The organism is Streptomyces sp. NPDC006798, from assembly GCF_040635975.1.
In the GTDB taxonomy this organism is placed as follows: Bacteria; Actinomycetota; Actinomycetes; order Streptomycetales; family Streptomycetaceae; genus Streptomyces.
Genome location: NZ_JBEYIS010000021.1, coordinates 1 through 56,870, shown reverse-complemented (window position 1 = coordinate 56,870; position 56,870 = coordinate 1). Strand labels below are relative to the sequence as shown.

The 56,870-nt window shown below is 73.0% G+C and carries 50 protein-coding genes (1 of these 50 running past the window's edge); 30 read left to right on the top strand and 20 right to left on the bottom strand.

Features of this window, described 5'->3' with window-relative positions:
• From ABZ714_RS16630 to ABZ714_RS16610, 5 genes are all read left to right on the top strand, one after another.
• Nucleotides 1–1,007: the 3' portion of an aliphatic sulfonate ABC transporter substrate-binding protein gene (locus ABZ714_RS16630; protein WP_358825940.1), read on the top strand. 106 nt of this gene lie to the left of the window's left edge; only the last 1,007 of its 1,113 coding nucleotides appear in the window; its start codon lies off the left edge, out of view; it ends in the stop codon at nt 1,005–1,007.
• Nucleotides 1,008–1,040: 33 nt separating this feature from the next.
• Nucleotides 1,041–1,847, top strand: a complete 807-nt coding sequence (locus tag ABZ714_RS16625) for an ABC transporter ATP-binding protein (protein WP_358825939.1) — start codon at nt 1,041–1,043, stop codon at nt 1,845–1,847.
• On the top strand, nt 1,834–2,748 hold the full coding sequence (locus ABZ714_RS16620; protein WP_358825938.1) for an ABC transporter permease: 915 nt from the start codon (nt 1,834–1,836) through the stop codon (nt 2,746–2,748). The genes ABZ714_RS16625 and ABZ714_RS16620 overlap by 14 nt, the downstream gene beginning before the upstream one ends.
• Before the next feature lie 8 nt (nt 2,749–2,756).
• Nucleotides 2,757–3,557, top strand: a complete 801-nt coding sequence (locus ABZ714_RS16615) for a sirohydrochlorin chelatase (protein WP_358825937.1) — start codon at nt 2,757–2,759, stop codon at nt 3,555–3,557.
• 176 nt (nt 3,558–3,733) lie between these two features.
• The gene (locus ABZ714_RS16610) at nt 3,734–3,928 is read left to right on the top strand and encodes a DUF4236 domain-containing protein (RefSeq protein ID WP_358825936.1); all 195 of its coding nucleotides are present in this window, start codon (nt 3,734–3,736) and stop codon (nt 3,926–3,928) included.
• Between the two features lie 48 nt (nt 3,929–3,976).
• Here ABZ714_RS16610 and ABZ714_RS16605 read toward each other — a convergent pair whose 3' ends face one another.
• On the bottom strand, nt 3,977–4,522 hold the full coding sequence (locus ABZ714_RS16605; RefSeq protein WP_358825935.1) for a DUF1697 domain-containing protein: 546 nt from the start codon (nt 4,520–4,522) through the stop codon (nt 3,977–3,979).
• Nucleotides 4,523–4,758: 236 nt separating this feature from the next.
• On the opposite strand from ABZ714_RS16605, the gene ABZ714_RS16600 reads away from it, so the two are divergent.
• Nucleotides 4,759–7,068: an MMPL family transporter gene (locus ABZ714_RS16600; protein WP_358825934.1), complete on the top strand. Its 2,310-nt coding sequence runs from the start codon at nt 4,759–4,761 to the stop codon at nt 7,066–7,068.
• A 348-nt stretch (nt 7,069–7,416) separates the two neighbouring features.
• Here the strand turns inward: ABZ714_RS16600 and ABZ714_RS16595 are convergent, their stop codons facing one another.
• From ABZ714_RS16595 to ABZ714_RS16585, 3 genes are all read right to left on the bottom strand, one after another.
• On the bottom strand, nt 7,417–8,715 hold the full coding sequence (locus ABZ714_RS16595; RefSeq protein WP_358825933.1) for an extracellular solute-binding protein: 1,299 nt from the start codon (nt 8,713–8,715) through the stop codon (nt 7,417–7,419).
• Nucleotides 8,715–9,491 (bottom strand): carbohydrate ABC transporter permease, encoded by a 777-nt coding sequence (locus ABZ714_RS16590; protein WP_358825999.1) that lies wholly within the window; start codon nt 9,489–9,491, stop codon nt 8,715–8,717. Before ABZ714_RS16590 ends, ABZ714_RS16595 begins: the two co-directional genes overlap by 1 nt.
• A 131-nt stretch (nt 9,492–9,622) precedes the next feature.
• Nucleotides 9,623–10,591, bottom strand: coding sequence for a sugar ABC transporter permease (locus ABZ714_RS16585; protein WP_358825998.1), 969 nt, complete (start codon nt 10,589–10,591; stop codon nt 9,623–9,625).
• 215 nt (nt 10,592–10,806) lie between these two features.
• On the opposite strand from ABZ714_RS16585, the gene ABZ714_RS16580 reads away from it, so the two are divergent.
• On the top strand, nt 10,807–11,658 hold the full coding sequence (locus ABZ714_RS16580) for an aminoglycoside phosphotransferase family protein (RefSeq protein WP_358825932.1): 852 nt from the start codon (nt 10,807–10,809) through the stop codon (nt 11,656–11,658).
• 408 nt (nt 11,659–12,066) lie between these two features.
• Here ABZ714_RS16580 and ABZ714_RS16575 read toward each other — a convergent pair whose 3' ends face one another.
• On the bottom strand, nt 12,067–12,789 hold the full coding sequence (locus ABZ714_RS16575; RefSeq protein ID WP_358825931.1) for an exonuclease domain-containing protein: 723 nt from the start codon (nt 12,787–12,789) through the stop codon (nt 12,067–12,069).
• A gap of 66 nt (nt 12,790–12,855) precedes the next feature.
• The gene (locus tag ABZ714_RS16570) at nt 12,856–14,109 is read right to left on the bottom strand and encodes an SAV2148 family HEPN domain-containing protein (RefSeq protein WP_358825930.1); all 1,254 of its coding nucleotides are present in this window, start codon (nt 14,107–14,109) and stop codon (nt 12,856–12,858) included.
• Nucleotides 14,110–14,701: 592 nt separating this feature from the next.
• On the opposite strand from ABZ714_RS16570, the gene glgX reads away from it, so the two are divergent.
• Nucleotides 14,702–16,846, top strand: a complete 2,145-nt coding sequence (gene glgX, locus ABZ714_RS16565; RefSeq protein WP_358825929.1) for a glycogen debranching protein GlgX — start codon at nt 14,702–14,704, stop codon at nt 16,844–16,846.
• A gap of 183 nt (nt 16,847–17,029) precedes the next feature.
• On the top strand, nt 17,030–19,432 hold the full coding sequence (gene treY / locus ABZ714_RS16560; RefSeq protein ID WP_358825928.1) for a malto-oligosyltrehalose synthase: 2,403 nt from the start codon (nt 17,030–17,032) through the stop codon (nt 19,430–19,432).
• Between the two features lie 66 nt (nt 19,433–19,498).
• Here the strand turns inward: treY and ABZ714_RS16555 are convergent, their stop codons facing one another.
• Nucleotides 19,499–20,068 (bottom strand): DUF1707 and FHA domain-containing protein, encoded by a 570-nt coding sequence (locus ABZ714_RS16555; protein ID WP_358825927.1) that lies wholly within the window; start codon nt 20,066–20,068, stop codon nt 19,499–19,501.
• A gap of 220 nt (nt 20,069–20,288) precedes the next feature.
• The gene (locus ABZ714_RS16550; RefSeq protein WP_358825926.1) at nt 20,289–20,840 is read right to left on the bottom strand and encodes a hypothetical protein; all 552 of its coding nucleotides are present in this window, start codon (nt 20,838–20,840) and stop codon (nt 20,289–20,291) included.
• Between the two features lie 378 nt (nt 20,841–21,218).
• Here ABZ714_RS16550 and ABZ714_RS16545 point away from each other — a divergent pair, with 378 nt between their 5' ends.
• The 6 genes from ABZ714_RS16545 (at nt 21,219) to treZ (ending at nt 27,789) form a co-directional block, all read left to right on the top strand.
• Nucleotides 21,219–22,109: a GNAT family N-acetyltransferase gene (locus ABZ714_RS16545; RefSeq protein WP_358825925.1), complete on the top strand. Its 891-nt coding sequence runs from the start codon at nt 21,219–21,221 to the stop codon at nt 22,107–22,109.
• A gap of 140 nt (nt 22,110–22,249) precedes the next feature.
• Entirely contained in the window at nt 22,250–23,935 is a 1,686-nt protein-coding gene (locus ABZ714_RS16540; RefSeq protein ID WP_358825924.1) for a YwqJ-related putative deaminase, read from the top strand.
• 14 nt (nt 23,936–23,949) lie between these two features.
• Nucleotides 23,950–24,426: an SUKH-3 domain-containing protein gene (locus tag ABZ714_RS16535; protein WP_358825923.1), complete on the top strand. Its 477-nt coding sequence runs from the start codon at nt 23,950–23,952 to the stop codon at nt 24,424–24,426.
• Nucleotides 24,427–24,453: 27 nt separating this feature from the next.
• Nucleotides 24,454–24,939, top strand: a complete 486-nt coding sequence (locus ABZ714_RS16530) for an SUKH-3 domain-containing protein (RefSeq protein ID WP_358825922.1) — start codon at nt 24,454–24,456, stop codon at nt 24,937–24,939.
• Between the two features lie 71 nt (nt 24,940–25,010).
• On the top strand, nt 25,011–25,853 hold the full coding sequence (locus ABZ714_RS16525) for a DUF4253 domain-containing protein (protein ID WP_358825921.1): 843 nt from the start codon (nt 25,011–25,013) through the stop codon (nt 25,851–25,853).
• A 106-nt stretch (nt 25,854–25,959) separates the two neighbouring features.
• Nucleotides 25,960–27,789 carry a malto-oligosyltrehalose trehalohydrolase gene (gene treZ, locus ABZ714_RS16520; protein ID WP_358825997.1) on the top strand — a complete coding sequence of 610 codons (1,830 nt, stop codon included), beginning with the start codon at nt 25,960–25,962 and terminating at the stop codon, nt 27,787–27,789.
• Between the two features lie 41 nt (nt 27,790–27,830).
• Here the strand turns inward: treZ and ABZ714_RS16515 are convergent, their stop codons facing one another.
• From ABZ714_RS16515 to ABZ714_RS16490, 6 genes are all read right to left on the bottom strand, one after another.
• A complete protein-coding gene (locus ABZ714_RS16515; protein WP_358825920.1) occupies nt 27,831–28,784 on the bottom strand; it encodes a hypothetical protein in 954 nt (317 codons plus the stop codon).
• A 124-nt stretch (nt 28,785–28,908) separates the two neighbouring features.
• Nucleotides 28,909–29,556, bottom strand: coding sequence for a nucleoside/nucleotide kinase family protein (locus ABZ714_RS16510; RefSeq protein WP_358825919.1), 648 nt, complete (start codon nt 29,554–29,556; stop codon nt 28,909–28,911).
• 390 nt (nt 29,557–29,946) lie between these two features.
• Complete coding sequence (gene msrB, locus ABZ714_RS16505) at nt 29,947–30,360, bottom strand: peptide-methionine (R)-S-oxide reductase MsrB (protein ID WP_358825918.1); 414 nt, start codon at nt 30,358–30,360, stop codon at nt 29,947–29,949.
• 13 nt (nt 30,361–30,373) lie between these two features.
• Entirely contained in the window at nt 30,374–31,786 is a 1,413-nt protein-coding gene (gene murC / locus ABZ714_RS16500) for a UDP-N-acetylmuramate--L-alanine ligase (protein WP_358825917.1), read from the bottom strand.
• 59 nt (nt 31,787–31,845) lie between these two features.
• On the bottom strand, nt 31,846–32,316 hold the full coding sequence (locus ABZ714_RS16495) for an indole-3-glycerol phosphate synthase (RefSeq protein ID WP_358825996.1): 471 nt from the start codon (nt 32,314–32,316) through the stop codon (nt 31,846–31,848).
• Nucleotides 32,317–32,423: 107 nt separating this feature from the next.
• Entirely contained in the window at nt 32,424–33,305 is an 882-nt protein-coding gene (locus ABZ714_RS16490; RefSeq protein ID WP_358825916.1) for a pyrimidine reductase family protein, read from the bottom strand.
• Between the two features lie 37 nt (nt 33,306–33,342).
• Between ABZ714_RS16490 and zapE the strand changes: the two genes are divergently transcribed.
• The 3 genes from zapE to ABZ714_RS16475 all read left to right on the top strand — a co-directional run bounded on the left by zapE (nt 33,343) and on the right by ABZ714_RS16475 (nt 36,767).
• Nucleotides 33,343–34,416, top strand: coding sequence for a cell division protein ZapE (gene zapE, locus ABZ714_RS16485; protein ID WP_358825915.1), 1,074 nt, complete (start codon nt 33,343–33,345; stop codon nt 34,414–34,416).
• Between the two features lie 214 nt (nt 34,417–34,630).
• Nucleotides 34,631–35,056 (top strand): OsmC family protein, encoded by a 426-nt coding sequence (locus ABZ714_RS16480; RefSeq protein WP_358825914.1) that lies wholly within the window; start codon nt 34,631–34,633, stop codon nt 35,054–35,056.
• Nucleotides 35,057–35,405: 349 nt separating this feature from the next.
• The gene (locus ABZ714_RS16475) at nt 35,406–36,767 is read left to right on the top strand and encodes an alkaline phosphatase PhoX (protein WP_358825913.1); all 1,362 of its coding nucleotides are present in this window, start codon (nt 35,406–35,408) and stop codon (nt 36,765–36,767) included.
• A 92-nt stretch (nt 36,768–36,859) separates the two neighbouring features.
• Here the strand turns inward: ABZ714_RS16475 and ABZ714_RS16470 are convergent, their stop codons facing one another.
• The gene (locus tag ABZ714_RS16470; RefSeq protein WP_358825912.1) at nt 36,860–37,402 is read right to left on the bottom strand and encodes a cupin domain-containing protein; all 543 of its coding nucleotides are present in this window, start codon (nt 37,400–37,402) and stop codon (nt 36,860–36,862) included.
• A 159-nt stretch (nt 37,403–37,561) separates the two neighbouring features.
• On the opposite strand from ABZ714_RS16470, the gene ABZ714_RS16465 reads away from it, so the two are divergent.
• Complete coding sequence (locus tag ABZ714_RS16465; protein ID WP_358825911.1) at nt 37,562–38,422, top strand: polysaccharide deacetylase family protein; 861 nt, start codon at nt 37,562–37,564, stop codon at nt 38,420–38,422.
• A 17-nt stretch (nt 38,423–38,439) separates the two neighbouring features.
• Here the strand turns inward: ABZ714_RS16465 and ABZ714_RS16460 are convergent, their stop codons facing one another.
• Complete coding sequence (locus ABZ714_RS16460) at nt 38,440–38,640, bottom strand: hypothetical protein (RefSeq protein WP_358825910.1); 201 nt, start codon at nt 38,638–38,640, stop codon at nt 38,440–38,442.
• Nucleotides 38,641–38,745: 105 nt separating this feature from the next.
• A complete protein-coding gene (locus ABZ714_RS16455; protein ID WP_358825909.1) occupies nt 38,746–39,420 on the bottom strand; it encodes an AIM24 family protein in 675 nt (224 codons plus the stop codon).
• Nucleotides 39,421–39,577: 157 nt separating this feature from the next.
• Here ABZ714_RS16455 and ABZ714_RS16450 point away from each other — a divergent pair, with 157 nt between their 5' ends.
• The 8 genes from ABZ714_RS16450 to ABZ714_RS16415 all read left to right on the top strand — a co-directional run bounded on the left by ABZ714_RS16450 (nt 39,578) and on the right by ABZ714_RS16415 (nt 49,336).
• Nucleotides 39,578–40,360, top strand: coding sequence for a peptidyl-tRNA hydrolase (locus ABZ714_RS16450; protein ID WP_358825908.1), 783 nt, complete (start codon nt 39,578–39,580; stop codon nt 40,358–40,360).
• 549 nt (nt 40,361–40,909) lie between these two features.
• Complete coding sequence (locus ABZ714_RS16445; RefSeq protein ID WP_358825907.1) at nt 40,910–42,223, top strand: DUF692 domain-containing protein; 1,314 nt, start codon at nt 40,910–40,912, stop codon at nt 42,221–42,223.
• Between the two features lie 4 nt (nt 42,224–42,227).
• Nucleotides 42,228–43,229, top strand: coding sequence for a TIGR04222 domain-containing membrane protein (locus ABZ714_RS16440; RefSeq protein WP_358825906.1), 1,002 nt, complete (start codon nt 42,228–42,230; stop codon nt 43,227–43,229).
• Between the two features lie 401 nt (nt 43,230–43,630).
• Nucleotides 43,631–44,614 carry a TIGR04222 domain-containing membrane protein gene (locus ABZ714_RS16435; RefSeq protein WP_358825905.1) on the top strand — a complete coding sequence of 328 codons (984 nt, stop codon included), beginning with the start codon at nt 43,631–43,633 and terminating at the stop codon, nt 44,612–44,614.
• A 112-nt stretch (nt 44,615–44,726) separates the two neighbouring features.
• Nucleotides 44,727–45,710, top strand: coding sequence for a TIGR04222 domain-containing membrane protein (locus tag ABZ714_RS16430; RefSeq protein WP_358825904.1), 984 nt, complete (start codon nt 44,727–44,729; stop codon nt 45,708–45,710).
• Complete coding sequence (locus ABZ714_RS16425) at nt 45,707–46,741, top strand: TIGR04222 domain-containing membrane protein (protein WP_358825903.1); 1,035 nt, start codon at nt 45,707–45,709, stop codon at nt 46,739–46,741. Before ABZ714_RS16430 ends, ABZ714_RS16425 begins: the two co-directional genes overlap by 4 nt.
• A 59-nt stretch (nt 46,742–46,800) precedes the next feature.
• Complete coding sequence (locus ABZ714_RS16420; RefSeq protein ID WP_358825902.1) at nt 46,801–47,562, top strand: TIGR04222 domain-containing membrane protein; 762 nt, start codon at nt 46,801–46,803, stop codon at nt 47,560–47,562.
• Nucleotides 47,563–47,698: 136 nt separating this feature from the next.
• Nucleotides 47,699–49,336, top strand: coding sequence for an alpha/beta hydrolase (locus tag ABZ714_RS16415; RefSeq protein ID WP_358825901.1), 1,638 nt, complete (start codon nt 47,699–47,701; stop codon nt 49,334–49,336).
• A 146-nt stretch (nt 49,337–49,482) separates the two neighbouring features.
• Here ABZ714_RS16415 and hemQ read toward each other — a convergent pair whose 3' ends face one another.
• Together hemQ and hemG are read right to left on the bottom strand one after the other, a co-directional pair.
• A complete protein-coding gene (gene hemQ / locus ABZ714_RS16410) occupies nt 49,483–50,196 on the bottom strand; it encodes a hydrogen peroxide-dependent heme synthase (protein ID WP_358825900.1) in 714 nt (237 codons plus the stop codon).
• A gap of 4 nt (nt 50,197–50,200) precedes the next feature.
• Entirely contained in the window at nt 50,201–51,703 is a 1,503-nt protein-coding gene (gene hemG / locus ABZ714_RS16405; protein WP_358825899.1) for a protoporphyrinogen oxidase, read from the bottom strand.
• A 162-nt stretch (nt 51,704–51,865) separates the two neighbouring features.
• On the opposite strand from hemG, the gene ABZ714_RS16400 reads away from it, so the two are divergent.
• A complete protein-coding gene (locus tag ABZ714_RS16400) occupies nt 51,866–53,083 on the top strand; it encodes a DUF4349 domain-containing protein (protein ID WP_358825898.1) in 1,218 nt (405 codons plus the stop codon).
• A gap of 69 nt (nt 53,084–53,152) precedes the next feature.
• On the top strand, nt 53,153–54,544 hold the full coding sequence (locus ABZ714_RS16395) for an FAD-dependent oxidoreductase (protein WP_358825897.1): 1,392 nt from the start codon (nt 53,153–53,155) through the stop codon (nt 54,542–54,544).
• Nucleotides 54,545–54,599: 55 nt separating this feature from the next.
• On the opposite strand, the gene hemE is transcribed toward ABZ714_RS16395, so the two are convergent.
• On the bottom strand, nt 54,600–55,664 hold the full coding sequence (hemE, locus tag ABZ714_RS16390) for a uroporphyrinogen decarboxylase (protein WP_358825896.1): 1,065 nt from the start codon (nt 55,662–55,664) through the stop codon (nt 54,600–54,602).
• Between the two features lie 90 nt (nt 55,665–55,754).
• Between hemE and ABZ714_RS16385 the strand changes: the two genes are divergently transcribed.
• On the top strand, nt 55,755–56,441 hold the full coding sequence (locus tag ABZ714_RS16385; protein WP_358825895.1) for a DUF3000 domain-containing protein: 687 nt from the start codon (nt 55,755–55,757) through the stop codon (nt 56,439–56,441).
• Nucleotides 56,442–56,870 lie beyond the last annotated feature (429 nt).

Here is a 56,870-nt window from a genome sequence, read left to right as displayed (position 1 = left end):
CCGACAAGGACGACAAGGCCCCCGTGGCCAAGGGTGAGAAGCTCTCCGCGGACTCCGTCCGGGTGGGCTACTTCCCCAACCTGACCCATGCCACCGCGCTCGTCGGTGAGCAGGAGGGCATCCTCCAGAAGGAGCTGGGCGGCACCCAGATCAAGTCGACCACGTTCAACGCCGGTCCCTCCGAGATCGAGGCGCTGAACGCGGGCTCCATCGACATCGGCTTCATCGGCCCCTCCCCCGCGGTGAACGGGTTCACCAAGTCCAAGGGGAAGAATCTGCGGATCGTGGCGGGCTCGGCCTCCGGCGGCGTGAAGCTGGTGGTCAACCCCGACAAGATCAAGACCCTGGACGACCTCAAGGGCAAGAAGATCGCCACCCCGCAGCTCGGCAACACCCAGGACGTGGCCTTCCTCAACTGGATCTCCACCCGGGGCTGGAAGACCGACCCGCAGAGCGGCAAGGGCGACGTCTCCGTGGTCCGCACCGACAACAAGATCGCCCCGGACGCCTACAAGTCGGGCTCCATAGACGGCGCCTGGGCTCCCGAGCCGACCGCGTCCCGGCTGGTCGCCCAGGGCGCGAAGGTCCTGCTGGACGAGTCGACGCTCTGGCCGGACAAGAAGTTCGTGATCACCCATGTGATCGTCTCCCAGAAGTTCCTGAAGGACCACCCGGACGTGGTGGAGGCGTTCGTCCGCGGCACGGTGAAGACCAATGCCTGGATCAACGCCGACCCGAACCGGGCGAAGGCGTCCGCCAACGCCCGGCTGAAGGCCCTGACCGGCAAGGAGCTGCCGAAGGAGATCATCGACAGCGCCTGGCCGTCGATCACGTTCCTCGACGACCCGCTGGCCGCGACGCTGAAGACGCAGGCCGACTACGCGGTGGAGGCCGGGCTGCTGAAGAAGCCCGACCTGGCGGGGATCTACGACCTGACGAGTCTGAACAAGGTCCTGAAGACCGAGGGCAAGCCCGGGGCCTCGGATGCCGGGCTCGGCGTCAAGTAAGCCGTACGCGTTGAATCCCAGGAGGTGACGACCATGGCCAGCACCACACTGCCGAAGGGCCGGACGGATTCCGGTTCCGAGACCGCCCCGGCGGATCACGCGGCACGCATCGAACACGTGTCGAAGACCTTCGCCACGCCCGGGGGGCGGCAACTCGTCCTCGACGACATCAGCCTCGATGTCGCGCCGGGCGAGTTCGTCACCCTCCTGGGGGCGTCGGGCTGCGGCAAGTCCACCCTGCTCAATCTGGTGGCGGGGCTCGACGCGCCGACCGCGGGGTCGATCGAGACCCCCGGCGGGCGGCCTGCCCTGATGTTCCAGGAGCACGCCCTGTTCCCGTGGCTGACCGCGGGCAAGAACATCGAACTGGCGCTGCGGCTGCGCGGCGTCCCCAAGGCCGAGCGGCGTCCGGAGGCGGAGCGGCTGCTGGAGCTGGTCCGGCTGTCGGGCTCGTACGGCAAGCGGGTACACGAACTCTCCGGTGGTATGCGGCAGCGGGTGGCACTGGCCAGGGCGCTCGCCCAGGACAGTCAGCTGCTGCTGATGGACGAGCCGTTCGCGGCGCTGGACGCCATCACCCGGGACGTGCTCCACGACGAGCTGACCCGGATCTGGCGCGAGACCCGGCTCTCGGTGCTCTTCGTGACCCACAACGTCCGTGAGGCCGTGCGGCTGGCCGAGCGGGTAGTGCTGTTGTCGTCGCGACCGGGCCGGATCGCCCGGGAGTGGCGGGTCGGCATCGAACAGCCGCGCAGGATCGAGGACTCGGCCGTGGCCGAACTGTCCGTCGAGATCACCGAGGAACTGCGGGGGGAGATCCGCCGACATGGCCAGCACTGAGACACCGTCCCCGGCGAAGGGCCGGGCCGGGGACGACGGCGGGAACCACGATCTCGCCGGTCTGGAGGCCGGGCTCGACGCCCTGGACTCCGTCCAGACCCAGCGTGCGTCGTTCAAAGAGGTACTGCTGGAGAAGGTGGTGCCGCCGCTGACGGCGGTGGCACTGGTTCTGGTGATCTGGCAGACCCTGGTCTCGACCGAGGTCACCGAGGAGGGCAGCCTGCCCGCGCCGTCCGCGGTCTGGGACAGCGTGTCCGACCTGTGGATGCAGGGCACCCTGCTGGAGATCGTCTGGACGAGTGTCTCCCGCGGTCTGCTGGGCTTTCTGCTCGCCCTCGCGATCGGCACCCCGCTGGGGCTGCTGGTCGCCCGGGTGAAGTTCGTCCGGGCCGCGATCGGGCCGATCCTCTCCGGTCTCCAGTCGCTGCCTTCGGTGGCGTGGGTGCCCCCGGCGGTGATCTGGCTCGGGCTCAACAACCAGATGATGTACGCGGTCATCCTGCTGGGCGCCGTGCCGTCGATCGCCAACGGACTGGTCTCCGGGGTGAACCAGGTACCGCCGCTCTTCCTCCGGGCGGGCCGCACCATGGGCGCGACCGGGCTCAAGGGCACCTGGTTCATCGTGATGCCCGCCGCGCTGCCCGGCTACGTCGCCGGACTCAAGCAGGGCTGGGCGTTCTCCTGGCGGTCCCTGATGGCGGCCGAGATCATCGCCTCGTCGCCCGATCTGGGCCTCGGTCTCGGCCAGTTGCTGGAGAACGGCCGGAACAACTCGGACATGCCCGGGGTGTTCCTGGCGATCCTGCTGATCCTGGTGGTCGGCATCGCCATCGATCTGCTCATCTTCAGTCCACTGGAGCGCGCGATCCTTCGGGGCCGCGGTCTCCTCGTCAAGAGCTGAGCGCAGTCATGGACCGACCCCGTCTCCTCGTCGTCGCCCACGGCAGCCGTGATCCCCGGCACGCCGCGACCGTCCACGCCCTGGTGCGCCGGGTCCGGTCGCTGCGGCCGGGGCTGCGGGTGGAGACGGGGTTCCTCGACTTCGACGCGCCCACGGTGCCCCGGGTCCTCGAACGGCTCGCCGCCGAGGACCCGGGCGCCGAGGTCGTGGCGCTTCCCCTGCTGCTGACCAGGGCCTTCCACGCCAAGTCGGATATCCCGGCGGTACTGGCGGACGCGTCCGCCCGGCTGCCCGGACTACGGATCCGGCAGGCCGGGGTGCTGGGCCCGTCACCGCTGCTGACGGCGGCGGTACGGCGGCGGCTGTACGAGGCGGGGGCCGGACGCACCCCCGCCGAACGACGCTCGACGGGGCTGGTACTGGCCTCGGCGGGCTCCACGGACCCGGAGGCGATCGCAGTGATCGCAGACATGGCGCGGGAGCTGAGGCGCACCGGTTGGTGCTCCGTGCGGCCTGCGTTCGCCTCCGCATCCCTTCCGCGTACGGAGGACGCCGTACGCCTGCTCCGGGCCGACGGCTGCGCCCGGGTGGCCGTCGCCCCGTATGTGATCGCGCCGGGCCGGCTGCCGGACCGGATCGCCGAGGGCGCCCGGGACGCGGACGTCCTCGCGGACGTACTGGGCCCCTGCCCCGAACTGGCCCGGCTGGTCGTCCGGCGGTTCGACGAGGCCGTGGCGGCGGCGACCCCGGCGAAGACGGCCTCGGAACCGGTCCCCGGCGCGCTCGGCCGCCTCGGGGTCAGCGCCTGATCCACAGCTGCCCGACCCCGAGGACGTCTCGGGGTCGAAGCCGGGGATACGGGCCGGGCCACCGGTGACACGATCGTCGCGGGGCGGTGACGGGACCGGGCCGGTCACGGCGCATCATGGATACCGTGCCTTGAGAAGGTGCCTTGGGAAGGTACCCGAGGGGAAGGAGGCCCGGTATGCCGTTCCACTACCACAAGCGGATCACCGTGATCCCGAAGCTGCTCCATGTCACCATCAGCCGCCACGGCTGGTCCTGGTCGCTCGGCGGACGCCGGGCGCATATCACCGGAGACCGGCGCGGGGCGCGCGGCGGCGCCGTACGGCTGCCCGGTGGTTTCTCGCTCCGCCGGGACCGGCGGCACCGCCACTGAGCCGCCGCTCCGCTTCACGGCCCGGTGGCGGCACCCGGCCCGGCGCCGTCAGCCCGTCAGCTCGACGAGCTTTCTGACGGTGTTCCAGTTACGGGTGGTGGCTACCAGGCCCCTGGTGAGGGTGGGGCGGGCCAGGGCGTCGGCCAGCTTGGAGCGGCCGAGGCCGTCGGGGGCGTAGAGATAGAGCGCCCGGTCGCCCAGCCGGAAGTCCTCGGGCGAATGCGCCCGGCGGTCGACGGCGGCGAACCGTTCGGCGGTCACCTGCTGCGAGAAGAAGGTGACATGGAGCCGGCGGCCCTCCAGCTCGGCGGCCGGGAAGGGACAGCCGTCGGCGACGGCCCGAAGATAGGCCGCATCGCGGACCAGGGTGTCGACGGCGAACCCGAAACGCTCCTCGATGGCGCGTTCCAGCTCCCGGGCGAGGGCGTCCTCGTCCCCGCGGGGGCTGGTGAAGACCGCGTTGCCGCTCTGCAGATAGGTGGCGACGCCGCCGTGGCCCAGTCCTTCGAGGACTTCCCGCAGTTCGGCCATGGGCACTCTGCGGTGCCCTCCGACGTTGATCCCCCGTAGCAGTGCCGCGTATCCCGTGGTCATGGGCTCAGCCTAGGCCGTGCTCCCCGGGAGCCGCAGCCGTCCCGTCAGGGCGATAGGTGTAAGGGGTCGCGGTCTTCCGCGTCGGGGACGCGACCGGTACCGGCGGATGAGAGCGGCGGCTCCCGGCTCACCGGTGAGACGGATCCCCCGGCCGACGGCCGCCCCTAGCGTCGTTGTCCGTGACCTGAAGTCGCCGGTACGGAGCCGGCGCGGGGCCGGGAGGGGCGCGGACGCTCATGGCGCGGACAGTGGGGCAGACGGAGACGGCCGGAGGGCCGGGCGGCAGACCCGGGCGGCGAAACGGCGGGCGGGGCGCGGGGCCGCGTGGGTTCGCCGCGCGGGCCGGGGGGTGGAGCGCCCGGCACCGCTGGGCCGCGGTGGGGATCTGGGTGCTGTTCGTCCTGGTGACGATGGTCGCCGGCACGGCGGTCGGGCAGAAGGACCTCAAGGACAGCGACCAGCTGAAGGGCGAGACGTCCCAGGCGGCCCGGATCATCGAGGACGCGGGGATCGAGGACCCGGCGACCGAGCGGGTCCTGCTGACCGCGCGGGACGCGAAGGGGCCCGGGGCGAAGGACCCGGAGTTCCGGGCCGCCGTGGCCGCGGTGATCAAGGAGGTGAAGGCGACCGGTGAGGCCACCGAGCCGTCCTCCCCTTACGACACCGGGGCCATATCCGAGGACGGCCGCAGCGCCCTCGTCCAGTTCGACGTACGCGGCGATCCACAGACCGCGCCCGAACGGGTCGACCCGCTGCTGAAGGCGGTGGCGAAGGCCCAGGACCAGCACCCCGGGCTGCGGATCGAACAGATCGGCGGCGCCAGTATGGAGAAGGTCTTCGACAAGGCGTTCGGCGACGACTTCAAGCAGGCCGAGTACTCCGCCGTCCCCGTCGCCCTCGGCATTCTGCTGATCGCCTTCGGCGCGCTGGTGGCCGCGTTGGTCCCGGTGCTCCTGGCGATCACCGCCATCATGGCCACGATCGGGCTGATGGGCCTGGTCAGCCAGGTCATGCCGATGACGGATACCGCGAACTCGGTGATGCTGCTCGTCGGTCTCGCCGTCGGCGTCGACTACTGCCTCTTCTATCTGCGGCGCGAACGCGAGGAACGGGCGGCCGGACGGGACGCGGCGACGGCGATCCGGATCGCGGCGGCCACCAGCGGCCGGGCCGTGGTCGTCTCCGGTGTCACGGTCTGTGTCGCCATGGGCGGCATGCTCTTCACCGGCATCGGCGAGTTCGAGTCCATGGGCCTGGCATCGCTGATCGTGGTCGCCGTCGCGATGGTCGGCTCGGTGACCGTGCTCCCGGCGCTGCTGTCGCTGCTCGGCGAGCGGGTCGAGAAGGGCCGCGTACCGTTCCTGGCCCGGCTGAAGAAGGGCAACGGCGAGAGCCGGTTCTGGCGGGCGGTACTCGGCCGGGTCCTCAAGCGCCCCGTCGCGTCCCTGGTGATCGCCACCGGCGCGCTGGCCGCGATCGCGCTGCCCGCGATCGGGATGAAGACCCAGGAGCTGAAGCTGGACCAGGAGTTCGGCTCCTCCGTCCCGATCGTCGCGACGTACGAGCGGCTCAACGAGGCGTTCCCCGGCGGGGCCGAGCCCGCGACCGTGGTCGTCCGGGCCGATGACATCGACGCGGCGCCGGTGAAGCGGGCCATCGGGACCTTCACCGAGCGGGCGGTGTCGTCGGGCGCGTCCCAGGGCCCCGTGAAGGTCGAGAGCCACCCCGACCGGAATATCGCCTTCATCTCCGTACCGCTGGTCGGCGGCTCCGACCAGGAACGCGCCGAGAAGAGCCTCGGCCTGCTGCGGGACGAGGTCAGGCCCGAGGTCTTCGGCACCCTTTCCGGCGTCGAGGCACCGATCACCGGCCAGGTCGCCGGATCCAAGGACTTCAACGAACAGTTGTCGGGCGCGGTCGTACCGGTCTTCGCGTTCGTCGTCGTCTTCGCCTTCGTCCTGATGCTGCTGTCGTTCCGCTCGCTGACGATCGCGATCACCTCCATCGTCCTCAACCTGCTCTCGGTGGGCGCCGCGTACGGCATCCTCACCGCCGTCTTCCAGCACGGCTGGGGCGCGTCGCTCGTCGGCGCGGAGGGCGTCGGGGCGGTCGTGGCCTGGCTGCCGCTCTTCCTCTTCGTCATCCTGTTCGGGCTGTCGATGGACTACCACGTCTTCGTGGTCTCCCGGATCCGCGAGGCGAAGCTGCGGGGCATGGACACCCGGGACGCGATCTCCCACGGCGTGGTCACCACGGCGGGCGTCGTCACCAGCGCGGCCGTCATCATGGTCGCCGTCTTCGCCATCTTCGGCACGCTGTCGATGCAGTCGATGAAGCAGATGGGCGTCGGCCTCGCGGCGGCGGTCCTGATCGACGCGACGGTGATCCGGGGAGTGCTGCTGCCGTCGGTGATGGCGCTCCTGGGCGACGCGAACTGGTACTTCCCGAAGTGGCTCCACCGCCTGCCGGACCTGACCCACGACGAGCCCGTCTCCCCGGAGCCCGCCGCCCCCACCACGAACCCGGCCCCGGTCCCGGTCGGCTAGCGCCCGGCGGGCGACTGGTCGCGCGGTTCCGCCCCCAGCGCCTTGGCCCTCCGGGTGAGCTCCACAACCCGGGTCCCGTCCAGCGAGCTGATGTCGTCGGCGGTCTGCGGGCCGTCCTGGGCCGTTCGCGCAGTTCCCCGCGCCCCTAAATGCCCTCCCCAGCACCACCCCTGAAAGGGGGCCCGCCCCAGGTACGAGGTCCGGTCTCCTTCCAAGGGCGGCCAGGAGGGCAACCCAGGGGCGCGGGGAACTGCGCGACAAGCCCGGGACGGCCCGCGGGCCGCCGACAACGCACGGGCGCCGGGCGCGGCCCGGACAGGCGGCGAGCCGGAGGGCCAAGACGCGGCGTCAGTCGCGCTGGTAGCGCGCCAGGACCAAGTTGCCGTCGCGTTCCAGGCGGCGCTTCAGCTCGCGTTCCCCGATCGCCCCGTTGTAGTACTCCTGGTACGCCGGGGTCGCCACCTTGTCCTTCCATTCGGGGTAGCCCCGTACCGACTGCGCGGGCGCGGACCGCAGTCCCCGAGCGAGTGCCGTGCCGACGGACCAGCCGTCGTCGGGGACGGTGAGTGCCGGGTCCGCGAGGGCCGTCCGCCCGGTGGGCAGCATCCAGTCGCCCCGGGCGAGCCGGACCGTGTTCGCGGGTTTCAGCAGGAAGTCGACGAAGGCCGCCGCCGCCCGTTTGTGCCGGGTGTCCTGGGAGATGGAGAGGGTCTGCGGGCTGACGCCCTGGACCGGGCCTTCGGGTCCGACCGGCATCGGCAGGACCGTCCAGCGGAAGCCTTCGGGCGCCTGCTGCGCGATCTGCTGGCGGTAGGAGAACCCGAGCGGCACCATCGCGTACTTGCCGCCGAAGAAGCCGGGCAGCGCGTCGGAGCCACCGGAGCCCAGGATCGTCCTGGCGGCCGTGCCGTCCTCGTTGACCTGGTCGCGGATCACGCCGGGCACCAGCGCGTCGCCGGGGCCGAAGCGGATCCGGACCTTTCCGTCGGTGTCCCGGTGGAAGAGCCGGCCGCCCGCGGAGAGGCCGAGGTTGAGGGTGGTGGCGACGGGTTCCTTCAGCGGCCAGGCGACCGCGTGCCGCCCCTCCCCCATGGTCCGGGTGAGTTCCCGGGTGACCGCCCGGAACTCCTCCCAGCTCCAGGGCCGTTCCGGTGTCGGCAGCCGGATGCCCGACTTCTCGACGGCGTCCCGGTTGGCGATCAGTACCTTCGGTTCCTGGAGGAACGGCACCCCGTACACGCCGTCGCCGAAGGTGGTGGTCTGCCAGCTCGCCGCCGGGATGTCGGCGGTCAGCCGGTCCGGCAGCAGGGTGCGGAGGTCCGCGAGATAGCCGCCGTAGGCGAAGTCCGCGAGGTCGTCGGAGGCGTTGTGGATGATGTCGGGCGCCTCACCGCCTTCGAAGGAGGTGAGGAGCTGGTCGTGGACGCTGCTCCAGCTCCCCTGGACGTACTGGACGCGTACCCCGGGGTTGGCCGCGTTCCACTCCCGTACCAGCTCCTTGTTGGCGGCCACGGACTCCTGCTGCCAGGCCAGTGAGAGGAACCTGAGCCGGATCACCCCGTCCGCGCCGTCCGCGCCGCCGCCGGTGCAGGCGGCCGTGGTGAGGAGGAGGAGCAGGGCCGCCGCGGCGGCGAACGCGCGCCGCATCACTTCACCGCCCCCGCGAGGACGCCGCCGGTGATCCGCCGCTGGATCAGCGCGAAGATCACCAGCGACGGGAGGGTGGCCAGGAACGCCGCCGCCGCCAGCGGCCCGAGGTCGGCGACGCCTTCCGCGCCGAGGAAGTGGGTCAGCACCACCGGCAGGGTCTGTTTCTCCGGTGACTTCAACAGGACCAGGGCGAAGAAGAACTCGTTCCACGCGATGATGAAGGAGAAGAGCGCCGTGACGACGATCCCGGGCGCGAGCAGTGGTGCCGTCACGGAGACCAGGGTCCGCAGCCGTCCCGCGCCGTCGACGGCCGCGGCCTCCTCCAGCTCCCTGGGGACGGCGCGGACGTATCCCATCAGCATCCACAGGGCGAACGGCAGCGCCCAGACCACGTACACCAGGATCAGCCCCCACAGTGTGTTGATCATCCGGAGGTTCTTCAGGACCAGGAACAGCGGGATGATCACCAGGACGAAGGGGAACGCCTGGCTCACCACTACCCAGACCGTGGTGGCCGTGGAGAGCCTGCCCCTGATCCGGGCGACGGCGTACGCGGCGGGGGTCGCGATCAGTACCGCGATCACGGCGGCGGCGAGCGCGACCAGCAGACTGTTCCCGGCGGCCCGCAGCAGCGGATGCTCGTCGAACGCCTGCCGGAAGTTGCCGAGTGTCGGATCGTCGGGGATCCAGGCGGGGTGGAGCGACGCCAGTTCCCGGGCCGGTTTGAAGGCGGTGGAGACCAGCCAGAGGAACGGCAGGGCGAGAAAGAGCAGATAGCCGGTGAGGGCGGCGTACTGGGCGGCCCGGCCGGCGGCCCGGCGCGCATTCCGGGGCCGGGATCGGGGCCGGGTCCCGGCGGGGAGCGGGGTGCGGGGCCGTCGCGGCTCCGCCGTGGGTGTCCGGGTCACCGCTCGTCGCCTCCTCCGAGCCGTCCCACCAGATACACCGAGAGCAGTACGGAGATCACCGCGACCATCGCCAGACCCATCGCGGCGGCATAGCCGAACTGGCCGTACTTGAAAGCCTGTTCGTAGGCGAAGAGGGTGGGGAGCCGGGTCCGTCCGCCGGGTCCGCCGCTGGTGAGCACCCACACCAGGGCGAAGGCGTTGAAGTTCCAGATGAAGTTGAGTGCCGTGATCGCCAGGGCGACGGGCCGCAACGCGGGCCAGGTGACGGTACGGAACCGGCACCAGGCGCCCGCGCCGTCCAGGGCGGCGGCCTCGTGCAGTTCGCGCGGGGTGTTCTGGAGGCCCGCGAGCAGGGCGACCGTGGTCTGCGGCATCCCCGCCCAGACGGCGACCACGATCACCGCGGGCAGGGCCGTACCGAGACCGGTCAGCCAGTCCCGGCCGTCCCCGAGCCCGGTATCGCGCAGGGTCTCGTTGAGGACGCCCGCGTCGGGGTGGTAGACCAGCCGCCAGATGATGCCGACCACGACCTCCGGCATCGCCCAGGGGATGATCGCCAGCGACCGGGCGAGCCAGCGCAGCCGCAGCCGCTGGGTGAGCAGCAGGGCGAGACCGAGGGCGAGCAGGAACTGGGGGACGGTCACCCCGACGGCCCACACCAGCCCGATCCCGAAGGACTCCCAGAAGAGGGTGTCCTGCCGCAGATCGTGGAAGTTGAGCAGCCCGATCCACTGGGTCGACTCCGTCCGGCCCGACTGGGCGTCGGTGAAGGCGAGCGCCACACCGTACAGCAGGGGGCCGACGCTGAGGATCAGGATGGGGATCAGGGCGGGGAGTACGAGGAACCAGGCGCCGTGGTCGAGGGGTTTCGCGGGCCCCGTCCGCCCGGGCCCGGCTCTCCGGGTCTTCCGGGTCCGCCGAACCTTCCCGGCCCCGGTTCGGCCGGTCTCCGGTGCCGCCGTCACACCTGTCACCGATTCGGCTCCTTCACTTCGGACCGGGGCGGGCCCCGGCCGGTGTGACCCCCGTCACTGGCCCAGGTCATGGTCCTGAGCGGCCGGGGGCCCGTCAAGCACACCTGCCGCGGATGCGACACTTTGGCGTGTTCGTACGGGTGAGCGGGGCACGAGGCACCGGGCACGGCGTACGACACGGGACACGGAAGGACGGCGGTACGGCGGTGGACGCGACACGGGCACGCGAGGTGCTGGCGGCGGCCGGGCTGCCCGGGGGCGAACTGATCGCCCTCGGCGAGAACGCGGTCTTCACGGCGGGCGGCCTCGTCGTCAAGGTCGGCCGGACGGCCGAACTTCTGGCCCGGGCGGAACGGGAGGTCGCCGTCGGCGCGTGGCTCGCGGCCGAGGACGTGCCCGCGGTACGCCCGGCGGAGGACGCGGCCCGGCTCGTCGACGGTCACCCGGTGACGGTCTGGCACCGGCTGCCGGACCCGGTACGCCCCGCGGGCCCGGCGGATCTCGCGGCGCTGCTGCGGCGGGTCCACGCACTGCCGGAGCCGCCGCCCGGGCTCGTACTGCCGCCGCGTGAACTCCTCGGCGGGGTGGAACGGTGGCTCCGGCTGGCGGGCGACGCGATCGACCCGGCGGACGCGGCCTACCTCCGGGAGCGGCGGGACGGTTTCGCGGCGGCCGCCGCCGCGCTGACGCCCCGGCTGGCACCGGGGCCGATCCACGGGGACGCGCTGCCACGCAATGTCCATATCGGGCCGGAGGGTCCGGTCCTGGTCGACCTGGAGACCTTCTCGGCGGATCTGCGCGAGCACGATCTGGTCGTGATGGCCCTCTCGCACGACCGCTACGGGCTCCCGGCGGAGGCGTACGACGCGTTCGTCACGGCGTACGGCTGGGACGTCCGCGAGTGGGAGGGCTGCGAGGTGCTGCGGGGCGCGCGGGAGACGGCGAGCTGTGCGTGGGTGGCCCAGCACGCCCCGACGAACCCGAAGGCGCTGAAGGAGTTCACCCGCAGGGTCCACTCCCTCCGCGAGGGCGTCGCGACGAGGTGGTACCCCTTCTAACGCCGGGCGCCTCCCGCCGTGGGCAGCGCCGCGCCGTTTCAGGTTGACGCCGAGTGCCGTCTCCCTGGTCCGTGGACCCCAGCCCCTTGGCCTCCAGGTCGGGATTTGCGCCAAATGCCCTGCCGGGCGAGCGCCGTCGAGCGCCCGCGCGCCGTCCGTGGCTGGTCGCGCAGTTCCCCGCGCCCCTGGGTTGCCCTCCTGAACGCCCTTGGGAAGCGACCACCCCCGCTCACCCGGGGGCGGGGCCCTTTTCCAGGGGCGGTGCCGGGGAGAGCATTGAGGGGCTCGGGGAACTGCGAGACAAGCCAAAGGCGGGCCGCAGACCGCCGACAACACCAGGGCGCCGGGCGCGTCCCGGTCTTGGGGGCGAGGCCCGAGAGAGCCGAAGCACCCGGGCGACGGCCTGCGTCAGGTGAGCGCGTCCGCGGGCTCGTGGAAGGGCCAGGTCGCGTCGACCGAGGCGGACGCGTCGCCCTTGCGGCGGAGGAAGGACTCGAAGTCCTTGGCCCACGCCGCGTACCAGCGGATCTGGCGTTCGTGGAGTTCGGGCACGGTGAGCGCCGCCACCGTACGGTGACGGGCCGCCAGCGCGCGGGCGACCGCGACCGCCGCCTCCGCGTCGGCGGTGGCGTCGTGCGCGTCGGCGAGCGCGACGCCGTACTCCGCGGCGGCGGCCTCCAGGGTGCGCTTGCCTCTGCGGTAGCGGTCGACGGCCCGGTCGACGGTCAGGGGGTCGATCACCGGGCCGGGTGCCGCGCCGTCCAGCCGGTCGGCGAGGGACGGCAGCCCGTGGCGGTCGAGTTCGGCGCCGAGGAGCGTCAGGTCGAACGGGGCGTTGTACACCACGACGGGCACCCCCCGCGCCCAGTGTCCGCAGAGCGCCGCCGCGACCTCGTCGGCGACCTCGGGGGCCGGGCGGCCATCGGCGGTGGCGCGTTCGGTGGTGATGCCGTGGATCGCCGCGGCCTGTTCGGGGATGCGGATTCCGGGGTCGGCGAGCCAGACCCGGCGGTCGAGGACGCCGTCGGGGCCGGTCCTGACGACCGCCGCGGTGACGATCCGGGCCTCGCGGGGCTCCGTGCCCGTCGTCTCCAGGTCGAAGCCGACGAGTTCTTGCGTGTGCCAGGTCATGGTGGACCCCCTCCTCTGTGGTGCTGTTCCCCCTGATGTCCTCACCCTGTCACGTGCCACTGACACTCATGAGACGGGACGGGAGTCGGCCCACATCGACTCGAATTCCTCGCGGTAGGTCTGGAAGAGGCCGTGCTCGCCGGGGTCGGCCGGGTCGCCGGGCTGTCCGGGGCGGACCACGGACCGCCGTCCGCCGCCGCGCAGGACGAGGACGGGTGCCTCGATGCCGCGCGCCTTGCGGAGGTAGGTCTGGACGACGGCGACCCCGTCGGGCCCGTCGCCGTCGACGAGGTAGGCGGTGAAGCGGGGGGTCTCGTCGAAGACCTGGATCTCGAAGGCGCCGGGGTCGCGGAGCCGGGAGCGGACCCGCCGCATATGGAGGATGTTCATCTCCACGGTGCGGCTGAGTTCGCCCTTGCGGAGGCCGAGTTCGCGTTCGCGGCGTTTGACGGCGCTGCTGGCGGGGTTGAGGAAGGCCAGCCGGACCCGGGCCCCGCCTTCGGCGAGCCGGACGAGTCTGCGGCCGGAGAAGTTCTGGACCAGGAGGTTGAGTCCGATGCCGATGGCGTCGAGCCGCCGGGCTCCGCCGAAGAGGTCCTCGGCGGGGAGCTGGCGCTGGAGTCTGACCCGGTCGGGGTGGACGGAGACCACGTCCGCGTACCGGTCGCCGACGAGGTCTTCGACGGCGTCGACGGGGAGCCGGTCCGCCGAGCGGGAGCCGGTTCCGCTGCCGAGTATGTCCAGCAGCCGGGCGGAGGCCCGTTCCGCCTGGGCGAGTACGGCCTCGTTGAGCGCCCGGTTGCGGGAGACGACGTTTCGCGCGACCTCCAGCTCGTCCAGGGCCAGTTCGACGTCGCGCCGGTCGTCGAGGTAGGGCTCGAAGCAGGGCCAGTGCTGGACCATCAGCTCCCGCAGCTGCGGGAGGGTGAGGAAGGAGAGGACGTTGTCGTCGGCGGGGTCGAGGAGATAGCCCTTGCGGCGGGAGACCTCCCGGACGGCGACGGCCCGCTGGACCCATTCCTGCCCGGCCGGGCCCGCCGCCGCGACCACCCAGTCGTCGCCGTGTACGGGTTCGTACACCGGACGGAGTACGGCGGCGACGACCGCGCGCAGCCGCTGCTCGACCAGATTGAGCCAGATGTACGCCCGGCCCGCGCGCTGGGCCCGGGTCCGGACCTCGATCCAGGATTCGGCGTCCCAGTCGAGTTCGGCGCCGATCTCCAGCGGTCTGGCGAGGGACACCGCCCCCGGCGGGACGTCGGCCGAATCCCCCTCGTGACCGCCGTCACCGGGGGGTAGCTCCAGCCCTCCCGCACTCACCCGCGTCCCCTTCCCGTCCCCCACCAAAGATCAACGCAGACTACTCCGGGAGCGGGACGAGGTGCAGCCGGATCGTCGGGCCGCTTTACCAACTGCCGCCCCGATCCGGCGTGTTCCGGCCGTCGACGGGGGGTGGAGTGAGCGGTTTCATAGCGGATCGGCCGCCGTGGAGCCTTTGGTCCGCGCCGGATCCGCCCCGGCGGGCGCCGTCGGGTCTCCGGTGGTGTACCGCCGTCGCCGCGTGGCGGATCCGCCCGGGGCCGGGGCGCGGCGCCGGAGCCGTACGGCGGTACGGGCGTACCGCGCGGGTCCTGCCCGGCCCGGGACCGGCACCGGGCGCACCGGCCCGTACGGCTCCGGCCGCTCATGGCCGCCGTGCGCGCCGGGCCGGGTCCGGGCGCGCGCGGCGGTCGCCCGGCGCCCCTCGACGGCAACCCGCCCCCGCCGTTCCGCCGTCCGGGTGACGGTCGTTCTCGCGTTGTTGACGCGGCGTCGTCCGGCCGGGCGCGCCGGGGGTGGTCACGGTACGTTCGAGCGGGATCCGGGCGCCCTTTCCCCCACCCACCCGGATCGGAAGGGGCGGAGTTCCTCCATGCAGGTCTGGCCGGGGCAGGCGTATCCCCTCGGTGCCTCGTTCGACGGCGCCGGCACCAATTTCGCGGTCTTCTCCGAGGCGGCGCGGCGGATCGAGCTGTGTCTGCTGGCCGACGACGGAACGGAGGAGCGGGTCGAACTGCGGGAGGCGGACGCGTTCGTCCGGCACGCCTATCTGCCGGGGGTGATGCCGGGGCAGCGGTACGGCTTCCGGGTCCACGGCCCCTACGCGCCCGAGCAGGGGCAGCGGTGCAACGCGTCGAAGCTGCTGGTCGATCCGTATGCCCGGGCCCTGAGCGGCGGGGTGACCTGGGGCGAGCCGGTCTACGGATATCACTTCGGCCGCCCCGAGTCGCGGAACGACCTGGACTCGGCGGGGCACACCCCGGCGTCCGTGGTGGTGAATCCGTACTTCGACTGGGGGGACGACCGGCCTCCCCGGACGGAGTACCACCGGACGGTGATCTACGAGGCCCATGTGAAGGGCCTGACGATGCTCCATCCGGAGCTGCCGCCGGAGCTGCGCGGCACCTATGCGGGGCTGGCCCATCCGGCGGTGATCTCGCACCTCACCGAGCTGGGCGTGACGACGCTGGAACTGATGCCGGTCCATCAGTTCGTGCACGACCACCGGCTGGTGGACGCGGGGCTGCGCAACTACTGGGGCTACAACACGATCGGCTTCTTCGCCCCCCACAACGCCTATGCCTCCTGGGGGGAGCGGGGCGAGCAGGTACTGGAGTTCAAGCACGCGGTCCGGGCGCTGCACCGGGCGGGGATCGAGGTGATCCTCGACGTGGTCTACAACCACACGGCCGAGGGGAACCATCTGGGCCCGACGCTCTCCTTCCGGGGGCTGGACAACGCCTCGTACTACCGGCTGGCGGAGGACCGCCGCCACTACACGGACACCACCGGTACCGGCAACTCCCTGCTGATGCGGTCCCCGCACGTACTTCAGCTGATCATGGATTCGCTGCGGTACTGGGTGACGGAGATGCATGTCGACGGCTTCCGGTTCGATCTGGCGGCCACCCTGGCCCGGCAGTTCCACGAGGTGGACCGGCTGTCGTCGTTCTTCGATCTGGTGCAGCAGGATCCGGTGGTGAGCCAGGTGAAGCTGATCGCCGAGCCGTGGGATGTCGGCGAGGGCGGCTACCAGGTGGGGAACTTCCCCCCGCTGTGGACGGAGTGGAACGGCAAGTACCGGGACACGGTCCGGGATCTGTGGCGCGGCGAGCCGAGGACGCTGGCCGAGTTCGCGTCCCGGCTGACCGGCTCGTCGGACCTCTACCAGTGCGACGGCCGCCGCCCGCTGGCCTCGATCAACTTCGTCACCTGCCACGACGGCTTCACCCTGCGGGATCTGGTGTCGTACGAGACCAAGCACAACGAGGCCAACGGGGAGGGGAACCGCGACGGGGAGAGCCACAACCGGTCGTGGAACTGCGGGGCGGAGGGCGAGACGGACGATCCGGCGGTCCTGGAGCTGCGGGACCGTCAGACCCGGAATCTGATCGCCACCCTGATGCTGTCGCAGGGGGTGCCGATGCTGAGCCACGGCGACGAGTTCGGCCGCACCCAGCACGGCAACAACAACGCCTACTGCCAGGACAACGAACTGTCCTGGGTGCGCTGGCCCAAGCCGGGCGAGGTGACGGCGCCCGGCGAGCAGTCGCCGCTCGACTTCGTCCGGACCATGGTGTGGCTGCGGCGGGACCATCCGGTCTTCCGGCGCCGCCGGTTCTTCCGGGGCCTCCCGCTCGACGCCGAGGGCCCCGGCGGGCCGCCCGGGGCGCTCACCGACATCGCCTGGTTCACGCCGGAGGGGGATCCGATGACCCAGCGGGACTGGCAGGCGGCCCGGCCCGGGGCGCTGACGGTCTTCCTCAACGGGGACGCGATCTCGGAGCCGGGGCCGCGCGGTGAGCGGATCGCCGACGACTCGTTTCTGCTGATGTTCAACGCGGGCCCGAGGGATCTCGGCTTCACCGTCCCGGCCCGGCACGGCCGCGACTGGCGGGTGGTCGTGGACACCGCCCGGCCCGAGGGTGTGCCGCCGGGCGGCGGGGCGAAGGTGTCGGCGGGGGCCCGGCTGCGGCTTCCGTGCCACAGTCTGACGGTACTGCGCCGCCCGGCCTGACCCCCGGCCCTCACGAGCGGGCGGCCCGTCCGGCCCGGCCCGGCCTCCGGCGGCTCGGCCGGGGAAGGCCCCCGGACGGGCGATCGGGCGGATCCCGCGGTGTTCCCCCGTCCGGCCCAGCGCCGGTCCGGACCGGACGGGGCCGGTGACAGGAACGTCCGCGCGACGGGTACGTACGCCGGTATGAGCACCTCCCCCGTCCCTGCGCCCGGCCCCGTACCCGCCGTCCCCGGCGCCACCTACCGGCTCCAGCTCCAGCCCGCCTTCCCGTTCGCCCGGGCCGCCGCCGTGGTGCCGTATCTCGCCGGGCTCGGGGTGACCCATCTCCATCTGTCCCCGGTCCTGGAGGCGGTCCCCGGCTCGACCCACGGCTACGACGTCACGGATCCCACCCGGGTCCGCGAGGAGCTGGGCGGCGAGGCCGGGCTGCGGGAACTGGCCGATACGGCACGGGCGCACGGCATGGGCCTGGTCGTGGACATCGTGCCCAATCACATGGCGCTGGCCCCGGAGCACGGCCCGGCGATCCGGGACGTACTGCGCAACGGTCCCGAGTCGCCGTACGCCCGCTGGTTCGCGATCGACTGGGAGGCGGGCGGCGGCCGGGTACTGCTGCCGGTCCTGGCCGGTCCGTTCGGTACGGAGCTGGAACGGCTGCGGATCGGCGGGGACGCCCTGGAGTACGGGGAGCGGCGCTTCCCCCTGCGGCCGGGCACCGTCCCCGAAGGGCCGGACGTCGATCTCGTCGCCGTGCTGGACGCCCAGTGGTACCGGCTGGGCTGGTGGCGGCTGGCCAGGACCGAGCTGACGTACCGCCGGTTCTTCACCGTCACCGATCTGATCGGGGTCCGGGTCGAGGACCCCGAGGTCTTCGACGCCACCCACGCCAAGATCCTGGAGCTGGTCAGGGACGGGGTGGTGTCGGGGCTGCGGGTCGACCATCCGGACGGGCTCGCCGACCCCGAGGGCTATCTGCGGCGGCTCGCGGAGGCGACGGGCGGGGCGTGCTGGACGGTGGTGGAGAAGATCCTCACCGGTGACGAGCGGCTGCCGCACTCCTGGCCGGTGGCCGGGACGACCGGCTACGACACGCTGTACCGGATCGACGGGCTCTTCACCGACCCGGCGGGCGCGGCGGAGCTGTCCGGCCTGTACCGGGAGTTCACCGGGGTCCCGCCGGATCTGGGCGGCCGGTGGGAACCGACCCGGCTGCGCGCCGCGTACCGCATGGTGACGTACGAGCTGGCCGCCGAGACCGCCGCCCTGACCCGGCTCGCGGCCCGGATCTGCGCCGGGGACCCCGGACTGCGGGACCACGCGCCGTGGGCGCTGGCGGCGGCGATCCGCGAACTGCTGGTCCGGCTGCCGGTCTACCGTCCCTACCGAGGCGACGACGGCGGCGACCGGGTGCTCACCCTGGCCGCCGCGGCTGCCGCGAAGGGCGTCTTCCCGGTGGCGGCGGAGTCCACGGCGGTGGACGCGGTACGGGAGCTGGCCCTGGGGCGGCGCGGCGAAGGCCCGGACCACGAGGAGTTCCGGGCCCGGTTCGCGCAGACCGCGTCGGCGGTCCGGGCCAAGTCCGTGGAGGACACCGCGTACTACCGCTACACACCGCTGCTGAGCGCGAACGAGGTCGGCGGGGATCCGGCGCGCCCGGCGGTCTCCCCGGCCGAGTTCCACGCCCACGCGGAGCGGATCGCCCGGGAACTGCCCGCCACCGGAACGGTGCTGACCACGCACGACACCAAACGGAGCGCCGACGTCCGGGCCGCGATCGCGGTCCTGGCCCAGTGCCCTGAGCGGTGGGCGGCCTTCCTCCGGGAGGTCACCGACGAGACCGCCGGGCGGGCGGACGGCGGCCGGGCGCCGGATCCGCATACGGCGTGGACGGCCTGGCAGACGGCGGTCGGCTTCGGCTTCCCCTACGGGGACCGGCTGGCGGCGGCCCTGCTGAAGGGCGCGCGGGAGGCGGGCGTACGGACGGGCTGGTCCGAGCCGGACGAGACGTACGAGCGGGCCCTCGCGGCGTTCGTGGCGGCGGGTCCGGCGGGTCCCGGGCTCCACGCGGTGGCCCGGTTCGCCCGCCAGCTGGAGCCGTACGTCCGGGCGGAGGCGCTGGGCGCGGCGCTGCTCCACCTGACGATGCCGGGCGTGCCGGACCTCTACCAGGGCACGGAACGGGAGTACCGGGCGCTGGTCGACCCGGACAACCGGGCGCCCTTCGAGGAGGGTCCGGCGACGGATCGTACGGCGCTGACCCGGGCGGCGCTGCGGCTGCGCCGGGAGCGGCCGGAGGTCTTCGGCCCGGCGGGGACGTACGTACCGCTGGCGGTGTCGGGCCCGGCGGCCGGCCACTGCGTGGCGTACTGCCGGACGGGTGAGGTCGTCGCGGCCGTCACCCGGCTGGCGCTGCGGCTCGCGGAGGCGGGCGGCTGGCGCGGTACGCGGGTCGGACTGCCGGCGGGCTCGTGGTCGGACGTGCTGTCGGGCCGTACGGTACGGGGCGGCGAGGTCGCGGCGGCGGAGCTGTTCCTGGACGGCCCGGTGGCGCTGCTGATCCGGGCGGGGACGGCGGAGGGGCCGTGAACGGGAGGCGAAGGGCGCGGCGTCCGGAAGGCGGAGCGGCCGGGCGGCGGGGCCGCGGCTGCCGGGTCAGCGTTTGGTGAGCCGGAAGGCGATCTGGCCGAAGGAGACCACGTCCCCGTCGTGTACGGCCACCGAGCCGGTGACCCGCAGCCCGTTCACGGTCGTCCCGTTCATCGAACCGAGGTCGCGCAGAAACCAGCCGGGCCCGTGCGGAATCAGCTCGGCGTGCAGCCGGGAGACGCTCTCATGGGTCAGCCGCAGCCCGTTGCCCGGATCGCGGCCTATCCGCAGCGGACGCGGCCCCGGCTCGGGGAGCAGCAGCGGGGGCAGCTTCTCGGCGGCCCAGGCCCGGCGCAGCCGGACCAGGAACGCGGAGACCCCGCTCACCGAACGGACCACCCGCCCGGATATCCCGTCGTCGGAGCGGAGATCGGCCGTGAGGACCTTCAACTCCTCCGGGCTGCGGGCGGCGAGGGCGAGCTCCATCCGGCGGACGAAGGTGTCGTGCGAGATCCGGCCCGCCGCGGCGCCTTCCCTGAGCACGTCCACGGCCAGATCCCGTTCGGCGTCGGACGGCCGCAGCGGAACGGGCTGTCCGGGGAGCCCGGGTGGCGGGGACGGCAGGGAGGAGGTCACCCGGTAATTGTCGGCCCGGGGGCGGCGGAGTGTCCAGAAAGCCAACCGCGCGATCGCCGCCGCACCCGGCCTGACCTGCGTGGAGGCTACAATTCCGGCACAGCTTCGGCACAGTCGGCGCGATGGTGTTTCCTCACGGCCGGTACGGCGGCTCCCCGGCTCCGATTCCGGCTCCGTGAGCAGGTCGTCCGGAGCGCCCGGCGGACACCGGGTCGGTCGGTCAGACGGCCTGCCCCCGGCGCCGTGCGGCACGATGGCGGCGGTAGTAGGAGACGGTGACGGCCGCCGTCAGCGGACCCCAGAGGATCAGCGGCTGGTAGAGAATGCCGACGACCAGGTGCCCGGTGGACGTCATGTCCTCGTTCGGATACGTCCACCACCAGGGCACGTTGGCCCACAACAGGGTCAGGACCACCGAGCCGATGGCGGCGGGGACGACGGCAGCCATGGGACGAACCCTTCGCCCGCCGATCAGCGGTATCCAACGCGGGACGACCTCGCCCCACGGCCGCACCAGTCCGATCGTCAGGAAGGCGACGAGTTCGCTGAGCACGCTGAGCGCCAGCATCCACATCTTGGCCCCGAGCGTCTCGAAGGACTCGAAGCCCGCATCCGTGTGACCGCTGGGGTATCCGAACACCATGGCGATCCGCCACAGCCCGCTGGGCAGGACCACCAACGTGGTCAGATGCGCGGCCCGGACCGCCCAGCGGGGCGGCGGTGCCAGTGCGGATACGGCGGCGGAGGAGGGGGGAAGGCTCATACGAGTCATCCTCAGCCGCCCCCGGGCGCTCTTCGTCAGCCTGCGGGGCGTACTTGCCCGGGCCGCCGGTACGAGCCCCGGGCGGCCCGACCGGCCGGGCGGCGGAGGCACGGTCATCCTCCGAGCGGATGTGCCCGGCCGGCCGGCACCCCGATCGCGCGGGGGCCGACCGCCCGGCAGCGGGTCCGTCTCCGCCCGGAAACCCCTGGACGTCCGCCGGACCGTCCGGATAACGTGGCCACGACGCCGCTGAACGAACCGGAAGGAGGCGAGTGCCGTGCAGTTCCACCACCATTCGCGCTCCCTCCCTGTCCGCCGGGCGTTCGTCGACTGATCCCCGGGAGCGCGGAGCAGCCATCCGCATTTCTTTCCGGAGGAACACCTCTTATGACCGAGACGGTCATCCGCGCGCTCTCCGAGAGCGACGCCCATCTCTTCCACACCCTGCCCGACCCGCTGGGTATCGGCCGGGCTCTCTCCCATGTCACCCACCGCCCCGCATGGCAGCGGGTCGCCCTGCGCGACGGCCGGGTCGTCGCCCGGGCCGCCTGGTGGGGTGGCGAGAACGACTCCTCCCCCGTCAACGTCAACTGGTTCGACGTCGCCGAAGGCGAGGAGGAGGCGGGCGCCGAACTGCTGCGCACCGCGCCGTACCAGGTGGACTACGAACTGCTGCTGCCGCCCGGCTGGCGGGACGACGCCGGACTCAGGGCGGCGGGCGAGGCCCGGATCCGGGCGGCGCGGGCCGCCGGGATGCGGATCCTCGTGGAGCGCTTCCGCTACCGCTGGACCCCCGAGAACGGCCTCCCCGAGCGCCGGGCCCGGCTGGTGTACCGACCCGAACCGGACGACGAGGTGATCCTGGACATCCTGCGCCGGGTCCACTCGACCACCCTCGACGCCCATGCCCTGCGCGCGATCGAACAGGGCGGCATCGACCAGGCGGCCCGTGAGGAGCTGGAGTTCTTCCACTGGTGCCCGTCGCCGCGCGAGTGGTGGCGGGTCGCCGAGACACCCGAGGGCGAGTTGGTGGGCCTGCACATCCCGGCCCATGTCCCGGCCGGTCCCTGCGTCGATTTCATCGGTGTCGTCCCCGAGGCCCGGGGCCACGGCTACGCCTACGACCTGCTCACCGAGTGCCTGCATTTCCTGGTGGAACACGGCGCGGAATCGGTGCTCGGGGCGACGGACCAGTCCAATGTCCCGATGGCCAAGCACTTCGCCCGGGCGGGCTTCCCGGTGATCCAGGAGCGGATCGACTTCGTGCACGGGGCGTGAGCCCGGCCCGGTGGCGGGCCCCTCACCGGGTCCGCCACCGGCGGTCGGGACGGGTGGCCGAGGCCGAAAATCATGTCTCATGACATGCTGTTGGCTGATTGATGGGACGGAACGAACCGACTAACGGGGGTTGGTGGGTCGTGGGTTACACGATTCCCGAGGGTGTCGACACCATGCTCGACATCGTGGGTGTGGGCTGGCCGAATGTGGACGAGGACGCCTATCGCGATATGGCGACGGCGTTGCGGGAGTTCGCGGCGGACGCGGACGAGGACGCGGGTTCGGCGCACGGTCATGTGCAGCGGTTGTTGTCGACGGGGTCGAGTGAGTCGCTGACGGCGCTGGACCGGCACTGGAAGAAGGTCCAGGGCAAGAACAAGGACCTGGCGGGGGCGGCGCGGATCATCGCGACGGCTTTGGACCGGGTGGCGGACATCATCGTGGCGCGGAAGATCGCGGCGGTGGCGGAGCTGGCCGACCTGGCGGCGACGGTGGGAATCGCGCTGGCCGCCGCGCCGTTCACCGCCGGGCTGACGGCGCTGCTGGCGGGCGGGAAGATCGCGGCGACCCGGATCGCGTTCAAGGCGATCATGAAGGAGATGGCGGAGGCGGCGGTCGCGGAGATCACCGCGATCCTGATGCAGCCCGCTGTACAGGCGCTGGAGTCGATCGTCACGGATCTGGTGATCCAGACCGCGATGAACATCACCGGCGACCAGGACGGCATCAACACCGCGCAGACGGTGCAGGCGGGCAGGGACGGTCTCCAGCTCAACTCCGCCGGCGGGGGCCCGGGTGGGGGTCCGCAGATCGACCACGACGCGCACGGCAGTACGGGCGGGAAGCTGGCCAACGTCCAGGTCACAATGGAGACCCGGGCGAAGACCAAGATCCAGAACGCGAAGAACCACCACGGCCGGGCCAAGGGCAAGGACTCCCTCACGGCGGTCCTCGACACCGCCATCGAAGGCGTGGTGGAGAAACTGGTCAAGGGCCACGGCCACCTCGGCAAGCACGTCGGCAAGGAGATCCCCGACGCCATCGGCCAGGGCTCCAAGATCCACCGAGGCAAGGACCAGGAAGCCCGCGACAACGTCAGGAAGGTCACCAAGGTCGACGGCGCCGACCCGGGCGGCGGCCGGGGCTCCTCCGGAGGGGGAGGCGGCGGTGGAGGCGGGGGCAACGGCGGGAACGGCGGCGGCTCCCACCCCAACGGCCGCCCGCTGGACCCCCAGCCGAACTGGCACGGCGAGAGCGCCGGAAAGATGAAGCACCACCGCCGCGACGCCCTCGACGTCAACGGCCTCACCCCGGAACAGCAGCGGGCGGCCCTCGAACGGGAGACCCTGCAACTGGCCAACGACGCCAAGAACCAGGAGCCCGGTCGGCACGACTCGGTGGGCAAGGACCGTATCCTCAAAGCCTGCGCCGGAGGTCTGCTGCACGAGGGGACGCTGACGACCCACACCAGTTCCTCGAAGAAGCACGGGCAGACGGCTCTCACCAATCACCCGGTACTCCAGGGCATCCTGGACAAGGTGAAGGCCGATATCGAGTCGAAGGGCGACCGGCCGGGCGGCGGTCACGGGAAGTGTGCCGAGATGTCCCTCGTCTCCGACCGGCTGAAACACATCGAGCAGCGGGACGGAGTCACCATCAGCACCCCGGAGGACGTTCGCCGGGCCATGGACGGCTCCCTCGTCTACTCGCTGCAGATCGGTGAGCAGGAGGACCCCACGGGGTTCAAGACACACGGTGAGTACAAACCTCCGTGCAGGTCCTGCACGGAAGTCCTCCCCCTGATCGGCGTCAAGGCACACAAGTAGAGCGAGAGCGACGAATGCCCATTCTGAAGACAGTCGAAGAGGTCGATGCCTGGCTCACCGGGGCGGGCTGGCATCCGGGCCGCGACGTCGGCGACCAGGCGGTCGCCGAGGCCGTCACCAAGGTGGTGGACCAGTACCGGGCCCAGGGCCTCGAACTCACTCCCTCGGCGCCCGCCCTCGCTTTCCTCCGCGAATATCTGGACCTCAAGGCGCTCATCGGAACGGAGCCCGAGGAATTCGCCGTCTTCACCCCCTGGCTCACCAACGCGGGCGACGCCGAGGAACTCGCGGAGCTGGCCGGTCACCTCGGGACGGAACTCTTCCCGGTCGCCCTGGACACCTTCGACGGCGCCGTGGTGCTCGTCGACCCGTCGGACCGGTTCTTCTATATGCACTGGAGCGGAAACTACTACCTGGGGCAGGGGAAGTACGGCGGCATCATCGGCTGGCAGAGCGCGGATTACGAGGACGCCGAGGACTACTACGTCTGATCGGGCCGGCCGACACAGAGGTCATCGATGCCCCTCCGGAAGACGGCCGACGAGGTGAACGCCTGGCTGTCGGCCCACGGCCGGCGGCCGGGCCGGGAGGACGACCCCGGGAACCGGGCCCGGGCCGACCGGCTGATCGAGGTACGCGTCCGCCGCTCCGCCGCCGAGGGGTTCCCCCTGCTTCCCTGGGGCGAGGTACGCCGTTTCGTCGCGTCCTACGTCGGCCTGGAGTTCCCGATGCCGCTGGCGCCGGAGCGCAGATTCCGGGCCGACCCCACCTTCGGGTACACGGGGGACGCCGAGTCGATCACCGAACTCGCGGAGAGCCTGGGCCGCCGTCTCTTCCCCGTCGGCTGGGAGACCGCCGAGAACGGGATCGTCCTGCTGGACGACACGGGCCGATTCTTCTATCTCCACCACACCGGCCCCTACTTCCTCGGCGCCGACGAACCCGGGGCACTCGCCGCCCTGATGACCGGCTATCAGGAGGACGCCGAGGACTACTACATCTGACCCCGGCAGGCCTCCTGGGCCGGCCCCTCGGATCGGGGGCGATGTCAGTGGGGTGTTCTAGCGTGTTCGGTGTGAATCTTCGAGCGCTTGATCCCGAACTGCGTCTCCTCTTCCCGCCCGGGGAGGCCGAACACCGGCAGTTGTCCGTGGAGCTGCCCGCCGGGCGGGTCGTACGGGCCGATGAGCGGGAGGACGGGCCGCCCGTGCTCTGGCTCGGGGACGGGGCGACGAACGCCCGGGAGTACGCCCGGTTCCGGTCCGATCACGGCCGGTCGGGACTCTATCCGCTGCTGCTGGACGCGCTCGATCCGGAGGACGAGGAGTTCCGGCCGTGGGCGGGCGGGGAGCTGTTCCCGCCGCAGGAGCCCGTCGGCGAGCGGGATCCCGAGGCCGTACTCGCCCAGTGGTGGGGGGATCAGACCGAGGTGACCGACGGGGACGGCGAGGACGAACGGTTCTCGGAGGTCTTCGCGCCGTTCGGGGCCGGCTGGCCGGGGCGCGCGCCCGCCGGGGCGGTGGACGGGGATCCCGGGCTGCTCGCCGACGCGCTCGCGCGGGAGCTGCTCGCCATGTCGCCGTGGCTGCGGCTGGGTCTGGTCGCCGCGCCGTCGGCCGCCGCCGCGCTCACCGTCGCGGGGTGGTCGGGGCCGGTCAATATGAGCGGGGACATCGCCGCCTTCTCCTCCGTGCTCGGCGACTGGGAGTCCCGGTTCGGCGCCCGGCTGGTGTCGGTCGGCTTCGCCACTCTGCGGCTGAGCGTCGCCGCGCCGCCGCTCGGGCGGGAGGCCGCGCTGGCGGTCGCCGCCGAGCACTTCGCCTTCTGCCCCGACAACATATGGCAGGGCGCGGGCACCATCGAGGCGTACGCGGACGCGATCGACGGCGCGCGCGAGTGGTACTTCTGGTGGGACTGACCGCCGGGGTTTGACCTCAACGGCGGTACGGACCGCCCGGCCGGGGCCCGGTCTTGCCAGGATGGGCGGAAGGAGGCCGGGAGCCGACGACGGACGGGGTGTGCCGGTGCTGTTCGAGGTGTGGGCGCCGACGGCGCGCGAGCGGGTCACGCTGCGGCTCGGCGAAGGGACCGCTGACGATGACGACGGCCCCGGCCGCGACGGCGCCCGGGCCGTCGAGCTGGCCCGGGATCCGGACCGTACCGGCTGGTGGACGGCGGAGGCCGGGGCCGGTGACGGCACCCGGTACGCCTTCGCGATCGACGGCGGGCCGGCGCTGCCCGACCCCCGTGCCCGCAGACTCCCCGACGGGCCCGGCGGACCGGCGGCCGTGGTCCTCCCCGACACCCATGTCTGGCGGCACGACTGGCCGGGCCGGGGGCTGCCCGGCGCGGTGCTGTACGAGCTGCATATCGGCACCTACACCCCCGAGGGCACCCTCGACGCCGCCGCCGCGCACCTGGGAGAGCTGGCGGAGCTGGGGATCAGCCATGTGGAGCTGATGCCGCTCTGCCCGTTCCCGGGGACGCACGGCTGGGGGTACGACGGCGTGGCCCCGTGGGCCGTACACGAGCCGTACGGCGGCCCGGCGGCGCTGAAGCGGTTCACGGACGCCGCCCACGGGCACGGGCTCGGGGTGGTGCTGGACGTGGTCCACAACCACTTCGGCCCCTCGGGGAACGTCCTGCCCGCCTTCGGCCCGTATCTGACGGAGGCCCGGCGCACCCCGTGGGGCGCGGCCGTCAACCTCGACGGACCCGGTTCGGACGAGGTGCGGGCCTTCCTGCTGGAGAGCGCGTCGATGTGGCTGCGGGAGTACCGGCTGGACGGGCTGCGGCTCGACGCGGTGCACGCCCTCGCCGACGACCGGGCGCTGACCTTTCTGGAGGAGCTGTCGGCCGCGGTGGACCGGCTCGCGGACGAGCTGCGCCGGCCGCTCTTCCTGATCGCCGAGTCCGACCGGAACGACCCCCGGACCACGACGCCGCGCGCGGCGGGCGGCCTCGGTGTGCACGCCCAGTGGAACGACGACTTCCATCACGCGCTGCACACCCTGCTGACGGGCGAGTCCCACGGCTACTACCAGGATTTCGCCGGTTTCCCGGACGGCGGTCCCCGGGGCGCGCTGGCGCGGTCGCTGACCCGGGTCTGGTTCCACGACGGTACGTACTCCTCGTTCCGGGGCCGGACGCACGGCCGTCCGGTGGATCCGGCGACCACGCCCGCCGGGCGGTTCGTCGGCTTCGCCCAGTCCCATGACCAGATCGGCAACCGGGCGGCGGGTGACCGGCTCTCCGCCCTGCTCTCCCCCGGGCTGCTGGCCTGCGCCGCGGCCCTGGTACTGACCGGCCCTTTCACCCCGATGCTCTTCATGGGCGAGGAGTGGGGCGCGGGCACGCCGTGGCAGTACTTCACCGACCACACCGACCCGGCGGTCGCGGACCTGGTGCGGGCGGGGCGGCGGGAGGAGTTCGCGGCGCACGGCTGGGATCCGGCGGCCGTACCCGATCCGCAGGATCCGGAGACCCGGCGCCGGTCGTGCCTGGACCGGTCCGAGCGGGCCCGTGAACCGCATGCCCGGCTGCTGTCCTGGTACCGGGAGCTGATCGCGCTCCGCCGGGAGCAGCCCGATCTGACGGATCCGGATCTGGCGTCGGTGGGGCTGGCGTACTCCGCGGACGGGGGCGACGGCGGTGACGGCGGCGGCAGATTCGCCGTACGCCGCGGGGAGCTGCGGATCCTGTTCAACCCGACGGGGTCACCGGCCCGGTTCGCGGTCGGTACCGGGGCCCGGGTGCTGGCGGCGTGGGATCCGCCGGACGGGCCGGGCCGGCCGGACTCGGCCGGGGTGCTGACGCTGGGTCCGGAGTCGTGTGCGGTGGTCCTCGCCCCCTGACGACGAGCGCCCCGCGCGTGAGGTGCCGGGCCGGGCCCGGCCTATGCGTCGTCGTCGCCGACGAGGCGTTCCAGCAGCTCCTGGAACTCCTCCCCCACCACGATCCGCAGCCCTTCGCCGTCCTCGTCGTGGGCGCTGAGCTGGGTGAGGGTGCCGTCGCGCCACCAGTAGACGTACGGCGAGATGGCCCCGGGCGTGTCCGCGAAACCCGAGGCCGCGAACGACGTCATGGCGTTGAGCGCCGGAATCAGTCCGGCGTCGCGGATGACGTGGAAGGCGAGCTGGTGCCGGAACGGGAAGGCGACCAGCGCGCCGTCGGGTGTCAGGGTCTCCCCGGTCACCTCGCGGACGACGCTCTCCAGGGTCAGTACCCGGCTGGCGGTGTAGAAGGAGTCCCCGATCACCACCTCGAACCGGAGGCCGTCGCCGCCCTTGACGGTCTCATGGCCCTCCAGTGGCAGTCCGCGCAGGTTGTAGAGGGCCTGCTGGCGGAGGTAGGGCAGGTCGCCGAGGGGTTCGAGGGCGTCGTCGGTGAGCATCATGACGCTCTCCGGCAGATCGAGGGCGATGATCTCGTAGAGTCCGGGCGCGATCCGGCGGGCGTAGCCGAAGTTCTCCGGGTCGAAGCCCTCGGCGCCCAGGACCCGGGGGTAGAGCTGGGCCCTGATCTGTTCGGTGGAGAGGGTGTCGAGGGCGGAGGGCGCGTCCATGGTCCGCAGCACCATCCCGACATGCCGCCGGACGAGTTCCGGCCAGGCCCGGGGGCCACGGTCGTCGTTGTGGAGTACGGCGGCGAGATTGGCCAGTCCGAACTGGCGTCCGGCACTGTCGGTGACGACGTCCGCGTAGACGGTCACCTCCAGGCCCAGCTCCGCGAACGCCTCCCGGACCTGGGAGCGGAACCGGGTGCCCTCACCGGCGGAGAGGTACGAGAACTCGGGGTCCCTCGGCGCGTCGCTGCGGTCGCGCTTCGACCCCCGCCGGAACAACCCCACGTCAACCGCCTCCCACTCGACCCACCCGACTAGGGCACCGAGACTACCCACCCCGGTCGCCCGTACCGGCAAAGATCCGTTCAACAGATCGACACACCGGTCCCGGCCGGCTCCCCGGCCGGGGTCAGGACAGGGATACGACCAGGTCGGCACGGGTCCGGCCGCGCGCCACGAGCAGCGCGTTGGGCTGATCGGAGTCGCGCACCCAGCGCCGGGCCGCGCCGGGTTCCCGGCCGTGGGCGACATGCCGGGCGACGAGCCGCCGCAGCCGGACGTCCTCGGCGGTCTCCACGTACCAGATCTCGTCCAGCAGGGGCCGGACCCGGCGCCACGGTCCGTCGTCGTGCAGCAGATAGTTGCCCTCGGTGACGACGAGGGGGACATCGGGAGGTACGGGCACGGCCCCGGCGACCGGCTCCTCCAGGGCCCGGTCGAAGGCGGGCGCGTACACGGTGACCCCGGGTTCGGCGGCCCGCAGCCGGGTCAGCAGGGCGAGATAGCCCTCGGCGTCGAAGGTGTCGGGGGCGCCCTTGCGGTGGTCGCGGCCCAGTCGCCGCAGCTCGGCCTGGGCGAGGTGGAAGCCGTCCATGGGGACGAGGACGGCGGTCCGGCCCTCGCCGAGGGCGGCCACGAGCCGGGCGGCGAGGGTCGACTTCCCGGCGCCGGGCGCCCCGGCGATACCCAGGATCCGCCGCCGGCCGGGCACGGCGAGCGCGCGGGCGCGGTCGGTCAGGGACGCGAGCGGGGCGACGTCGGGACCGGTCGGGGACATGACCGCATTCTCCCACCGGGGGTGTTCGGGTGACGCACCCCGGCGGGGGCCGCCGCGCCTTGGCCCTCCGGGGCGCCGCCCCGGCCAACCGGGCCGCGCCCGGCGGCTGATTCTTGTTCGCGGTCTGCCGGCCTTCCGTGGCTGGTCGCGCAGTTCCCCGCGCCCCCGGGTTGCCCTCCTCATCGTCCTCGCGCAGAGGCGGGTCCCCTCTTCCAGGAGCGGCGCTCGGAAGAGCTTTTAGGGGCGTGCGGAACTGCGCGAGCAACCCACCACGGGCCGCGGACCGCGAACAACATCAAGACGTCGGGCGAGCCCGGGTAGCGGGCGGCGCCCAGGAGGGCCAAGGCGCCGGGGCCCGAAGACAAAGGCGGCGCGCGGCGCCCCGCGCGGTCAGGCCTCAGGGTCCGCCGGGGTCAGGCGGAGGGAGATGCTGTTGATGCAGTAGCGCTGGTCCGTCGGCGTCGGATACCCCTCACCTTCGAACACATGACCGAGATGCGATCCGCACCTGGCGCACCTCACCTCCGTGCGGACCATGCCGTGCGAGCGGTCCGAGAGCAGTTCGACCGCGTCGGAGTCCTTGGGGTCGTAGAACGACGGCCAGCCGCAGTGGGAGGCGAACTTGGTGTCGGAGCGGAACAGCTCCGCCCCGCAGGCGCGACAGGAGTACACACCCTCGGTGGCGGTGTCGGTGTACTCGCCGGTGAAGGCGGGCTCGGTGCCCGCCTGCCGCAGGACCTGGTATTCGGCGGGGCTCAGCTCCGCGCGCCACTGCTCGTCCGGCTTCTCGATCTCGTACGCCACGGGAACCGCCTCCTCAGCTGGTCGGACGGGTCCGGCCGGAGAGCCGGTCCAGGATCACGGGGCCGAGGTCGGTGACGTCCCCGGCGCCCATGGTGAGAACGAGATCACCGGGGCGGGCCATTCCCGCGATCGCGCCGGCCACGGTCTCCCGGTCGTGGACGGGGGTGACGTCGGCGCCCGCCGCGCGGGCCGCGTCGACGATCAGGGCGCTGGTGATACCGGGGATCGGGTCCTCCCGCGCCGGGTAGATGTCCAGGACGACGGAGGCGTCGGCCAGGGCGAGCGCCTCGCCCATCTCCTTGCCCAGCTCGCGGGTGCGGGAGAAGAGGTGCGGCTGGAAGACGACGAGCAGCCGGGAGTCGGCCGCGGCGCCCCGCATGGCCGCCAGGTCGGCGGTCATCTCGGTGGGGTGGTGGGCGTACGAGTCGATCACCCGCACCCCGTCGGCCTCGCCCTTGAGCTGGAGCCTGCGGCCGACGCCGGTGTACTTGCCGAGGGCGGAGGCCAGGTTGTGCGCCGGGATGCCGAGGGCGACGCCGGCGGCGAGCGCGGCGACCGCGTTGTGCGCGTAGTGGCTGCCGGGCACCGAGACGGTGAAGGTGAGGAACCGGCCGTCGAGGAGGACGGTGACCTCACTGGTCAGTCCGCGCGGGGTGATCTTGTGCACCCGGACGTCGGCCGTCTCGGACTCGCCGTAGCTGACCACGTTCAGCCCGTCCCGGCCGCGGACCCGTTCGGTCAGCTCCACCGCGCCGGACTGGTCGGCGGAGATCACCAGGGTGCCGCCGGGGACGATCCGGCCGGTGAAGGTGTCGAAGGATTCGTGGATCTCGGCCATGGAGGCGTAGTTCGCGTGGTGGTCCAGCTCCACATTGAGGACGATCGCGACCTCGGGGGCGTACTTGTGGAAGCTGCGGTCGCTCTCGTCGGCCTCGGCGACGAAGATCTCGCCCTCGCCGTGCCGGGCGTTGGTGCCCGGTCCGGCCAGATCGCCGCCGATCGCGTACGAGGGGTCGAGGCCCAGCTCGGAGAGGGCGACGGCCAGCATGGACGTGGTGGTGGTCTTGCCGTGCGTACCGGCGACGGCGATCGGGCGGAGCCCGTCCATCAGGGACGCCAGCGCGTCCGAACGGTGGACCACCGGTACCGACAGCCCGGCGGCGCGCAGCAGCTCGGGGTTGTCGGCGCGGATGGCGCTGGAGACCACGACACAGCTGGCGTCGTCGGCCAGATGGGTCGCGGCGTGTCCAATGTGGACGGTGGCACCGAGGGCACGCAGGGCATCCGCCGTGTCCGACTCCTTGGCGTCGCTGCCCGCCACCTTCGCGCCGCGGCGGGCGAGGATCTTCGCGATGCCGGACATCCCGGCACCGCCGATGCCGATGAAGTGGGGCCGTTCCATGGCGGTGGGGATGGCGGATGCCATGCGTGTCTCTGCCTTCCGGTTCGGGTCTTCGGCCGGTCGCTCTCCGGCCTGGGACCACCCTATTCGCTGTGGGCGAAGAGCTTGAGCACCGGTACGCCGACCTTGTGGCGGGCCCGGGAGGCCCAGTCCCGGTGGAAGAACTCCTCCACGTAGTGCGGGGCGGTCAGCACGATGACCTCGTCGGCGTTGGAGTCGTCGACCACGGCCCTCAGCATGTCGAGGGGGTGGTCCTCGACGACCTGGCCCACGGCCTCGGACCCGGCCGCCCGCAGGGCGCGCAGGGAGTGCTCCAGGGCCAGCTCGGCGGGGGCGACGGCGGCCTCGCCCTCAAGTACGTCGCCCTCGCGCACGGCGTCCTTCAGTTCACCGAGGGCCACGTCGTCGATCGCCCGCAGCAGTACATCGGCCTGGGCACCGCGGGGCTGCATCAGCACGACGAACGAGACGGCCTCGTCCCCATGGAGGGTTGTCACAAATTCCACATCGACGGACGTCAGGGGCTTCTCGATCATCAGTACGCTTGTGAACACGTTCAAGGGCCCTTCTGCGGAAACCATCCTTCCCCGTGACCGCACGGGGTCTGCGAGAGTAAGTCTGCCCAGCCGAAGCTAACCGGAACGGGAAATTCCGCTGATTGTCAGATGCGACGGTAGCGGGTGAACAGGAACCCCGCCTCCTCCAGCACGGACACCAGTGCGAACCGTTCGGGAACGGTCACCCCGGGGCCGTTGGTGATCCGCTGGGAGTCGCCCGCGGTCAGTACGGGAGCCACCGACAGACACAGTTCGTCCAGGACACCGGCGGCCACGAACCCGCCCAGCAGCCTGGGGCCGCCCTCGGTGAGCTGCCGGGCCAGACCCCGGTCCGCCAGCGCCGCCACCGCCAGCGCCGGGTCCGCCCCGGGTCCGTCACCCGCGACCACGACCTCGGCGCCCGCCCGCTCGGCGGCCCTCACCCGCTCCGGCGCCGCCCCGGCGCCGGTCAGGATCAGCGTCGGCACCAGCGGCTCCGTGAAGAGGGGCGCCGTGAAATCGAGGTCGAGCGAGGCGCTGACCACCGCGATCGCCGGGGCGGGCGCCTGTCCGGCCGCGGCCCGGCGGGCCGCGAACGCCTCCCGCGCCCTGGCGGGCCGGTACCCCTCGCGGCGTACCGTCTCGGCCCCCGCGATCACCACATCGCTCAGCGCCCGCAGCACGCCGAAGATCCGCATATCGGCCGCTCCTGAGAGCGGCTGCGACGCTCCCCCGTGCTGGGCCGCGCCGTCCAGCGACGACACCATGTTCGCCCGCAGCCACCGGCCGGGCGCCCCGCCGGTCCCACTGGCCCCACCGGTCCCACCGGGGGCTACGGCTCCGGCGGCCCGGCCGGACCCCGCGGAATCAGCGGCTCCGGCGGCCGGGCCGGACCCGGCACCCGCCGCGATCACGGTCGGATACGCATAGAGATCGGCCAGTTCGTCCAGCGACCACTCCCGGTCGCCGTCGGGTGTCTGATCGGTCACAGGGAGCAGGCTTCGCATGCCGTGCAGTCTCGCACGGCGCTTACAGTGGTGAACTGTGCCGACCCCTGCCACCAGCCCCATAGCCGCCGGCCAGCCTTCGCTGGCCGCGCGCCGCCCCTCCGTCTCCGTCGAGCTGTTGGTGGACGCGCTGGAGCCGCCGTGGCGCTTCGACACGGTCCGCTTCGATACGTACATCCCGGACCCGAACCACCCCAGCCAGGCCGAGGCCGTCACCCGGCTGGCCGCCTTCGCCGCCGGGGTCGGCCGGAGAGCCGCGGACGGCAAGGGGCCTCGGCGCTGGTTCGCCCGTAAGCCCGCCGCGCCCACCGGCCCGCTCGGTGTCTATCTCGACGGCGGCTACGGCGTCGGCAAGACCCATCTGCTGGCCTCGGTATGGCACGCGGCGCCCGTCCCGAGCCACCGTAAGGCGTTCTGCACCTTCGTGGAGCTGACGAACCTGGTCGGCGCGCTGGGGTTCCAGGAGACGGTCCGGGTACTCGGCGACTACCGGCTGCTCTGTATCGACGAATTCGAACTCGACGACCCGGGTGACACCGTCCTCGTCTCGTCGCTGCTGTCGAAGCTGGTGACGGCCGGGGTGTCGCTGGCCGCCACCTCCAACACGCTGCCGGGGAAGCTGGGCGAGGGCCGGTTCGCCTCCGCCGACTTCCTGCGGGAGATCCAGGGGCTCTCCGCGCACTTCCAGCCGCTGCGGATCGACGGCGAGGACTACCGCCACCGGGGGCTGCCCGAGGCTCCGCCGCCGTACGCCGACGAGGTCGTCACCAAGACCGCGCAGACCACGGCCGGTGCGACCCTGGACCACTTCCCCCATCTGCTGGGGCATCTCTCCCAGATCCATCCCAGCCGCTACGGGAGACTGATCGAGGGCGTCGAGCTGGTCTGTCTGACCGGGGTCGAGCCGGTGCCCGACCAGTCGACGGCGCTCCGGCTGGTCGTACTCGCCGACCGGCTCTACGACGCCGAGGTGCCCGTGGTGGCCTCCGGGGTCCCCTTCGACCAGTTGTTCGGCGACGAGATGCTCAACGGCGGCTACCGCAAGAAGTACTTCCGGGCGATCTCCCGGCTCACGGCGCTCGCCCGCGATGCCAAGGGGACCGGCGGCTGAGTCCGCCGGACGCCCCGGCCCGCCGGGTCCCGGCCGTGAGGCGGCGGCCCCGGAAGCCGGGCGTCCGCCCCCGAGCCGGTGTCCGGTGCGGGGCGGACGGTACCGAAGCGGCCGGATCACGACCCCGCCACGGCCCGGCCGGTTTTCCCGCGCACCGCCCCGACCAGTAGGTTCGAGGGCGCAACCAGTGCTCCATCAGAAGGGATTTCACACCATGGCCACGACTCGCACGGCGCACACGGTCTGGGAAGGCGATCTGCTGAAGGGCTCGGGCGAGGTCACGTTCGACTCGTCCGGTATCGGTACGCAGCCGGTCTCCTGGCCGTCCCGCGCCGAGCAGGCCAATGGCAAGACCAGCCCCGAGGAACTGATCGCCGCGGCCCACTCCAGCTGCTTCTCGATGGCGCTCTCGCACGGCCTGGCCGGAGCGGGCACCCCGCCCACCCGGCTGGAGACCAAGGCGGACGTCACCTTCCAGCCGGGTGAGGGCATCACCGGTATCCACCTCTCCGTCCGCGGCGAGGTCCCGGGGCTCGACGCGGACGGCTTCGCCGCCGCCGCCGAGAACGCCAAGAAGAACTGCCCGGTGAGCCAGGCCCTGACCGGCACCACCATCACCCTCACCGCCGAACTGGCCTGATCCCGGCGTCCGGGTAACGGCTGAAGATCACCCGGAGAACATCAAGTTTCAGACTTCACAGCCGTACCGGTGACCCGCACGGTTCACGCACCCACCAGGTGCGTGTTACATACGTGCGGGTCACCTTTTTGTGTCCCGGATCACTTCCACCGTGTCCTCCCCGCCCCTGACCACCGTCTTCACCCCCGTCCCCGCCCCGTCCGATCCCGCTTCAGCCTCGAACCGGCCCCGAACCGGCCCCGGCCGTACGGACCTCGGCCGGCTCAGCAGTCCCGTACGTCTCCGTACACTTCCGCGTCCCCGCGGATCTCCGTCAGTCGTTTTCCTGTCCGCCACAGGGAGTTGCCTCATGTCGGAAACCACACGCCGTGACGTTCTCGCCGGAACCGGCGCGCTGGGCGCGTCGATCGCCTTCGCCGGAGCGCTCACCGAACTCTTCGCCGGTACGGCCGCCGCCCACGGCCGGGCGGGCTACGGCCCGCTCGTCCCCGACCCGGCCGGACTCCTCGATCTGCCCGAGGGCTTCCGCTATACGGTGCTCTCCCGGGAGGGGCAGCCCATGCGCTCCGGGGAGGGGCCGGTGCCGAGCAGCCACGACGGCATGGCCGCCTTCGCCGGACGCGGCGGCCGGACGTATCTCGTCCGCAACCACGAGAACGACGCCAACGACCCGCTGCCCGTACCGACGGTGCCGGGGCTGACCTACGACCCGGCCGCCACCGGCGGCTGTACGGTCCTCGAACTCGACGACGACAACCGGGTGCTCTCCGAGCGGGTCGCGATCGCCGGTACCGCGGTGAACTGCGCGGGCGGTCCCACCCCCTGGAACACCTGGCTCACCTGCGAGGAGGACGAGAGCCGGGCCGGTGAGGGCGGCTACACCAAGGACCACGGCTTCGTCTTCGAGGTCGACGGCGCCGACCCGCACCGATCCGGTGCCGTACCGCTGACCGCGATGGGCCGGTTCGAGCACGAGGCCGTCGCGGTCGACCCCAGGACGGGGGTCGTCTACCAGACCGAGGACGCCAGACGTCCCTTCGGCCTCTTCTTCCGCTTCCTCCCCAACCGCCCCCTCGGTGGGCCGGGTTCCCTCCGCGCGGGCGGCAGGCTGGAGGCGATGCGGGTCCCCGGTCTCGCCGATCTGTCGGCGGCCACCGAGCCGGGCGAGTCGTTCGACCGGGTCGAGTGGGTGCCGGTGCCCGACAGCCAGGCCGTCACCACCTCCGTACGCTCCCAGGACTACGGCCCCGGCGGCATCACCAGGGCCCAGAAACTGGAGGGCGCCTGGTGGGGCGGCCGTTCGGTGTACTTCGTCTCCAGCTACGCCCGCAGCAGCCAGGGCTCGGCCGGTGACCACTTCGGCCAGGTGTGGAAGTACGAGCCGCACCGGCGGCGGCTCACCCTCGTGGTGATCTTCGGCCCGGGTCATGACATCCAGACCCCCGGCGAGTCCCCGGACAACATCTGTCTGGCCCCCGGCGGCAATCTGATGGTCTGCGAGGACGGCAAGGGCGCCCAGCACGTGTACGGGGTCTCGCGCCGGGGCGAGATCTACGAGATGGCCCGCAACCGGCAGAACATCGGCACGCCCGAACTCCCCGCGTGGGGCGAGTTCGCCGGGGTGGTCTTCTCGCCGGACCGCGAGACGATGTTCGTCAACTGCTATCGCCCGGGTACGACCTTCGCCGTCACCGGCCCCTGGCACGACTGACGCCTCCCGGACCCCGGGGACCCGGCCCGTCGGCGGGGCGGGTCCCCGAGGCCGGGCCGTCAGGGCCCCGGAGGTCGCCGGCCACCGGGTCGTCAGGCCACCGGCAGGGCCGTACCGCAGCGGGAGCAGAACCGGGCGCCGATGTCCTCGGCGGGGCGGTCGCAGCCGGGACAGATCCGGCTGAGCAGACAGGCCGCCTCGCCGCCCTCGTCCCGGGACACGACGGGCGCGGCGGGCGCGGCGGCTCCGGCGGGCGCGGTACGGATGCCGAGCCCCGGGCTGCGGCGGTGCGCCGTGAGATAGAGGAGCCCCTCGGCACCGGCCGAGACCGCCCACCGCGCCCCGTGCGGCAGCCAGGCCACACAGCCGGGCTCCAGCGGCTGCGCCCCGGCCGGGGTCTCCAGCTCGCCGCCTCCGCCGATCACATACAGCAGTACGTCGAGATCGGTCTCGGCATGGCTGTCGATCCGGCTCCCCGGCGGTACCCGGACGACATCGGCGTCGAGCTGCCGTCCGGACTCCGCCAGCCGCCACACAGCGCCGCCCCCTCCCCCGCCGTCGGGCCCGTCCGCCCCGATATCGGCGGGGCGGACGAGTACTCCGGCGACGGGGGACGCCGTGGGGCGCGGGGACATCGGGGAACCTCCAGAGCCGGTATCACGGGCCGTACGGGCACCCGGGGCACCCGCTCGGGTGGACAGCCTGGCCCGGTTCACGACACGGCCGCAACAGGGCCGTCCACCATCCCGATGATCACTTATTTTCCTTCCGTGATGATGAACGTACGTTCGGCGGTGTCCGCAGTCGTGTCCGTGGCCGTGGCGGGCGCCCTCCTGGCGGGGTGCGCCGAGGACTCCGGGGCTCCGGCCCGGCCCGCCCGGCCCCCGGCTGAAGCGAAGGCGGAGACAGAGGCCGAGACGGGCGCGGAGGCGGATGCGGCGGCCCCGAGGCTGGCACCGGGACCCGGCGGATCCGCCCCCGTCTTCAACCGTTCGGCCGTCCCCGCCGACCGGGCGGAGAGGACCGTCGCCCTCACCTTCGACGCCGATATGACCGCCGACCAGGGGCCGCGCGCGGCCCGCGGCGAACGCTTCGACAACCCCGGTCTCATCGACGCGCTCCGGACCCTCGACGTCCCGGCCACGGTCTTCATGACGGGCCGCTGGGCGGAGGAGTACCCGGACCAGGCACGGGCGATCGGCACGGACCCCCGCTTCGAGGTGGCCAACCACTCCTACAGCCACCACGCCTTCGCGTCCCCCTGCTACGGGCTGCCCGCCGTGGCGGCGAAGGACATGCGGAGCGATGTGGACCGGGCCTTCGCCGCGTTCCGGGCGGCGGGCGCGCGGAACGTCGTACCGTACTTCCGCTTCCCCGGCGGCTGCCACGACCCCGCGGCACTGCGCGCGATCGGCCCGGCCGGGGTGACGGCGGTGCAGTGGGACGTGGTCGGCGGCGACGCCTTCGCGACGGACGCGGACGCGGTGGCCGAGCAGGTCCTGGCGGGGGTGCGGCCCGGTTCGGTGGTGGTCCTGCACTGCACCCGCAGCGCCGCGCCGACGACGGAGGCGGCGATCAGGAAGGTCGTCCCCGAGCTGCGGCGCCGGGGATACCGCATGGTGAAGGTCTCCGAGCTGATGCGCTCCGGGCGCTGACCCCGGGCGCCGGGGCCCTATCCCGAGCAGGCCGTACGCTGCGCCTCCTGCCACTCGCAGACCGGGCAGAGCGTGGCGCCCTTGGCCGACTCCGGATATTCGGTCGGCTCCCGGCACAGCACGCACTCCGCGAACGGCGGTCCCCCGGCCGCCGGCACTTCGGCCTCCCGGCCCTCGGGGGCCAACGGTCCACTGTCGCAGTACGGCGAGGTGTCCATACCTCCGAGGATACGACCGGGCCTACGGCCCGGGGCCCGGCACCGCGTACGGCATCGGGCCCCGGGCACGGGGACAAGGGGCGCGGCAGCCGCCGCGCCCCGGTGTCAGCTGCTGGTCTTCTGCGGAACCAGCTCGCTCGGGCGGACGATGACGAAGCCCTCGCCCGACAGCACCAGCTGTATCGCCTCGCCGGAGCCGCCGCGGATCATCGAACCGACGGACTGGGAGCGGTGCAACGAGGTGTCCAGGTTGGCGCTCCAGCCGACGATCGCGTCGGTGTCCACGTAGACCGGCTGCTGGGCCGAGACCGGAATGACGATCGGATTGCCCTCACAGATCACGGCGAGCTTGCCGTATCCGGTGAAGACACTGTTGAAGAGGCCGCCACCGGTCATCCCGGCGCCCTTCACCGTCTTGATCTCGTACGAGAGCGTGGCGTCGAAACAGAGGACGTTGCGGCCGTTGATGGTGAGCGCGTCACCGTGCTCGATCTCGACGATGAAGCAGTTCGCCGCCTCGTGGGCGAACCATGCCTCGCCCTGCCCCTTGACCACCATCAGCGGCAGACCCTCGCCGGTCACGGCACGCTTCAGCATGCCGCCGAGGCCCTGGCTCTTCCGCTCGAACTGGAGATTGCCCCGGTAGGCGACCATCGAGCCCTGGCGGGCGTGCATCTCGCCGTTGACGGCGTACTTGACCGACTTGGCGTTCTGCTGGGTCAGGCCCGGCTGCGTCGCGGGCTGAGCCATGTTCTCGGTGGAGAAGAGGTCACTTTTCATACCGGGCATCCTCACCCGGACGGGCGGTTTACGCCAAGAATCGCGTACGCGCGGACGTGTCGGGCCGCCGGGCGGTTCGGGCGACGGGCCCGGAAAGGGCAGGGCGGGGCAGGACGGCCGGGAGGGGCGGGGTGCCGCGGCTGGCAGACTGGACGGGGTGAGCAGCGATTCGACCCCTTCCGGTACGGCCCCGACTCCCCCGGCGCCCCCGCCGTCCTCCGCCGCGCCCCCGCCCGCGCAGCCGCCCTCCTCACCGTTCCGGCACGAGGAGACCGGCCGCGACGAGGTCCGGCAGTTCGTCCTGCCGCTGCTCGCCCGGATCGAGAAGACCGCACCGCCCGCCCGTACCGACGCGCTGGAGACCGCGGCCCGCGCCGTCCTGACGATCCTCGCCGACGAACGGTCCCACGGCGACGGCGAATGGGCCCGCGCGATGCGCGACTGGCAGGACGCCCGGATCCGCAAGGTGGTGCGCCGGGCGCGCGGCGCGGAGTGGCGGCGGGCGTCGGAGCTGCCCGGAATCACGGTCACCGGGGCGGCGGCCGAGGTCCGCGTCTATCCGCCGGTACCGCTCGGCGGCTGGCCGAAGGAGCTGGCCAAACTCCAGGTCTCCGGTACGGAGCTGGCCGACCCCGAGCCCCCGGGACCGCCCGCCGCCGGGGTCCCCGTCCTCTGGCTCAATCCGGGGGTCGGGATGTCCGCGGGCAAGGCGATGGCCCAGGCCGGGCACGGGGCGCAGCTCGCCTGGTGGGAGCTGGGCGACGCGGAGCGCGAGGCATGGGCGGCGAACGGCTTCGCCCTCGCGGTCCGCACGGCCCCGAAGGACCACTGGGAGTCGCTGGTGGCGGCGGGGTTCCCGGTGGTTCGGGACGCGGGCTTCACGGAGATCCCCGCGGGCTCGCCCACGGTGGTCGCGACGCACCCCTCTTTCCCCCGCTGACCGTCGCCCGGCCACGGGGAGTGCCTTCCCCGCGCCTCGGCTGCCCGGCCCGCGCCCGGCGGCCTGATCGTGTTCGCGGTCCGCGGACCCTGGTGGGTTGCTCGCGCGGTTCCCCGCGCCCCTGGTTGCCCTCCTGACCGCCCCTTCCAAGAGGCGGGCCCTGCAAGACCGGAAAACCTTCCAGGTCGGTGCCGGGGAGAGCATTGAGGGGCGCGGGGAACTGCGCGAACGGCCACAGGCGGCCCGCAGGCCGCGAACAAGGATCAGCGGCCGGGCGCGGCCCGGGTGTTCGGGGCGGTGCCCCGGAGAGCCAAGGTGCTGGGGGGGTCCCCAACACCGAAGGCACAGGGGGCGGAACCGCGCGACAAGCCACACGCGGCGCGTGGCCGGATAGCGGACCCCGCGTCCCGGAAAGACGCGCCCCGCGCGCGGGAACCTCAATTCCTGCTCTGAACGTCCCAGTTGCGGGGTTCACCGCCGCCCCGTGGGGCCATAGTTCGTACACACCTACGCGGGGGCGTAACGTTCAGGGACCAGGGGGAGGAAACGATGCGGCACGGCATACTCGGCACCGGCATCGGCTGGCGGCCCGAGATCGCGGAGACGGTGGAGCGCCTGCCGGGCGTCGACTGGGTCGAGGTGGTGGCGGAGAACATCTGCCCCGGCCATATCCCCGAATCCGTGGAGCGGCTGCGCGCCCGGGGCGTGACCGTCGTCCCGCACGGAGTGTCCCTGGGGCTCGGCGGAGCCGACCGGCCCGACGAGCGGCGGCTGAGGGATCTCGCCGAGCGGGCGGAGGCGCTGGGTTCGCCGCTGGTGACGGAGCACATCGCGTTCGTCCGCGCGGGCGGTCCGCTGACCGCTTCGCAGCACTTGGAGGCGGGTCATCTGCTGCCGGTGCCCCGGACCCGGGACGCCCTCGCGGTGCTCTGCGAGAACGTCAGGATCGCCCAGGATTCACTGCCGGTGCCGCTGGCGCTGGAGAACATCGCCGCGTTGATCGCCTGGCCGGGCGAGGAGATGTCGGAGGGGCGGTTCCTCGCGGAGCTGGTGGAGCGGACCGGCGTACGGCTGCTGATCGATGTCGCCAATCTGCATACCAACTTCGTCAACCGGGGCGAGGATCCGGCGAAGGCGCTGGCGGAGCTGCCGGTGGAGGCGATCGCGTACGTCCATGTCGCGGGCGGGGTCGAGCGGGACGGCGTCTGGCACGACACCCATGCCCATCCGGTGCCGGAGCAGGTTCTCGACGTACTGCGTGAGCTGACGTCGCGGGTCGCGCCGCCCGGGGTGCTGCTGGAGCGGGACGACGACTTCCCGCCGGAGGCCGAGCTGGCGTCGGAGCTCGCCACGATCCGTTCGGTGCTGGAGTCGTCGCGCCCGCCCCGGCGGGATCCCGCGCCCGAGCCCGAGCACGAGCCGGAGTCGGAGCCCGCACCCCCGGCGGCCGACGAGGCCGCGCGGGAGCGGCTGGGCATCGCCCAGGCCGCGCTGCTGTCGGCGCTGGTCGCCGGGACGCCCGCGCCGGAGGAGTTCGATCAGCGCAGGCTGCGGGTGCAGAGCCGGGCGCTGGCGGTGAAGCGGTCGCGGGTGGTGGCGAAGATCGCGCCGGAGCTGCCGGAGATCCTGGGCCGGGAGTACCGGGGCGCGTTCCTCGCCTATGCCAGGAACCGGCCCATGCGGTCGGGTTACCGGCGTGACGCCATGTCGTTCGCCGAGCATCTGCTGGTCGAGGGCTGTCCGGAGGACCCGGCGGCCCGGGAGCGGCTGACGCGCTGGTGGCAGGAGCGGGCGGGGATCCGTCCGCGCCGCCGTACGGACCGGATCTTCCGCGCGGCGCGTGCCGTGCTCGTCAGGAGGTGACCCTGTGGAACTGGGTACCGTTTCCGTCCTGGTGAACGTCGTCGTCGGCGTTCTGACGGTCTGGATCCTCGTCGAGGGGATCACCACGCACCGCCGCCACCGGCGCGGCCACGGGACGAAGGCCGTCGTGGAGGACGCGTACGACGCGGCGTTCCTGGGCGGCGGCCCGCTGCGGACCGTGGACGCCGCGCTCGCCGCGATGAGCGCCGACGGCCGGATCCGGATCGCCGAGCCCGGCATCGTCACGGTCGAGCGGGCGGAGGCCCACGATCCGGTGGAGCGCGCGGTGCTGGACGCCGCGGACGTCGTACCGGACGGCGCGCTGAACACCCTGCGGCACACGGCGGCGCGTTCGTCCGTGGTCCAGCGGATCGGTACCGGCCTCGCGGACCAGGGGCTGATGGTTCCGCCCGGCCGGGACCGCCGGGTGATCCGCCGTTGGGGCGGTTTCCAGGCGGGGCTGTTCTTCTGGGGCATCCTCGGCTCGATCGCGGTCACGGTGGTGAGCTATCTCCGTGACTGGGACGGCGTGAACGGCCCGTTCGTGCTGTACGTGGGCCCCGGGCTGCTGGTCGGTCTCATCGTGTCGGCCCTGGTCGCGGACAAGGCGAGCGACCGGCTGACCGGTAACGGGGCGCGCGTTCTCGAAACGTACCGGACGAAGCACAAGGAGCCGGAGACACCGGCCGGGCGGGTCGCCGTACTGGGGCTCGGCGGAGTCCAGGACAGCACGGTACGGGGGCTGATGGTGGCCGCCGCGGCCGTGGGGATCGTCGCGCTCGCCGCGGGCCCGGCCGTCGCCACCGGTGGTTCCGGTGAGACCGGTGGCTCCGGCGACTCCGCGGGACAGGAGTCCTGGTGCGGCGGTGACGAGGCCAAGAGCTGCGGCGGGAGCGTCGACAACCGGGGCGGTGCGAGCTGCGGCGGAGGCGGCGGTGACGGCGGAGGCGGGGGCGACGGCGGCTGCGGTGGCGGCTGCGGCGGTTGTGGAGGATGCGGCGGCTGATCCCGCCGTGATATCCGCGGTCCCGGCGTGCTGACCGGCCGGGGCGCGTACGGTACCCGCACCCCCTACCTGTAGCTCCAGCCGTAGCCGTTCCGGCGCCGGGCGGCGTCGAACACCCACCGTCGACCGCGCGTCCCGAACCGTTCGCCGTACGCCGATCGGCATGCCGTGCCCGTCGTCGGGTCGTGAACCGGCCGCCCCGCCGGACCGGCCGCCACGGCATCCACCCGAAGGGAAATCCGTCCCTCCGGGTGCTCAGTACACCCATGAACCACCGGCGGCCCCGTGCAGCCGGGCAGTGCCCCGCGGGCCGGTACCGGCATCCCCGGTCCCGCCTCGCGGGCGACGGAACACCCTGTTCACCACTTCATCCCTACGACAACGAGTCAGGAGGTGCCCCCATGAGTACCGTGGCAGAAGCACTTCTCATCGACGGGGTTCTACTCGTCCTCACGGCGGCCCTCGCCGTCGCCGCCTTCGCCCTCTGGCCCCGGGTCACCGAGCCCCGGCGGAGGGATCCCGACCACTACGAGGCCGCCTTTCTGACGGGCGGTCCGGCCCGGGTCGTGGACACCGCCGTGGCGGGCATGATCGCCACCGACCGGCTGCGGGTCGTCGTGCCCGGCCTGGTCGCCGTCACCGGCGAGGCCCCCGCCGACCCCGTACAGCAGGCCGTCGTCACGGCCCTGGGCAGTTCGGGCAGCGGGGCGCTCGGTGACGTACGGCGGGAGGTGGCGCTCTCCCCCGTGGTCCAGGAGATCGGCGACCGGCTGGCCCGGGGCGGGCTGCTCGTCCGGCCCGGGTCCGGCCGCCGCGCCGTCCGCCGCTGGGCGATCGCCCAGTTGATCCTGCTGGCCGTGGCGATTCCGGCGGTCGTCCTGCGGACGGTCTTCGGCTACGACGGCGGTGTGCCGTTGGCGGTCATGGTCGTTCCGCTGATCATCCCCTGTCTGATCGTGACCGCCGTCGTGGTCGGCGCGCTCCCGCCGCGTACGACCTCCGCCGGGTGGAAGGCGGTTCGCGCCTACCGGTTCCAGTACGCCTCCCACAACCTGCCCGCTGCCGGGGTGGCGCTGCGCGGCCCGCGGGGCGCGTCGGACACCTCGACCCGTGAGCTGTTGCTCGCCGCCGCGGCCGTACCGATCGCGGTACCGGTCTCGGGCGGGGCGGTCGGGGTCACGGCAGCCGTATGGTGCGGCAGCGGCTCCGACGGTGGCTCTTCGTACGGCGGAAACGGCGCCGGCTCGTCCTGCGGCGGGGGCGGCTCCTCCTGCGGCGGTGGTGGCTCCTCCTGCGGCGGCGGCGGCTCCTCGTGCGGCGGAGGCGGGGGTTCGTCCTGCGGCGGTGGCGGCTCCTCGTGCGGCGGGGGCGGCGGCGGGGGCTGAGCAGCCGCGCGGTCGTCTTACCGGATCGGCGTCATCTCGCCCCGCGCAGCGCTCGGGCGGGCCCGGCCAGGGTCGGCCCGAGCCCATCGGAGTACTCGGCAGGAGACATCCCATGGACATCCCCACCACGGCGGCGGTCGCCGCCGCAGCGCTCGTCACCGCCTTCACCGCGGCTCTGCTCATCGCCGCCGTGGTGACCAGCAGGGCGCCCGGCCGGGTCCGGCGGGTCCCTCTGGACGACCTCTACGAAGCCGCCTTCCTCAGCGGGGGGCCGGGACGTGTCGCGGACACCGCGTTCATGCGGCTCCACACCGACGGGATGGTCACCATCGCCCGGCCCGGTGTGATCGCCCCCCGGCGCGCCGACACCACCGTCGCCGGTGAGATCCCGCGCGTCGTGCTCGACACCGTGCGCCGCGCCGAGAGCGGCGCGATCGGCGCGCTGCGGAAGGAGGTCACGACCTCACCCGCCGTCCAGCGGCTCGGCGACGATCTCGCGGGCCGCGGACTCCTGATCCGTCCGAGCCGCGCGCGCGACGCCGTGAACCGCTGGGCCGGGATCCAGTTCGTCGTCTGCACCATCGGTATCCCGGTCTCCATCGGCCTCGTCGCCTTCTTCCACGATTCCGCCGCCGCGCCACCTCTGATCGCCCTCCCACCTCTGTTCTTCATCGGTGTACTGGTCGCCAGGTTCTCCAGAACGCGGGCGCGGATCCGGCTCTCCCCCGAGGGACGTGCCGCGTTGGGGCTGTACCAGGGCCGGCACAACCGGACCGTGAACCCCGGTGTCCTGATGGCGATCAAGGGGCCGAAGTCGGTCGAGGATGCGATCGTCAGAAGGATCATGATGGGCGCGGCAGGGGTGCCCGTCTTCGCCCCAGGCGGCCCAAGCTCGTACACCGGCGGCTCCGGCACCACCGGCGCCTGGTGCTCGTCCGATTCGGGCGACGGTGGTGGCTGCGGCGGCTCCGCCGACGGTGGCGGGGACGGCGGAGGCGGGGACGGCGGAGGCGGGGACGGCGGAGGCGGGGGCGCCTGCGGCGGAGGCGGCGGCGGTTCGTGCGGCGGAGGCGGCGGCTGCGGAGGCGGCGTATGAACGACTTCGTCGCCGAGTGGTACCGGGACATCCCCTTCCTCGTCCCGGCCATCGCGGTCATCGCCGCCCTCACCGTGCTGCTGGCGGTCGCGTCGGCCGTCACCATCTGTCTCGGGATACGGCGGGCCCGGGGCGCGGACCGGCGGGTCACCGGCTACTACGAGGCGGCCTTCCTCAGCGGCGGCCCCGCCCGGGTCGCGGATACCGCTCTCGCCGAACTCCACGCCGACGGTGTGATCGATGTCGTGGTGCCGGGAATCGGCGTCCGGCGCGGGGGCGATGCGGCGGAACCCGTGGCACGGACCGTCATCGAACTGATCGAGGAGACCGAGAGAGTCCCCCTCCCCGCCCTGCGCGCCGGTACGGCGCGCTCCCGGGCCGTCCAGGCGATCGGCGACAGCCTCGCCGAACGGGGACTGCTGGCCCGGCCGTCGACGGTCCGCCGGGTGGTGCACCGCTGGGCCCGGCTCCAGAACACCGGGATTCTTCTCTGTCTCCCCGTCTGTTTCGTGCTGACCTTCGTCATCGGGTTCGGTCTGGAGAGCGCGGGTCCCCCGTTCATCTTCATGATGGTGCCCGTGCTGGGCCCGGCAGCGGTCGTCGCCCATCTGTGCGCGGTGGTGACCCGCGGCGGCATCACACCCGCCGGACTCCGGGCCCTGGGCCGGTATCGCCGCTCCTACGGCAAGGGGAGCACGGCCCGGGTGGCGCTCCAGGGCCCCCGGCACGCCGCCTACGGCAGATCCCGGGATCTCCTGGTGGACGCCGCGACCGTCTCCGTCACCGTGGCGGCCGTGGACCTGGGGGTTCTGGGTGGCGGTGGTACGGACGAGGTCAACTGGTGCGGCGGCACCGGCGGCTCGGGCTGCGGCGGCGGTTCCTGCGGTGGGGGCGGAGGCTCGGCCTGCGGAGGCGGCGGAGGCGGCTCCTCCTGCGGCGGCAGCGGCGGCGGTTCCTCCTGCGGGAGCGGCGGCGGCTCGTCCTGCGGGGGCGGGGGTGGCGGCTCCGCGTGCGCCTCGGCGAGTGTCTGAGCCGTCCACTCCGCGAAAATCCGTGGCGGCCCCGGCTCCTCGTCGCGTACAACTCGCCAATGCTCCGGATCCTTCTGCTCGTCGCCGCCTGGGCCACGGCCGCGGTGGCCTGTACCCGGCTGTGCGCCGCCGCCGTGGCCGCCGCCCGGCCCCCCGCCCACCGGGCCTTCCACCCGCCGCGGGCGCTCACCCTCCACGAGGCCGCCTTCCTCTCCGGCGGCCCCGGGCGGGTCATGGACGTCACCCTGGTCGCGATGCACCGCCGCCGGGCGCTGCTGCTCGCCCATACCGGCTGGGCCACCGTGGTCGACGCCAGGACCGACGACGTACTGGAACGTTCGGTGATCCGGGCGATAGGACCGGCGGGCCATCAGGCCAGGACGGACGCCGTCCGCCGGGCCGCCGGATCCGCCGACGCCGTACGCGCCATCGCCGACCGGCTGGCGGGCGCCGGGCTGGCCGTCCCCGACACCGCCAGGACCCGGTCGGTCGCGGCGGTACGGGGTATCCGCACCGCCGCCGTCGCCGTACCGGCCCTCGCGGTGACCGCACTGGCGCTGCCGGGCGGCGGGCCGCCCGGACCCGCGGTGCTGGCCTGGTTCGCCCTGCCGCTGCTGCTCACCCTCAGCGCCCTGCTGATCGGCCGGATCGAGGTACGGCCCTATCTCGGCTGGGCGTCCCCCGAGGGCCGGACGGCGCTGTCGGGGCCGATCGCCGCACCGGAGGGCGACGAGCGGGAGCGGCTCACGGCGCTCGCCGTCGGCGGCCCCGGCACCCTCGACGATCCGCTGCTGCGCCGGGCGCTCGACGGCGGCCGGTAGGGGCGCGCGGCGTACCGTACGGCGCATCGGGGTCATTGGCCGCGACACCGAACAAAGGTGCTTTACAGCTCGACACATACCCCGAAAAATCCCTTGACCGTATGTCATATACCGTCGGCGGAGAGGGATACCGAACGTGAGGACACGAGGGGCGGGATACGGGCTGGTGGCCGCTCTGGGGTCACTGGTCCTGTCGGCGCTGACGGTTCCGGCCGCGAGCGGTACGGCCTCCGGGCCCGCCGCCGGTCTCCGGGCCGACCCGCCGGGCCCGGAGACCCGGGGCACCGCGGTCGCCGCCGAACGGGCCGCCGCGAAGGGCGTCGCGTTCGGGCCGTGCCCGGACTCCGAGGGCCTGCCGGAAACCGTCGGCTGCGGCACGGTCGAGGTCCCCCTCGACTACGCCGACCCGGACGGCACGAGGATCACCCTGACCGTCAGCCGGATCGCGGCCGCCGGGGAACCCGCCGAACACCAGGGCGCGCTGGTCTACAACCCGGGCGGCCCCGGCGCGTCCGGTATGTTCTTCCCGCTCGTCGGCCAGTTGGACGCGTTCAAGGGCATCGCCCGCGCCTACGACCTGGTCGGCTACGCCCCGAGGGGGGTGGCCAGGTCGGCGCCGATCTCCTGCGAGGAGCCCTCGGCGCACATCAAGGCCCCGTCGGGTTCGGAGACGTACCCCTCCCGCTCGTTCAAGCGGGAGCGGGTCGCGGAGGCCAGGGCGTACGCGGAGGGCTGTGCCCGCCGCTCCGGTCCGGCGCTGCGCCACTACACGTCCCTGAACAACGCCCGCGATCTGGACGTACTGCGGGCGGCGCTCGGCCAGGAGCGGCTGACGTTCATGGGCGCCTCGTACGGCACCTACTTCGGCGCCCTGTACGCCACGATGTTCCCCTCGCACGTCCGCCGGATGGTCTTCGACTCGGCGGTCCACCCGGGTGTGGAGAAGATCTGGTACCGGAGCAATCTCGACCAGTCCTTCGCCTTCGAGGCCCGCTGGGCCGACTTCCGGGCCTGGGTCGCCCGGCACGACGACGTCTTCGGCCTCGGCGACACGCCCGGGGCGGTGGGCCGCCGCTACGACGAGGTGAAGGCCCGGCTCGCGGTGGAGCCCGCGGGCGGTACGGTCGGCCCGGCGCAGCTCCAGTCGGCTTTCCTGGGCGCCGGTTACTACGACGACTACTGGCCCGCGCGGGCGAAGGCGCTCTCCGAGTATCTGCGCGGCAATGAGAAGCCGCTGGTCCAGCAGGCGTCGCCGAAGAAGGAGTGGGCGGCGGAGTCGGAGAACTCCCGGGCCGTCTATACGGCGAACCTCTGCAACGACGCGCCCTGGCCCACCGACTGGGCGGTCTGGGAGCGGGACAACGACGCCCTGGCCCGCAAGGCGCCGTTCGAGACCTGGGACAACGCCTGGATGAATCTGCCGTGCGCGTTCTGGTCGCCGCCGAGGCAGCGGCCGCTGGAGGTACGGACCCGCTGGGGCGCGCTGCCGACGGTACTGATCCTGGCCGCGGAGCGGGACGCGGCGACCCCGTACGAGGGGGCGAAGGAGCTGGCGCGGCGGCTGAAGGGCGCGGTGCTGATCACCGAGGAGGACGCGGGCACGCACGGCGTCGGCGGCGGCTCGAACGACTGCGTCAACGCCTATCTGGAGGACTATCTGGTGCGCGGCGAGGCGCCGGTGCGGCGCGCGTCGTGCGCGCCGCACCCGGAGCCCGACCCGGTGTCGCTGGAGCGACGGTTGCCGCAGCCCGTGCTGCCGCGTCCCGCCGTCTGATCTTCCGGGCCAACGGAGGCGGCCCGCGCGGACCCGCCTCCGGTTCACTGCCGGGGACGACGCGGCCCCCGGACCTCCTCCGCGGAGAATCTTCTCAGAGGAAAGGCGGTCGCCGTGACGGCGACCGCCTTTCCGGGCGGAGTTCGTCAGGCGAGGTCCGCCACCAGCTCCGCCACGGACTTGCGGCGGCCGGTGTAGAACGGGACCTCCTCGCGGACGTGCATCCGCGCCTCGGAGGCGCGCAGATGGCGCATCAGGTCGACGATCCGGTGGAGTTCGTCGGCCTCGAAGGCGAGGATCCACTCGTAGTCGCCGAGGGAGAACGAGGCGACCGTGTTGGCCCGGACGTCGGGGTAGCCGCGGGCCATCTTGCCGTGGTCGGCGAGCATTCGGCGGCGGTCCTCGTCGGCGAGGAGATACCAGTCGTACGACCGCACGAAGGGGTAGACGCTGACGTAGTCGCGGGCCCGCTCGTCCGCCAGGAACGCCGGGATGTGCGACTTGTTGAACTCGGCGGGGCGGTGCAGCGCCATGTTGGACCACACCGGCTCCAGCGTCCGGCCGAACCGGGTCCGGCGGAACAGGTTGTACGCGTTCTGGAGCTCGTCCGCGGTCTCCGCGTGCCACCAGATCATCAGATCGGCGTCGGCCCGGAGCCCGGAGAGGTCGTACGTGCCGCGGATCGTGACGTCCTCGGCGGCGAGCTTGTCGAACAGCTCCTGGACCTCGTCGGCCCAGCCGGAGCGGTCCTCGGGCAGCACGTCGCGCAGCTTGAAGACCGACCACAGCGTGTAGCGGATGACCTCGTTGAGGTCCTTGGCCTTCTTGCCGGCGTTGGGGATCTTTTCTGGCGCACTCATGAGGCTATTGTCCCGCGTCCTCACCGGTGGCCCGCGCCCGGGTCGGCATCGCGGTGATCGCGTCGGCGGCACGCCGTCCGTCGGCGACGCAGGCGGGAATGCCGACCCCGTCGTAGGCGGCTCCGCACAGCTCCAGACCGGGGAGTTTCGCGACCTCGGCACGGATCCGGGCGGTCCGGGCGGGGTGGCCGACCGGGTACTGGGGCAGTCCGCCGATCCAGCGGGTCACGGTACTCGCCACGGGCCGGGCGGCGAGCCCGGTGACGGTGCCGAGGTCGCGCAGGGAGACGTCGACGAGTTCGCCGTCCTCGCGGTGGATGTGGTCCTCGTCGCCGTAGCGGCCGACGGAGGTCCGGAGCAGGAAGAGGCCGTCGGCGGCGGACGCCTCGTCCACCCAGCGCCACTTGCGGGCGGAGAAGGTGGCGGCCTTGATGGTGGGGGCGTCGGCCGAGGGGACCAGGAAGCCGCTGCCGCCGGGCAGGGCGCCCTCGACGTCGGCGCGGCGGAAGGCGAGGGTGATCAGGGCCATGGAGGCGTACTCGATCCGGCCGATCTCGGCCGCGGCGGCCGGGCACTCGGCGGCCAGCAGCTCGGCGGTCGACCAGGCGGGGGTGGCGAGGACGACCGCGTCGGCGGTGAGCACCTCGTCACGGTCGGTACGGACCCGCCAGCCGTCGGCGGTCCTGGCCAGGCCGAGGGCCCGGGTACCGGTCCGCAGTTCGCCGCCGGCCGCGCGCACGGCGTCGGCGACGGCGGTGGCCAGCGTGCCGATCCCGCCGTCGATCCCGAGGAAGACGGGCCCGTCCTGCCGCCGGTCCCGGGCCTCGTCCTGGACGGCGCGTACGGCGTCCAGCAGGGACGGGGTGCGGCGGGCGAACTCGAACAGCCGGGGTACGGCGGCCCGCATCGAGATCCGGTACGCGTCCCCCGCGTAGACCCCGCCGAGCAGCGGCTCCACCAGCCGGTCCACGACCTCGGGGCCGAGGCGGTCGGCGACGTAGCGGCCGACGGCGACGTCCTCGCCGAGGTCGGCGGGGGGCAGTTCCCGCTCCCGGTCGATCCGGGCGAGGCCTTCGGCGCTGAGCAGTCCGGCGAGGGACGCGGAGTCGGCGGGGACGCCCATCACATGGCCCTTGGGCATCGGCCTCAGGGCGCCCCCGGTCCAGACGGCGGCGGTGGCGGTGGCGGGCGGCTGGAGCCGGTCGCCGAGTCCTACGGCCCGGGCCAGTTCGACGGCCTCGGGGCGGCGGGCGAGTACGGACTCGGCGCCCAGGTCGACGGGGACACCGGCGATCTCGCCCGCGTGGAGTTTGCCGCCGACCCGGGCGGCGGCCTCCAGCAGGGTCACCCGCCAGCCCGCGGCGGTCAGCCGGTGCGCGGCGGCGAGTCCGGAGATACCGCCGCCGACGACGACGGCACGGCCCGGGGGGCCTCCCGGGGTGGTGCCGCGGTCGGCGGCGGGACGTGGGTCGGGGTCGGCGACGGCGCCGGAATGCGCTGAATCCATGTCCCCACTCTCTCAAACGCCGTTCCGAGTCCCGAACGTGACCGGTTCGGAACCGCGCGGGGCAAACGGTACGCGGGGCCGGTGCGTCCAAGAGACGACGGACGACCGAGAACACCGCGCGCGGCACCGGGAACCGGTACCGCGCCGAGGGGGGTGACGGAGATGCGTACCGCGAGGACACGGCGGGCCTGGGCCGCGCTCGTACTGGCCGGGGGACTGACTCTGGCGGGCTGCAGTGCGGGCGGCGACAACGAGAAGGCGGCGACGTCGGACGCGGCACGGGCCGAGGGCCGAACCGGGGACGGAGCGGCCCCGGACGACGGCGCCGGGGCCGGGGACACCGCCCGGGATCCGGACGCCGCCGACGAGCGGACCGACCGGGAGGCCAGCACCGGGAAGGCGGCGCCGCCCGCCTCGAAACCGGGCACCGGCGGGGCGAACGCGAGCGGCACGGGCAAGCCGCTCCCGGCGGCGGCGGTCCATGTGATCAGAACCGCCGAACTGCGGATCGAGGTCGCCGACGTGGCGAAGGCGGTCGCCGAGGCGCGCCGGATCACGGCGGCGCAGGGCGGCTATGTCGGCGAGGAGTCCTCGGGGTTCGGCCAGGAGCCCGACCCCACCAGGTCGACCGCCGAGGGCGATGTGGCGTCCGGCGGGTCGGTGCTCACGATCCGGGTACCGCAGGAGCGGTACGAGGCCACCCTCACGGCGCTGGCGCGCGGCGGCAAGGTCCTCTCCCGCAAGGCGGACGCCAAGGACGTCACCGACCAGGTCGTGGACGTGGAGAGCCGGATCGCCAGCCAGCGGGCGAGCGTGGCCCGGGTCCGGGAGCTGATGGACCGGGCGGAGAAGCTGTCGGACATCGTGACGCTGGAGTCCGAACTGGGCCGCAGGCAGGCCGATCTGGAGTCGCTGCTGGCCCAGCGGTCGTCGCTGCGGAACCGGTCGGCGATGTCGACCATCACGCTCGACTACCGGATACCGGCGGAGAAGCTGGCGGAGCCGAAGGACGACGACGACCCGAGCGTCGGGGACGCGCTGGAAGGCGGCTGGGACGCGCTGGTGTCGACGGTCCGCTGGACGGCGGTCGTGATCGGGGCCGTACTGCCGTTCCTGCTGCCGCTGGGTCTGGGCGCCGCGATCTGGTGGGCGCTGCGGCGGCGCGCCCTGCGCCGGGGGGCGATGCCCAGGAGGAGCGCCACGTACTGGGCCGAGGGCCCGGACCGGGACGGCACCGCCGACGGCGACGGCGGTCCGGCCGGGGACGGCGGCGGTACGGAGTCCCGGGCTTCGGCCGGTGGACCGGCCCCGTCGAAGGGCGCCGGTAGCGGCCCGGACCAGGAGATTCCGGGAGATCCGGGCACCACGGCGCGCCCGTGACCGGTCCGGCCGGACCCGACGGACACGGGGCCGCCGGGTCCGGCCGGACCCCCGCGTAGCGTGTGGCCCATGACAACGGAACGACTGGTGGTCATCGGGGGCGACGCGGCGGGTATGTCCGCCGCGTCGCAGGCGCGCAGGTTCCGCCCGCCGCAGGAGCTGGAGATCGTCGCCTTCGAGCGCGGCCGGTTCACCTCCTACTCGGCGTGCGGGATCCCGTACTGGATCGGGGGGCGGGTCGGGGAACGCGACGAGCTGATCGCCAGGACGCCCGAGGAGCACCGGGCCCGGGCGATCGAGCTGCGGACGCGGACCGAGGTCACGGAGATCGACACCGACCGGGGCCGGGTCAGGACCCGGGACCTGGACGACGGTACGGAGTCCTGGACCGGCTGGGACCGGCTGGTGATCGCCACCGGGGCGCGGCCGGTCCGCCCGCCGATCCCCGGTATCGAGGCGCCCGGGGTGCACGGCGTCCAGAACCTCGGCGACGGCCAGGCCCTGCTGGACACCCTGCGCGCCCTCGGCCCCGGCGAGGGCGGCCGGTCACGGCGCGCGGTGGTGGTGGGCGCGGGCTATATCGGGGTGGAGATGGCGGAGGCCATGCTGCTCCGGGGCTTCGACGTGACCGTGCTCAACCGGGGCGAGCAGCCGATGGCCACCCTCGACCCCGATATGGGGCGGCTGGTGCACGAGGCGATGGACGGGCTCGGTATCACCACGGTCAACGGGGCCGAGGTCACCGAGGTCCTGACCGGCGCCGACGGCCGGGTCCGGGCGGTGGCGACGGCGGACGCCGAGTATCCGGCGGATGTGGTGGTCCTCGGGATCGGGGTGGAGCCGGAGACGGCACTGGCCCGGGCGGCGGGGCTGCCGACCGGGGCGTACGGCGGACTGCTGACCGATCTGTCGATGCGGGTCCGGGGCGAGGACGCGATCTGGGCGGGCGGCGACTGCGTGGAGGTGCTGGATCTGGTCTCGGGCCGGGAGCGGCACATTCCGCTCGGCACCCATGCCAACAAGCACGGCCAGATCATCGGCGCGAACATCGGCGGCGGCTACGGCACGTTCCCCGGCGTCGTGGGCACGGCCGTCAGCAAGGTCTGCGATCTGGAGATCGCCAGAACCGGCCTGCGGGAGAAGGACGCGAAGGCGGTCGGGCTCCAGTACGTCACGGCGACCGTCGAGTCCACCAGCCGGGCCGGGTACTACCCGGGCGCCGCCCCGATGACCGTGAAGATCCTGGCGGAACGCGGTTCGGGGCGGCTGCTGGGGCTCCAGATCGTGGGCCGGGACGGCGCGGCGAAGCGGGTCGACGTGGCGGCCGTGGCACTGACGGCCGGAATGACGGTCGAGCGGATGACCCAGCTCGACCTGGGGTACGCCCCGCCGTTCTCCCCGGTCTGGGACCCGGTCCTGGTCGCGGCCCGCAAGGCGGTCCGGGCGGTGGAGTCCCGGTAGGACGTACGGCCGGTACGGGGCGTCCCCGTACCGGCCGGTCCTGACGAGCCCGCGGTCAGCGGGCGGTCTCGGTGTGGACGAACTCGACCAGCCGGGTCAGCGCGTCCGGGTCCGTGGTGGGCAGCACCCCGTGGCCCAGGTTGAAGACATGGCCCTCCAGGCCCTTCGCGGCGGCCAGCACCTCCCGGGCCTTCGTCTCGACGGCCTCGCGCGGGGCGAACAGCACGGCGGGGTCCAGATTGCCCTGGAGCGCCTTGCCGGGGCCGACCCGGCGGGCGGCCTCGTCGAGGGGGACGCGCCAGTCGACGCCGACGACGTCCGCCCCGGCCTCGCCGAGCAGGCCGAGAAGTTCGCCCGTACCGACACCGAAGTGGATCCGGGGCACCCCGTAACCGGCGACCGCGTCGAAGACCTTCGCGGAGGCGGGCATGACCGAACGGCGGTAGTCGGCGGGGGCGAGCGCGCCGACCCAGGAGTCGAAGAGCTGGACGGCGCTCGCCCCGGCCTCGATCTGGACCTTCAGGAAGGCGGAGGTGATCTCCGCGAGCCGGTCCAGCAGGTCGGCCCACAGCTCCGGGTCGCCGTACATCAGCGCCTTGGTGTGCTCGTGGTTGCGGGACGGGCCGCCCTCCACGAGATAGCTGGCGAGGGTGAACGGGGCGCCCGCGAAACCGATCAGCGGCGTGGCGCCCAGCTCCTCGGTGAGCAGCCCGATGGCCTCGGTGACGTACGCCACGTCGTCCGGGGTCAGATCGCGCAGCCGGGCCAGATCGGCCCGGGTCCGGATCGGCTCCGCGACGACCGGGCCCACGCCGGGCTTGATGTCGAGATCGATCCCGATCGCCTTCAGGGGCACCACGATGTCGCTGAAGTAGATCGCCGCGTCGACGCCGTGCCGCCGCACCGGCTGGAGGGTGATCTCCTTGACCAGCTCGGGCCGCATACACGACTCCAGCATCGGAATGCCCTCACGGAGCTTCAGATACTCGGGCAGGGACCGCCCCGCCTGCCGCATGAACCAGACGGGGGTGTGCGGCACCGGCTCCCGGCGGCAGGCCCTCAGAAAGGCGGAATCGTACGTCTTCGGCGGCTGGCCCGAGGGGCGGTCGTTGGCGCTCACGCCCCAAATCTTCGCACGGCCCGGAAAACCGGCGGCCCCGCCGGGTGTCCTTCCCTGCGAGGGAGCCGCGTTCCGCCTAGTCTTCCCCGCATGGCTGCGGCTCAGGGACGTTTTTCCGATCATGCTGAACATTCACATCCGGACGGCGCGGGGACCGGGGACGGCGCGGACGACGACACCGTCCCGCGGGCGTTCCGGCTCGCCGTCGAGGCACTGCGGGCGGCCCGGCCGCGCCCGGAGATCGAGGTGGACCCCGCCCGGCCCCCGCAGCGGCTGGCCCCGCACGCCTACGCCCTGGAGGCGGCCGTCGTCGACGACGGCGACGACCTGGCGGACGGCCGGCTGGTCCTGCTCCACGACCCGGCGGGCCACGACGCCTGGCAGGGCACATTCCGCCTGGTCACGCTCGTCCGGGCCGAGCTGGAGCCGGAAATGGCGGCGGATCCGCTGCTCCCCGAGGTCTGCTGGTCGTGGCTGACGGGCGCGCTCGAGGCGCGGGGGCTCTCGTACGGGGAACCCAGCGGCACCGTCACCCGGGCCGGATCCCACTACTTCGGCGGGCTCTCCGCGCGCCGCCCCGCGACCCAGATCGAGATCCGGGCGTCCTGGACCCCCCGCGAGGACACCGGCGGGGTACCGGACACCCGGGCACACCTGGCGGCCTGGTGCGATCTGCTCTGCCAGATCGCGGGCCTGCCACCGGTCCCGGTGGGCGGGGCGGAGACGGTCACGGGCGTGGTGACGCTCCCCCAGCGGCGGGGGCCGCAGCACCGCTGACGCGCCTCGTCAGGGGCCCCACCCAGCGCCTCGGCCCTCCCGGCATCGCCCGACAACCCGGGCTCCGCTCGGCGACCCCGAGTCGTCGGCGGTCCGCGGACCGTGCGCGGCTGGTCGCGCAGCTCCCCGCGCCCCTGAATGCTCTCCCCGGCGCTGCCCCTGCATGGGGCAGCCTCTGATAGGAGGGCCCGTCTCTTTCCGAGGGCGGTCAGGAGGGGCAACCAGGGGCGCGGGGAACTGCGCGACCAGCCACCGACCGCGCGCGGTCGGCAGGGGAGGGTGAGCCCCCCACAGGCTCCGGGGCATGGCGTTCCGCCCCTATGCCTTCGGCGATGGGGGGGGCGCCCCCCCCCCCGGCGCAGGGGGGGGCCGGCGCGCCCCACACCCCCCCGGCCGCGGCCCGGCCCCCGGGTTGTAACGCGCCGCCGG

Excerpts from the sequence above, each read along its gene's own strand:
- ABZ714_RS16625 (WP_358825939.1), top strand. The coding sequence starts at position 1,041 with ATGGCCAGCACCACACTGCCGAAGGGCCGGACGGATTCCGGTTCCGAG.
- ABZ714_RS16620 (WP_358825938.1), top strand. The coding sequence starts at position 1,834 with ATGGCCAGCACTGAGACACCGTCCCCGGCGAAGGGCCGGGCCGGGGAC.
- ABZ714_RS16615 (WP_358825937.1), top strand. The coding sequence starts at position 2,757 with ATGGACCGACCCCGTCTCCTCGTCGTCGCCCACGGCAGCCGTGATCCC.
- ABZ714_RS16610 (WP_358825936.1), top strand. The coding sequence starts at position 3,734 with ATGCCGTTCCACTACCACAAGCGGATCACCGTGATCCCGAAGCTGCTC.
- ABZ714_RS16605 (WP_358825935.1), bottom strand. The coding sequence starts at position 4,522 with ATGACCACGGGATACGCGGCACTGCTACGGGGGATCAACGTCGGAGGG.
- ABZ714_RS16600 (WP_358825934.1), top strand. The coding sequence starts at position 4,759 with ATGGCGCGGACAGTGGGGCAGACGGAGACGGCCGGAGGGCCGGGCGGC.
- ABZ714_RS16595 (WP_358825933.1), bottom strand. The coding sequence starts at position 8,715 with ATGCGGCGCGCGTTCGCCGCCGCGGCGGCCCTGCTCCTCCTCCTCACC.
- ABZ714_RS16575 (WP_358825931.1), bottom strand. The coding sequence starts at position 12,789 with ATGACCTGGCACACGCAAGAACTCGTCGGCTTCGACCTGGAGACGACG.
- glgX (WP_358825929.1), top strand. The coding sequence starts at position 14,702 with ATGCAGGTCTGGCCGGGGCAGGCGTATCCCCTCGGTGCCTCGTTCGAC.
- treY (WP_358825928.1), top strand. The coding sequence starts at position 17,030 with ATGAGCACCTCCCCCGTCCCTGCGCCCGGCCCCGTACCCGCCGTCCCC.
- ABZ714_RS16550 (WP_358825926.1), bottom strand. The coding sequence starts at position 20,840 with ATGACTCGTATGAGCCTTCCCCCCTCCTCCGCCGCCGTATCCGCACTG.
- ABZ714_RS16545 (WP_358825925.1), top strand. The coding sequence starts at position 21,219 with ATGACCGAGACGGTCATCCGCGCGCTCTCCGAGAGCGACGCCCATCTC.
- ABZ714_RS16535 (WP_358825923.1), top strand. The coding sequence starts at position 23,950 with ATGCCCATTCTGAAGACAGTCGAAGAGGTCGATGCCTGGCTCACCGGG.
- ABZ714_RS16530 (WP_358825922.1), top strand. The coding sequence starts at position 24,454 with ATGCCCCTCCGGAAGACGGCCGACGAGGTGAACGCCTGGCTGTCGGCC.
- ABZ714_RS16510 (WP_358825919.1), bottom strand. The coding sequence starts at position 29,556 with ATGTCCCCGACCGGTCCCGACGTCGCCCCGCTCGCGTCCCTGACCGAC.
- murC (WP_358825917.1), bottom strand. The coding sequence starts at position 31,786 with ATGGCATCCGCCATCCCCACCGCCATGGAACGGCCCCACTTCATCGGC.
- ABZ714_RS16490 (WP_358825916.1), bottom strand. The coding sequence starts at position 33,305 with ATGCGAAGCCTGCTCCCTGTGACCGATCAGACACCCGACGGCGACCGG.
- ABZ714_RS16480 (WP_358825914.1), top strand. The coding sequence starts at position 34,631 with ATGGCCACGACTCGCACGGCGCACACGGTCTGGGAAGGCGATCTGCTG.
- ABZ714_RS16475 (WP_358825913.1), top strand. The coding sequence starts at position 35,406 with ATGTCGGAAACCACACGCCGTGACGTTCTCGCCGGAACCGGCGCGCTG.
- ABZ714_RS16470 (WP_358825912.1), bottom strand. The coding sequence starts at position 37,402 with ATGTCCCCGCGCCCCACGGCGTCCCCCGTCGCCGGAGTACTCGTCCGC.
- ABZ714_RS16460 (WP_358825910.1), bottom strand. The coding sequence starts at position 38,640 with ATGGACACCTCGCCGTACTGCGACAGTGGACCGTTGGCCCCCGAGGGC.
- ABZ714_RS16455 (WP_358825909.1), bottom strand. The coding sequence starts at position 39,420 with ATGAAAAGTGACCTCTTCTCCACCGAGAACATGGCTCAGCCCGCGACG.
- ABZ714_RS16445 (WP_358825907.1), top strand. The coding sequence starts at position 40,910 with ATGCGGCACGGCATACTCGGCACCGGCATCGGCTGGCGGCCCGAGATC.
- ABZ714_RS16435 (WP_358825905.1), top strand. The coding sequence starts at position 43,631 with ATGAGTACCGTGGCAGAAGCACTTCTCATCGACGGGGTTCTACTCGTC.
- ABZ714_RS16430 (WP_358825904.1), top strand. The coding sequence starts at position 44,727 with ATGGACATCCCCACCACGGCGGCGGTCGCCGCCGCAGCGCTCGTCACC.
- ABZ714_RS16425 (WP_358825903.1), top strand. The coding sequence starts at position 45,707 with ATGAACGACTTCGTCGCCGAGTGGTACCGGGACATCCCCTTCCTCGTC.
- ABZ714_RS16420 (WP_358825902.1), top strand. The coding sequence starts at position 46,801 with ATGCTCCGGATCCTTCTGCTCGTCGCCGCCTGGGCCACGGCCGCGGTG.
- hemQ (WP_358825900.1), bottom strand. The coding sequence starts at position 50,196 with ATGAGTGCGCCAGAAAAGATCCCCAACGCCGGCAAGAAGGCCAAGGAC.
- hemG (WP_358825899.1), bottom strand. The coding sequence starts at position 51,703 with ATGGATTCAGCGCATTCCGGCGCCGTCGCCGACCCCGACCCACGTCCC.
- ABZ714_RS16400 (WP_358825898.1), top strand. The coding sequence starts at position 51,866 with ATGCGTACCGCGAGGACACGGCGGGCCTGGGCCGCGCTCGTACTGGCC.
- ABZ714_RS16395 (WP_358825897.1), top strand. The coding sequence starts at position 53,153 with ATGACAACGGAACGACTGGTGGTCATCGGGGGCGACGCGGCGGGTATG.
- ABZ714_RS16385 (WP_358825895.1), top strand. The coding sequence starts at position 55,755 with ATGGCTGCGGCTCAGGGACGTTTTTCCGATCATGCTGAACATTCACAT.